General features: G+C 58.6%; 56 protein-coding genes and 1 tRNA gene (1 of these 57 cut by a window edge). 25 read left to right on the top strand and 32 right to left on the bottom strand.

The annotated features are described in order from the left end of the window. From ACR0IV_RS00575 to ACR0IV_RS00560, 4 genes are all read right to left on the bottom strand, one after another. On the bottom strand, positions 1-137 hold the beginning of the coding sequence (locus ACR0IV_RS00575; protein ID WP_480658416.1) for an alpha/beta hydrolase. The gene continues 787 nt to the left of window position 1, outside the view; the window shows 137 of its 924 coding nt (coding positions 1-137); the start codon lies at positions 135-137; the stop codon falls past the left edge of the window. 15 nt (positions 138-152) lie between these two features. Next, complete coding sequence (locus ACR0IV_RS00570) at positions 153-2,042, bottom strand: acyl-CoA synthetase (RefSeq protein WP_480658417.1); 1,890 nt, start codon at positions 2,040-2,042, stop codon at positions 153-155. A 159-nt stretch (positions 2,043-2,201) separates the two neighbouring features. After that, positions 2,202-4,022, bottom strand: a complete 1,821-nt coding sequence (locus ACR0IV_RS00565; protein WP_480658418.1) for an ABC transporter transmembrane domain-containing protein — start codon at positions 4,020-4,022, stop codon at positions 2,202-2,204. Between the two features lie 140 nt (positions 4,023-4,162). After that, a tRNA-Gly gene (locus tag ACR0IV_RS00560) sits at positions 4,163-4,236 on the bottom strand. A gap of 188 nt (positions 4,237-4,424) precedes the next feature. On the opposite strand from ACR0IV_RS00560, the gene ACR0IV_RS00555 reads away from it, so the two are divergent. Beyond that, positions 4,425-6,068, top strand: a complete 1,644-nt coding sequence (locus ACR0IV_RS00555) for a hypothetical protein (protein ID WP_480658419.1) — start codon at positions 4,425-4,427, stop codon at positions 6,066-6,068. Positions 6,069-6,226: 158 nt separating this feature from the next. Here ACR0IV_RS00555 and ACR0IV_RS00550 read toward each other — a convergent pair whose 3' ends face one another. Together ACR0IV_RS00550 and ACR0IV_RS00545 are read right to left on the bottom strand one after the other, a co-directional pair. Further along, positions 6,227-6,787, bottom strand: a complete 561-nt coding sequence (locus ACR0IV_RS00550; protein ID WP_480470493.1) for a tetratricopeptide repeat protein — start codon at positions 6,785-6,787, stop codon at positions 6,227-6,229. Positions 6,788-6,818: 31 nt separating this feature from the next. Then, the gene (locus ACR0IV_RS00545) at positions 6,819-7,304 is read right to left on the bottom strand and encodes an Lrp/AsnC family transcriptional regulator (RefSeq protein WP_480658421.1); all 486 of its coding nucleotides are present in this window, start codon (positions 7,302-7,304) and stop codon (positions 6,819-6,821) included. A gap of 103 nt (positions 7,305-7,407) precedes the next feature. Here ACR0IV_RS00545 and putA point away from each other — a divergent pair, with 103 nt between their 5' ends. Next, the gene (gene putA / locus ACR0IV_RS00540) at positions 7,408-10,806 is read left to right on the top strand and encodes a bifunctional proline dehydrogenase/L-glutamate gamma-semialdehyde dehydrogenase PutA (protein WP_480658422.1); all 3,399 of its coding nucleotides are present in this window, start codon (positions 7,408-7,410) and stop codon (positions 10,804-10,806) included. A gap of 42 nt (positions 10,807-10,848) precedes the next feature. Continuing rightward, a complete protein-coding gene (locus ACR0IV_RS00535) occupies positions 10,849-11,592 on the top strand; it encodes a rhomboid family intramembrane serine protease (RefSeq protein ID WP_480658423.1) in 744 nt (247 codons plus the stop codon). Between the two features lie 6 nt (positions 11,593-11,598). On the opposite strand, the gene ACR0IV_RS00530 is transcribed toward ACR0IV_RS00535, so the two are convergent. Next, positions 11,599-12,417: an IclR family transcriptional regulator gene (locus ACR0IV_RS00530; RefSeq protein ID WP_480658424.1), complete on the bottom strand. Its 819-nt coding sequence runs from the start codon at positions 12,415-12,417 to the stop codon at positions 11,599-11,601. Positions 12,418-12,608: 191 nt separating this feature from the next. On the opposite strand from ACR0IV_RS00530, the gene bhcA reads away from it, so the two are divergent. The 4 genes from bhcA to bhcD all read left to right on the top strand — a co-directional run bounded on the left by bhcA (position 12,609) and on the right by bhcD (position 16,999). Next, the gene (gene bhcA / locus ACR0IV_RS00525) at positions 12,609-13,799 is read left to right on the top strand and encodes an L-aspartate--glyoxylate aminotransferase BhcA (protein ID WP_480470498.1); all 1,191 of its coding nucleotides are present in this window, start codon (positions 12,609-12,611) and stop codon (positions 13,797-13,799) included. 10 nt (positions 13,800-13,809) lie between these two features. Further along, a complete protein-coding gene (gene bhcB, locus ACR0IV_RS00520) occupies positions 13,810-14,781 on the top strand; it encodes a beta-hydroxyaspartate dehydratase BhcB (protein WP_480658425.1) in 972 nt (323 codons plus the stop codon). An 11-nt stretch (positions 14,782-14,792) separates the two neighbouring features. Then, positions 14,793-15,956: a 3-hydroxy-D-aspartate aldolase BhcC gene (gene bhcC, locus ACR0IV_RS00515; protein ID WP_480658426.1), complete on the top strand. Its 1,164-nt coding sequence runs from the start codon at positions 14,793-14,795 to the stop codon at positions 15,954-15,956. Between the two features lie 77 nt (positions 15,957-16,033). Then, complete coding sequence (bhcD, locus tag ACR0IV_RS00510) at positions 16,034-16,999, top strand: iminosuccinate reductase BhcD (protein WP_480658427.1); 966 nt, start codon at positions 16,034-16,036, stop codon at positions 16,997-16,999. A gap of 61 nt (positions 17,000-17,060) precedes the next feature. Here bhcD and ACR0IV_RS00505 read toward each other — a convergent pair whose 3' ends face one another. Together ACR0IV_RS00505 and ACR0IV_RS00500 are read right to left on the bottom strand one after the other, a co-directional pair. Further along, the gene (locus ACR0IV_RS00505; RefSeq protein WP_480658429.1) at positions 17,061-17,846 is read right to left on the bottom strand and encodes an inositol monophosphatase family protein; all 786 of its coding nucleotides are present in this window, start codon (positions 17,844-17,846) and stop codon (positions 17,061-17,063) included. Between the two features lie 95 nt (positions 17,847-17,941). After that, positions 17,942-18,847 (bottom strand): LysR family transcriptional regulator, encoded by a 906-nt coding sequence (locus ACR0IV_RS00500; RefSeq protein WP_480658431.1) that lies wholly within the window; start codon positions 18,845-18,847, stop codon positions 17,942-17,944. Positions 18,848-18,941: 94 nt separating this feature from the next. On the opposite strand from ACR0IV_RS00500, the gene metF reads away from it, so the two are divergent. Together metF and ACR0IV_RS00490 are read left to right on the top strand one after the other, a co-directional pair. Next, a complete protein-coding gene (gene metF / locus ACR0IV_RS00495) occupies positions 18,942-19,808 on the top strand; it encodes a methylenetetrahydrofolate reductase [NAD(P)H] (RefSeq protein WP_480658432.1) in 867 nt (288 codons plus the stop codon). A 191-nt stretch (positions 19,809-19,999) separates the two neighbouring features. Beyond that, positions 20,000-20,662, top strand: a complete 663-nt coding sequence (locus tag ACR0IV_RS00490) for a J domain-containing protein (protein ID WP_480658433.1) — start codon at positions 20,000-20,002, stop codon at positions 20,660-20,662. Between the two features lie 60 nt (positions 20,663-20,722). Here the strand turns inward: ACR0IV_RS00490 and ACR0IV_RS00485 are convergent, their stop codons facing one another. Further along, positions 20,723-21,241, bottom strand: a complete 519-nt coding sequence (locus ACR0IV_RS00485; RefSeq protein WP_480658434.1) for a YHS domain-containing (seleno)protein — start codon at positions 21,239-21,241, stop codon at positions 20,723-20,725. Between the two features lie 245 nt (positions 21,242-21,486). On the opposite strand from ACR0IV_RS00485, the gene yghU reads away from it, so the two are divergent. Further along, a complete protein-coding gene (gene yghU, locus ACR0IV_RS00480; RefSeq protein ID WP_480470507.1) occupies positions 21,487-22,362 on the top strand; it encodes a glutathione-dependent disulfide-bond oxidoreductase in 876 nt (291 codons plus the stop codon). Positions 22,363-22,374: 12 nt separating this feature from the next. On the opposite strand, the gene ACR0IV_RS00475 is transcribed toward yghU, so the two are convergent. Together ACR0IV_RS00475 and ACR0IV_RS00470 are read right to left on the bottom strand one after the other, a co-directional pair. Next, a complete protein-coding gene (locus tag ACR0IV_RS00475) occupies positions 22,375-23,163 on the bottom strand; it encodes an SseB family protein (protein ID WP_480658436.1) in 789 nt (262 codons plus the stop codon). Further along, positions 23,156-23,743, bottom strand: a complete 588-nt coding sequence (locus ACR0IV_RS00470; RefSeq protein ID WP_480658586.1) for a uracil-DNA glycosylase family protein — start codon at positions 23,741-23,743, stop codon at positions 23,156-23,158. The genes ACR0IV_RS00475 and ACR0IV_RS00470 overlap by 8 nt, the downstream gene beginning before the upstream one ends. A 198-nt stretch (positions 23,744-23,941) precedes the next feature. Here ACR0IV_RS00470 and ACR0IV_RS00465 point away from each other — a divergent pair, with 198 nt between their 5' ends. Genes ACR0IV_RS00465 through ACR0IV_RS00450 form a run of 4 tightly spaced genes read left to right on the top strand, consistent with a single transcriptional unit; the run spans position 23,942 to position 28,511 of the window. After that, positions 23,942-24,601 (top strand): ABC transporter ATP-binding protein, encoded by a 660-nt coding sequence (locus ACR0IV_RS00465; RefSeq protein ID WP_480470509.1) that lies wholly within the window; start codon positions 23,942-23,944, stop codon positions 24,599-24,601. Further along, positions 24,579-26,159: a KpsE/RkpR family capsule polysaccharide export protein gene (locus ACR0IV_RS00460; protein ID WP_480658437.1), complete on the top strand. Its 1,581-nt coding sequence runs from the start codon at positions 24,579-24,581 to the stop codon at positions 26,157-26,159. Before ACR0IV_RS00465 ends, ACR0IV_RS00460 begins: the two co-directional genes overlap by 23 nt. Before the next feature lie 6 nt (positions 26,160-26,165). Continuing rightward, positions 26,166-26,999 carry a 3-deoxy-8-phosphooctulonate synthase gene (gene kdsA / locus ACR0IV_RS00455; RefSeq protein ID WP_480470511.1) on the top strand — a complete coding sequence of 278 codons (834 nt, stop codon included), beginning with the start codon at positions 26,166-26,168 and terminating at the stop codon, positions 26,997-26,999. Positions 27,000-27,014: 15 nt separating this feature from the next. Next, entirely contained in the window at positions 27,015-28,511 is a 1,497-nt protein-coding gene (locus ACR0IV_RS00450; protein ID WP_480658438.1) for a phosphomannomutase/phosphoglucomutase, read from the top strand. 27 nt (positions 28,512-28,538) lie between these two features. Here ACR0IV_RS00450 and ACR0IV_RS00445 read toward each other — a convergent pair whose 3' ends face one another. After that, positions 28,539-30,467, bottom strand: a complete 1,929-nt coding sequence (locus ACR0IV_RS00445; RefSeq protein ID WP_480658440.1) for an AsmA family protein — start codon at positions 30,465-30,467, stop codon at positions 28,539-28,541. 93 nt (positions 30,468-30,560) lie between these two features. Between ACR0IV_RS00445 and rimO the strand changes: the two genes are divergently transcribed. Further along, positions 30,561-31,958, top strand: a complete 1,398-nt coding sequence (gene rimO, locus ACR0IV_RS00440; RefSeq protein WP_480658442.1) for a 30S ribosomal protein S12 methylthiotransferase RimO — start codon at positions 30,561-30,563, stop codon at positions 31,956-31,958. Between the two features lie 4 nt (positions 31,959-31,962). On the opposite strand, the gene ACR0IV_RS00435 is transcribed toward rimO, so the two are convergent. Together ACR0IV_RS00435 and ACR0IV_RS00430 are read right to left on the bottom strand one after the other, a co-directional pair. Next, the gene (locus tag ACR0IV_RS00435; RefSeq protein ID WP_480658443.1) at positions 31,963-32,319 is read right to left on the bottom strand and encodes a diacylglycerol kinase; all 357 of its coding nucleotides are present in this window, start codon (positions 32,317-32,319) and stop codon (positions 31,963-31,965) included. A 132-nt stretch (positions 32,320-32,451) separates the two neighbouring features. After that, complete coding sequence (locus tag ACR0IV_RS00430; RefSeq protein WP_480470516.1) at positions 32,452-32,640, bottom strand: hypothetical protein; 189 nt, start codon at positions 32,638-32,640, stop codon at positions 32,452-32,454. Between the two features lie 215 nt (positions 32,641-32,855). On the opposite strand from ACR0IV_RS00430, the gene ACR0IV_RS00425 reads away from it, so the two are divergent. Next, positions 32,856-33,098: a CDGSH iron-sulfur domain-containing protein gene (locus ACR0IV_RS00425; protein WP_480658444.1), complete on the top strand. Its 243-nt coding sequence runs from the start codon at positions 32,856-32,858 to the stop codon at positions 33,096-33,098. A 5-nt stretch (positions 33,099-33,103) separates the two neighbouring features. Here the strand turns inward: ACR0IV_RS00425 and ACR0IV_RS00420 are convergent, their stop codons facing one another. From ACR0IV_RS00420 to ACR0IV_RS00400, 5 genes are all read right to left on the bottom strand, one after another. Next, entirely contained in the window at positions 33,104-33,361 is a 258-nt protein-coding gene (locus ACR0IV_RS00420) for a DUF6455 family protein (protein WP_480658446.1), read from the bottom strand. Positions 33,362-33,369: 8 nt separating this feature from the next. Continuing rightward, complete coding sequence (locus tag ACR0IV_RS00415; RefSeq protein WP_480658448.1) at positions 33,370-33,630, bottom strand: DUF6455 family protein; 261 nt, start codon at positions 33,628-33,630, stop codon at positions 33,370-33,372. Positions 33,631-33,644: 14 nt separating this feature from the next. Next, positions 33,645-33,896, bottom strand: a complete 252-nt coding sequence (locus ACR0IV_RS00410) for a DUF6455 family protein (RefSeq protein WP_480470520.1) — start codon at positions 33,894-33,896, stop codon at positions 33,645-33,647. Positions 33,897-33,964: 68 nt separating this feature from the next. Continuing rightward, entirely contained in the window at positions 33,965-34,327 is a 363-nt protein-coding gene (locus ACR0IV_RS00405) for a YigZ family protein (protein ID WP_480658450.1), read from the bottom strand. Further along, on the bottom strand, positions 34,327-35,028 hold the full coding sequence (locus tag ACR0IV_RS00400; protein ID WP_480658451.1) for a M48 family metallopeptidase: 702 nt from the start codon (positions 35,026-35,028) through the stop codon (positions 34,327-34,329). Before ACR0IV_RS00400 ends, ACR0IV_RS00405 begins: the two co-directional genes overlap by 1 nt. Positions 35,029-35,148: 120 nt before the next feature. Here ACR0IV_RS00400 and ACR0IV_RS00395 point away from each other — a divergent pair, with 120 nt between their 5' ends. From ACR0IV_RS00395 to ACR0IV_RS00385, 3 genes are all read left to right on the top strand, one after another. Next, on the top strand, positions 35,149-35,397 hold the full coding sequence (locus ACR0IV_RS00395) for a hypothetical protein (RefSeq protein ID WP_480470523.1): 249 nt from the start codon (positions 35,149-35,151) through the stop codon (positions 35,395-35,397). A 137-nt stretch (positions 35,398-35,534) separates the two neighbouring features. Beyond that, a complete protein-coding gene (locus tag ACR0IV_RS00390) occupies positions 35,535-36,113 on the top strand; it encodes a nitroreductase family protein (RefSeq protein ID WP_480658452.1) in 579 nt (192 codons plus the stop codon). Beyond that, a complete protein-coding gene (locus ACR0IV_RS00385) occupies positions 36,110-36,808 on the top strand; it encodes an EI24 domain-containing protein (protein ID WP_480658453.1) in 699 nt (232 codons plus the stop codon). The genes ACR0IV_RS00390 and ACR0IV_RS00385 overlap by 4 nt, the downstream gene beginning before the upstream one ends. Positions 36,809-36,812: 4 nt before the next feature. Here the strand turns inward: ACR0IV_RS00385 and ACR0IV_RS00380 are convergent, their stop codons facing one another. Together ACR0IV_RS00380 and mce are read right to left on the bottom strand one after the other, a co-directional pair. Then, entirely contained in the window at positions 36,813-37,088 is a 276-nt protein-coding gene (locus tag ACR0IV_RS00380) for a DUF1467 family protein (RefSeq protein WP_480658455.1), read from the bottom strand. 5 nt (positions 37,089-37,093) lie between these two features. Beyond that, complete coding sequence (gene mce / locus ACR0IV_RS00375) at positions 37,094-37,498, bottom strand: methylmalonyl-CoA epimerase (protein WP_480658457.1); 405 nt, start codon at positions 37,496-37,498, stop codon at positions 37,094-37,096. Between the two features lie 136 nt (positions 37,499-37,634). On the opposite strand from mce, the gene ACR0IV_RS00370 reads away from it, so the two are divergent. After that, positions 37,635-38,351 carry a response regulator gene (locus ACR0IV_RS00370; protein WP_480658459.1) on the top strand — a complete coding sequence of 239 codons (717 nt, stop codon included), beginning with the start codon at positions 37,635-37,637 and terminating at the stop codon, positions 38,349-38,351. A 183-nt stretch (positions 38,352-38,534) separates the two neighbouring features. Here the strand turns inward: ACR0IV_RS00370 and aspS are convergent, their stop codons facing one another. The 4 genes from aspS to ACR0IV_RS00350 form a co-directional block, all read right to left on the bottom strand. Next, positions 38,535-40,310 carry an aspartate--tRNA ligase gene (gene aspS, locus ACR0IV_RS00365; protein ID WP_480658461.1) on the bottom strand — a complete coding sequence of 592 codons (1,776 nt, stop codon included), beginning with the start codon at positions 40,308-40,310 and terminating at the stop codon, positions 38,535-38,537. Positions 40,311-40,389: 79 nt separating this feature from the next. Then, positions 40,390-41,061, bottom strand: coding sequence for a CPBP family intramembrane glutamic endopeptidase (locus ACR0IV_RS00360; RefSeq protein ID WP_480470529.1), 672 nt, complete (start codon positions 41,059-41,061; stop codon positions 40,390-40,392). Continuing rightward, a complete protein-coding gene (locus tag ACR0IV_RS00355) occupies positions 41,058-41,705 on the bottom strand; it encodes an aminotransferase class IV family protein (protein WP_480470530.1) in 648 nt (215 codons plus the stop codon). Before ACR0IV_RS00355 ends, ACR0IV_RS00360 begins: the two co-directional genes overlap by 4 nt. After that, positions 41,660-42,787 carry an aminodeoxychorismate synthase component I gene (locus ACR0IV_RS00350; protein ID WP_480658463.1) on the bottom strand — a complete coding sequence of 376 codons (1,128 nt, stop codon included), beginning with the start codon at positions 42,785-42,787 and terminating at the stop codon, positions 41,660-41,662. The genes ACR0IV_RS00355 and ACR0IV_RS00350 overlap by 46 nt, the downstream gene beginning before the upstream one ends. A gap of 177 nt (positions 42,788-42,964) precedes the next feature. Here ACR0IV_RS00350 and carB point away from each other — a divergent pair, with 177 nt between their 5' ends. Beyond that, positions 42,965-46,309, top strand: coding sequence for a carbamoyl-phosphate synthase large subunit (gene carB, locus ACR0IV_RS00345; RefSeq protein ID WP_480658464.1), 3,345 nt, complete (start codon positions 42,965-42,967; stop codon positions 46,307-46,309). 103 nt (positions 46,310-46,412) lie between these two features. Next, positions 46,413-46,823, top strand: a complete 411-nt coding sequence (locus ACR0IV_RS00340) for a VOC family protein (RefSeq protein WP_480658466.1) — start codon at positions 46,413-46,415, stop codon at positions 46,821-46,823. 18 nt (positions 46,824-46,841) lie between these two features. On the opposite strand, the gene ACR0IV_RS00335 is transcribed toward ACR0IV_RS00340, so the two are convergent. From ACR0IV_RS00335 to ACR0IV_RS00325, 3 genes are read right to left on the bottom strand one after another with little or no spacing between them, the layout of a single operon-like run. Beyond that, positions 46,842-49,883 carry an efflux RND transporter permease subunit gene (locus tag ACR0IV_RS00335; RefSeq protein WP_480658467.1) on the bottom strand — a complete coding sequence of 1,014 codons (3,042 nt, stop codon included), beginning with the start codon at positions 49,881-49,883 and terminating at the stop codon, positions 46,842-46,844. A gap of 10 nt (positions 49,884-49,893) precedes the next feature. After that, complete coding sequence (locus tag ACR0IV_RS00330) at positions 49,894-50,931, bottom strand: efflux RND transporter periplasmic adaptor subunit (RefSeq protein ID WP_480658469.1); 1,038 nt, start codon at positions 50,929-50,931, stop codon at positions 49,894-49,896. Beyond that, complete coding sequence (locus tag ACR0IV_RS00325) at positions 50,928-51,395, bottom strand: MarR family winged helix-turn-helix transcriptional regulator (RefSeq protein ID WP_480470535.1); 468 nt, start codon at positions 51,393-51,395, stop codon at positions 50,928-50,930. The genes ACR0IV_RS00330 and ACR0IV_RS00325 overlap by 4 nt, the downstream gene beginning before the upstream one ends. A 154-nt stretch (positions 51,396-51,549) precedes the next feature. Here ACR0IV_RS00325 and ACR0IV_RS00320 point away from each other — a divergent pair, with 154 nt between their 5' ends. Both ACR0IV_RS00320 and ACR0IV_RS00315 read left to right on the top strand, forming a co-directional pair. Next, positions 51,550-52,674, top strand: coding sequence for a beta-ketoacyl-ACP synthase III (locus ACR0IV_RS00320; RefSeq protein WP_480658471.1), 1,125 nt, complete (start codon positions 51,550-51,552; stop codon positions 52,672-52,674). 175 nt (positions 52,675-52,849) lie between these two features. After that, complete coding sequence (locus ACR0IV_RS00315; protein WP_480733039.1) at positions 52,850-53,512, top strand: hypothetical protein; 663 nt, start codon at positions 52,850-52,852, stop codon at positions 53,510-53,512. A 112-nt stretch (positions 53,513-53,624) separates the two neighbouring features. Here ACR0IV_RS00315 and ACR0IV_RS00310 read toward each other — a convergent pair whose 3' ends face one another. Further along, a complete protein-coding gene (locus tag ACR0IV_RS00310; RefSeq protein WP_480470538.1) occupies positions 53,625-54,086 on the bottom strand; it encodes a hypothetical protein in 462 nt (153 codons plus the stop codon). Between the two features lie 358 nt (positions 54,087-54,444). Here ACR0IV_RS00310 and ACR0IV_RS00305 point away from each other — a divergent pair, with 358 nt between their 5' ends. After that, on the top strand, positions 54,445-55,023 hold the full coding sequence (locus ACR0IV_RS00305; protein WP_480658474.1) for a thymidine kinase: 579 nt from the start codon (positions 54,445-54,447) through the stop codon (positions 55,021-55,023). A gap of 36 nt (positions 55,024-55,059) precedes the next feature. On the opposite strand, the gene ACR0IV_RS00300 is transcribed toward ACR0IV_RS00305, so the two are convergent. After that, positions 55,060-55,398 carry a tRNA-binding protein gene (locus ACR0IV_RS00300; RefSeq protein ID WP_480658476.1) on the bottom strand — a complete coding sequence of 113 codons (339 nt, stop codon included), beginning with the start codon at positions 55,396-55,398 and terminating at the stop codon, positions 55,060-55,062. Then, positions 55,391-56,206: a pyrroline-5-carboxylate reductase gene (proC, locus tag ACR0IV_RS00295; protein ID WP_480658477.1), complete on the bottom strand. Its 816-nt coding sequence runs from the start codon at positions 56,204-56,206 to the stop codon at positions 55,391-55,393. The genes ACR0IV_RS00300 and proC overlap by 8 nt, the downstream gene beginning before the upstream one ends. Position 56,207 lies beyond the last annotated feature (1 nt).

The following is a 56,207-nucleotide window of genomic DNA, read 5'->3' as shown; positions in this document are numbered from 1 at the left end:
CGAAATTCCTGACACATCGCATCATAAACGCGACGCTGATCTTCGATGGACATATCGACCGCGTCATCAGGATAGCTTTCAGCCGTGCGACGTATGAACGCCCAGGTTTCCTCGTCGATCAGGCGTTCATAGTCCATTGTCCCTCCCGCGGCTTACTCAGACCACTCCCACGGCCGGGTGAATGATCCCAGCACCTTGGCCACATCGTCCTCGGAAGACCCGTTCGCGTCAAGCTGTGCGACAAGCCCGCGTTTCTTGTCATCGATGACAGACACAACGCGCGCCGCGACACCTGCAGTTTCCAGGGCACCATTGTAGATGCGGGTGATGGCCTGTTTGCGCAGATCCGGTTTGAACACCTTGCCGACCGCGGTTTTTGGCAGCTCATCCAGAATGGTCATATGCTTGGGCTGCGCCGCGCGTTCGTGGACGTGGACCTTGCAATACTCCATCAGCTCTTTTTCGGTAACTGAGGCACCCTCGACCAGCTCCACAAACGCACAAGGCACCTCACCCGAGTGCGCGTCCGGCTGGCCGATGGCCCCGGCAAAGGCGACGGCTTCGTGGCCAAGCAGGGCCTCTTCGATCTCGGCAGGATCAATATTGTGACCGCCCCGGATGATCAGGTCTTTGGCGCGCCCGGTGATCCAGAGATAGCCATCCTCATCAAACCGTCCCAAATCGCCTGTGCGCAGGTACTTATCGAAATGATAAAGGTTCGTATTCTTGTCTGTCTCGGTATAGGTGTTGCCCGCGTAGACGCCGGGGTTCGAAATGCAGATTTCACCGATCTGATCTGCGCCGCATTCTTTAGGGCCATCCGGTCCGTCCTGCAGGATTTTGACATCCGTATAGGGGAACGGAATGCCGATCGAGCCGATCTTCTTCTCGCCATCCACGGGGTTGCACGACACCAGACAGGTTGCCTCGGTCAGGCCGTAACCTTCGACGATGGTGACGCCTGTCGCTTCTTCGAAGCGGCGGAACAGTTCGACGGGCAGCGGGGCTGAGCCTGAAAAGGCGGTTTTCACGCTTGAAATATCAGCATCGACCGGGCGCTGCATCTTGGCCGAGATTGCGGTTGGCACGGTGATGATGAACGAGACCTTCCAACGTTCGATCAGCTTCCAGAAATTGTCGAACACGCCGTCGCCGCGATATCCAGCGGGCGTTGGGAAAATCACATGCGCCCCCGAGGACACAGCTGCCATCACAATCACATGCACCGCAAAGACATGGAACATCGGCAGCGGGCACATGATGACGTCGTTTTCGTCAAACAGCAGCGTGTTGCCCAACCAGCCGTTATAGATCAGGCCAGAGTATTTGTGTTGCGCTACCTTTGGCATGCCCGTTGTGCCGCCGGTGTGGAAATAACAGGCGACGCGGTCTTCCTGACTGTCCTCAAAATTCAGCGTTTTCGGCTGCTTGTTCAACTCGGCATTGAAGTTCTTGTAATCCGCATGGGCCAGTTTTTCCTTGTCGCCCATCTTGGGGCGCAGGAACGGCACGAGCCAGGATTTAGGCGGCGTCAGATAGCGGTTCAGGTCAATCTCGAGGATCGTGTTGACCCCCGGCGCGTGGCGCACGGCCTCTTCCACCTTCTGGGCCACATCGGTTTTGGGGAAGGATTTCAGCGTGACCACGACCTTCGCCTTGGTCTCACGCAGGATCGCGGCAATCTGTTCGGGCTCCAGCAAAGGGTTGATCGGGTTCACGATCCCTGCAACCGCGCCACCCATCATGGTAACCAGCGTCTCGTTACAGTTGGGCAGTACATAAGCCACCACGTCCTTTTCGCCGATGCCTAGCGAGCGGAACAGGTTGGCTGCCTGATTGACTTTGCCCAGCAGCTCCGACCATGTCAGCGTCTCTGCCTTGTCAGTCGGGCCGGATAGCAATTGAAAGCTGATCGCCTTGTGGTTCGGGAACTTGCCCGCCGTCCGCGACAACAGCTGATGGAAGGTGACGGGCACATCCCGGTCTTCCCACGCCATCTCCTGCTCGATGCGCGCCTTGTCTTCCAATCCCACAAAGGCCATGTGGCTCCTCCCCTGATCTGTCTCCCGTGTCGCGCACGGGTTTGTTTGTGCCTCCAAGATGGAAGCAAAACACAGCATGCGCAAGCAAGGGCTTAGCGATCAGGTTCGGGAAAATGTAGAATGACGCTACGGCGAAACAAGATGTGCCGGAGCGTCACTTTATTCTGCGGCCACTCCGTCGGTGAACTGCAAACGCGCCAGACGGGCATACAAGCCGTCCTGCGCCACCAGATCATCATGCGTGCCCTGCGCCACGATCTGTCCCGCCTCAAGCACGACAATACGATCAGCCTTCTTCACGGTCGCCAGCCGGTGCGCCACGATCAGCGTGGTACGCCCTGCCCTCATATTATCAACTGCGCCCTGCACCGCGCGTTCGCTTTCCGCGTCCAGCGCCGAGGTCGCCTCGTCCAACAGCAGCACCGGCGCATCGCGGAGGATGGCGCGCGCGATGGCGATACGCTGTTTCTGACCACCTGAAAGCATTACGCCGCGCTCACCCACGAAGCTGTCATACCCTTCGGGCAGAGCCGAGATGAAGTCATGCGCGGCCGCAGCCCGGGCAGCGGCCTCAACCTCGGCATCCGTCGCATCAAGGCGGCCGAAGCGGATATTCTCGCGCGCCGAGGCGGCAAAGATCACCGGGTCTTGTGGCACCAGCGCGATGTGCTGACGGAAGTCGTCACGATTGAGGTCGCGCAGATCGCACCCGTCGAGGCTGACCTGCCCGGCATCCGGATCGTAGAACCGCTGGATCATCTGGATCACGGTCGTCTTGCCCGCACCAGACGGGCCGACAAAAGCCACCGTTTCCCCGGGTTTGATCTGCAGCGACAAATGATCCAATGCGACGACATCCGGGCGGGCGGGATAGCGGAAAGTCACATCGTTAAAGCGAATCTCGCCCCGGACTGGCGCAGGCAGAGCTCTGGCCTGCGGCGGATCATTGACTGTATCCTCAGCGTTCAGCAGCTCGACCAGCCGCTCAGTTGCCCCAGCCGCGCGCTGCAGTTCGCTCCAGATTTCCGACAATGCAGCAACCGAGCCTGCCATGATGATCGAATAGATCACGAACTGGATCAGCACGCCCTCGGTCATCACCCCGTTACGCACGTCATTCGCGCCCATCCACAACACGCCGACGATGCCCGAGAAAACGAGGAAGATAACGATGACCGTCAGAATCGCACGGGTCTGGATTCGGCGCAGAGAAACTTCGTACGAAGTTTCTGTCATCTCACCGAACTGCGCCCGGCTGGCCTGTTCATGGGTAAAGGCTTGCACGGTCTGCACCGCTCCCAACGCCTCGCCCGCATTTCCCGATGACGCCGCAATCCAATCCTGGTTTTCGCGACTGATCACCCGCAACCGGCGACCCAGCACCAGAATCGGCACGACGACCAACGGAATAAGCAGCAGAACCATCCCGGTCAGCTTGGCCGAAGTCAGCAGCATCAGCACCAATCCGCCTACGAACATCAGCAGATTACGCAGGGCAATCGACACCGACGAGCCCAACACCGACTGGATCAGCGTTGTGTCGGTGGTAATGCGGCTCAGGACTTCTCCGGTCATGATGCGTTCGTAAAACTCGGGGCTCATCCCAATTACACGGTCGAAAACCGCCTTTCGGATATCGGCCACCACGCGCTCACCCAGTCGGGTCACCAGCGCATATCGAATACCCGTGCCTATGGCGAGGATACCAGCAATGACCAGAGCGGCCAGAAAATACCAATCCAGAAGCTCGCCATCTTCAATACGGAAATTATCAACCACACGGCGCACAGCCAAAGGCAGCATTAATGTCATGCTGGCAGTCAGGATCAGCGCCAAAGTCGCACCGATCATCAACAAGCGATATGGCAGCATGAAAGGCCACAGCGACCGCAATACGCCGATCTTTTTCGACCCGGCCCGCTCTTCATGCGCACCGGGCGCCTGTGCATTCGCTGGACTGGCTGAGCGTGTTCTTGCCATGTCTGGCCCTTGTCTTCTGGTCATCGCCGTTATCTGGCGCGTTTCAACGCTTCTTGGCGGCAGAGGCCGATGGGGTCAAGCATTGGGCGCAAATCGGACCCGATCCGGGCCTTTTGACGCATTCGGCGGAGGGGCTGAACTGGAGCGGGTAGACGGAATCGAACCGACATAGCCTGCTTGGAAGGCAGGGGCTTTACCATTAAGCTATACCCGCTCAGCGTCTGGGCTGAGTAGTCCATGCGCTCCCGGGCGTCAAGAAGCGAAATCACCTATTTGTTTGGTTTTGCCATCCTCGGCTTATCTCGCTCCGGCATTGATCACAGAAATGTGATATTGTGTGGAAATCCGCGACACAGCGCACTGCTGAGCGTCTGCGCATGTACACCATGGGGGATATTCCAAATGACCGATTTTGACCTTGGCACCTACCAACGCAGGATTACCACTGGATCTCAAGATGCGCAGCGCCTGTTCGATCAGGGGCTGATCTGGTTGTTTGGGTATAATCATGAAGCGGCAGCGCACTGTTTTGAGCAGGCCATAGCTCAGGATCCGGACTGCGGCATGGCACATTGGGGCGTCGCTTATGCAATCGGCCCCAACTACAATAAACCTTGGGAGTTTTTTGAGCCCGATGAAAAAGTGGCCACGCTGGAACGAGCACATCAGGCGATCGACGCAGCGATGGCGCTGCGCGAGCGGGTTAGCCCGGTCGAAGCCGCGCTGATCGAGGCCATCGCCCACCGATTTCCAACAGATCCCACGATTGAGGATTACGGGCCATGGAATGACGCGTTCTCGGATTCGATGCGCCAAGTCTATGCCGCATATCCGGACGACCTTGAGGTCTCCTCGATCTTCGCCGAGGCGCTAATGAATCGCACCCCTTGGACGCTTTGGGATCTGAAGAACGGGGTGCCCGCTGAAGGTGCATCAACCACCGAAGCGCAAACGGTGCTGGAACGCGCCTTTGACACGTTGCCGGGCGCGTGGGACCACCCCGGCCTGCTTCATATGTATATCCACCTGATGGAGATGTCGCCCACACCCGAGAAGGCCCTGCAACATGGCGACCGGCTGGTCGATCTGGTGCCCGACAGCGGACATCTGGTGCATATGGCCACGCATATCGACGTTCTCTGCGGCGAGTATCAGAATGTCGTCTGGCGCAATCATCGCGCCGCCGCCGTCGACCAGAAATACGAAGCGATGGCGGGGGGTGAGAACTTCTATACGGTTTACCGCGTCCACAACGTGCATTTCGAAGCCTATGGCGCAATGTTCCTTGGACAACCCGAAAAAGCGCTGGCTGCATCTGAGGAACTGATGCGGATGCTGCCCGACAACGTGATCCGCTTTTTCCCGGACCTGTTCGAATCTTTCTACGGCAAGAAGATCCACGTTATGGTCCGCTTTGGCATGTGGCAGGAAATTCTGGACGAGCCACTGCCGGGGGATGCTGAGTTGTACAGCTACACCACAGCCGCGATCCATCAGGCGCGCGCCGTAGCTTTGGCCAATCTCGGGCAATTGGATGCCGCGCAGGAAGCGCGCGCACTTGCGGTTCAGGCACGCGAAGCCGTGCCGGAAAGCCGTCTGGTCTTCAATAACACCGCAGAGGATGTCTTGATGATCGGCGAGGCCATGATGGATGGAGAGATTGCGTTCAAATCCAGCGATCACGAAGGTGGCTTGGCGTATCTGCGCCGGTCTGTCGAACTGGATGATGCCTTGGTCTATGACGAGCCCTGGGGCTGGATGCAGCCCACCCGTCACGCATTGGGGGCATTGTTGATGGAGGCTGGCCAATACGAAGAGGCCGAGGCCGTCTATCGTGCCGATCTGGGCCTTGACGACACACTAGCCCGCGCCTGTCAGCACCCTCGCAATATTTGGAGTCTGCACGGCTTGCACGAATGTCTGGTCCGGCGCCGAGAAGAAACCGAAGCGCGGCATATCAAACTGCTGCTGGATCAGGCCTCGGCCCGCGCAACTATACCGGTACATGCGTCCTGCTATTGCCGCAGCAAAGCAAAAGCCGCCTAGGTCGTTTTTAGTTCGGAAACGCTAGGGTCCTGCTGCTGCAGCCGGTCGTACTAAGCTCTGCATTCGCGGCAGCCGAAGCAGAAACCACCATTGCGAGCTCATCGGTTAGTTGAACGGCGAGCATCCGCCTCTTAGCACCGGCACCGGGGACGTTTGGCTCAGATATCTTCACCCGGCGGATCAAGCAGTCCACCTGGTGCGAGCAAAGCACGTTCGGACAGCCACGGGTTCAACTCAAGGGCGTGATTCAGCGCCTCACGTGCTTCGTCGAGGCGTTTTAACCCCAACAACGACAATGCTCGCCCGCTCAGCGCAGCAACATGGTTCGGAGATAGTGCTATCGCGTGGTCCAAATCAATGAGGGCCGCGCCATAGTTTTGCTGGAGGTAATTGACAAACGCCCGCTGGTTATAGCCTTCGGCATAATCGGGGCAATAAGCGACCAAAGCGTCAAACTCGGCCAGCGCGCCCGCCAAATCCCATGCCTCGCGCAAAGACATTCCGCGGTCCAATAGGGTTTGCGCACGGACATCCGGCGCATCGGTCCAAAGCTGCCACATCTGTCCTGAAATGCCCCGTGCCTCGCGCTCGGTCACCGCGCCTTGGGCTTGCGCGATCAGCGCGTCGATCCCGGAGGTATGATCCGGCGCGACGGGGCAGTCAGCAGCGGCTTGCGCAGCAGAGGTAGCGAGAAATACAAGTGCAAGTGTGTGCTTCATCCTCTCTAACCTGATCCCGTCGGCCTATACGTCAACCGTTTTTTAGCGGGTTCAGCAGCCCGGTCTCTTTCACCGCCTCCATCGCCACGAAAGTGGATGTGTTGGCAACATGCGGCAGGGATGAGATTTTTTCGGCCAGAACCGTGCGGTATTCCGTCATTGAACGGGTGCGTATCTTGAGCAGATAGTCGAAGTTCGACGCGATCATATGGGCCTGTTCAATCTCGGCCACCTTGCGCACCGCCGCGTTGAACTCGGCCAGAGCCTTTTCGCGGGTGTCGGCCAGGCGCACCTCGACAAAGGCGACATGATCCAGCCCCAGACGGATCGGATCGAGCATGGCGCGATAGCCCGTGATGATCCCATCGGCCTCAAGTCGCTTGAGCCGCGCCTGCGTTGGCGATTTTGACAGACCGATCCTGCGCGCCAGGTCCGTTACCGAGATCCGCCCATCTTCGGCCAACGCGGTCAGGATTGCCCGATCAAACCGGTCAAGGTCGGATAAATCGTTTTGCATCAGATACACCTCCGATTTCGGTCTATTCGACCGCTCAATCTAAAAATTCAGTCCATTCGCCTGCTGTTTCATCAATATATTAGGCAAAAGCCCCGGAGTACACATGTCACATATCCTGCGCACCAAAATCGATACACAAACCTATGCCGACCAGACCGCTGTTCTGGACGCTCTGATCACTCAAGCCGCGCTGTCACAGCCCGACCGAACGGCGATCTGTAATGCCGCGGCGCAATTGGTGCGCGATATCCGGTCCAGCACCTCCCCCGGTATGATGGAGGTGTTTCTGGCGGAATATGGCCTGTCCACCGACGAAGGCGTGGCCCTGATGTGTCTGGCCGAGGCGCTATTGCGGGTGCCGGATGCCGATACCATCGATGCATTGATCGAAGACAAGATCGCGCCCTCCGATTGGGGCAAGCATCTGGGTCAATCATCCTCGTCGCTGGTGAACGCCTCGACATGGGCGCTGATGCTGACCGGACGGGTCCTGGACGAAGACAAATCCTCGCCGGTCGGTGCCTTGCGCGGTGCAATCAAGCGCTTGGGTGAACCGGTGATCCGTACCGCTGTGGGCCGCGCGATGAAAGAGATGGGGCGTCAGTTCGTTCTGGGCGAAACCATTCAATCCGCGATGAAGCGCGCCAAGGGGATGGAGGACAAGGGTTACACCTACTCCTACGACATGTTGGGTGAGGCTGCGCGGACCGAGGCCGATGCCGCCCGCTACCACCTGTCCTATTCGCGTGCCATCGCCGCCATTGCCGAGGCTTGTATCCACAAGGACATCCGCGAGAACCCCGGCATCTCGGTCAAGCTGTCCGCGCTGCACGCCCGCTATGAGCTGGCGCAGGAACGGCGGGTGATGGACGAACTGGTGCCTCGACTGCGGGCGCTGGCGCTGTTGGCCAAGGCTGCAGGCATGGGTCTGAACGTCGACGCCGAAGAGGCCGACCGGCTGTCCCTGTCGCTGCAGGTCATCGAAGAGGTCATGGCCGAACCCGCGCTGGCAGGCTGGGATGGGTTCGGCATTGTTGTGCAGGCCTATGGCCCGCGCGCCGGATTGGTGCTGGACACGCTCTACGAGATGGCGGAGCGACATGACCGCAAGCTGATGGTGCGGCTGGTCAAGGGCGCGTATTGGGATACCGAAATCAAGCGTGCACAAGTTGAGGGCGTCGATGGCTTTCCAGTCTTCACCCAGAAGGCGGCGACCGACGTGTCCTATATCGCCAATGCCCGCAAGCTGTTGGGTATGACCGACCGCATCTATCCGCAATTCGCCACCCATAACGCCCACACGGTCAGCGCGATCCTGCATATGGCCGACGACCAGCCGTTCGAGTTCCAGCGCCTGCATGGGATGGGCGAAACCTTGCATCAGATCGTGCGAGACAAGCAGAATTCGCGCTGCCGCATCTACGCCCCGGTCGGGGCGCATCGGGATCTACTGGCCTATCTGGTGCGGCGTTTGCTGGAAAACGGTGCAAATTCATCCTTCGTGAACCAGATCGTTGATGAGGATGTCGCCCCCGAAACCGTTGCAGCCGATCCATTTCTGGCGGTTCAAACACCTGCCAAGCCGCTACCGACCGGACCTGAGTTGTTCGCGCCCGAGCGCCCCAATTCCAAAGGGTTCGATCTGCATCATACGCCGACCCTGGATCAGATCGATATCGCGCGCGATGCTTACCGCGCCCATCACTGGTACGCTCGGCCTTTGCTGTCAGACGACGCACAGCCTGAGGCGGACACACCCGTCATAAACCCGGCGCAGCCGCAGGATCGCCCCGGTTCTGTCGCCGCAGCCAGCACTACGGACGTGGAACTAGCGCTGGCAAGCGCGTGCCCGTGGCAGGCCTCGGCTGAAACGCGCGCTGCCGCGCTCAACAAGGCTGCCGATCTCTATGAGGCGCATTTCGGAGAGCTGTTTGCCCTGCTCGCCCGCGAGGCCGGAAAATCCGTGCCCGATGCGGTGGCCGAACTACGCGAAGCGGTCGATTTCCTGCGCTATTACGCCGCCAATATTCCTGCAGCCAAACCTGCAGGGATTTTCACCTGTATCAGCCCGTGGAACTTCCCCTTGGCAATTTTCACCGGGCAGATTTCGGCAGCACTGGCTACCGGCAATGCCGTGCTGGCAGCCCCTGCCCCGCAAACGCCGCTGATCGCGCACCGTGCCATTCAGCTGATGCACGAGGCAGGCGTTCCGCGCGATGCTTTGCAGCTGCTGCCGGGTGGGCCGAAAGTGGGTGCGGCCCTGACATCTGACGAACGGGTCTCGGGCGTGGCCTTTACCGGATCGACCGCGACTGCGCTAAAAATCCGGACCGCCATGGCGCAGCATATGCGACCGGGCACGCCTCTGATCGCCGAAACCGGTGGTCTGAACGCCATGATCGTGGACAGCACCGCCCTGCCCGAACAGGCCGTGCAGTCGATCATCGAAAGTGCGTTCCAGTCGGCAGGTCAAAGGTGTTCAGCCCTGCGCTGCCTCTATCTGCAGGAAGACATCGCCGATGATGTTCTGACCATGCTTCAGGGCGCAATGGATGCTTTGCAGGTCGGCGACCCGTGGCTGATCTCAACTGATTGCGGTCCGGTGATTGACGAGCAGGCCCGGCAGACCATCGCGGATCACGTGGCCAAAGCCCGCGCTGAGGGACGCCTTCTGAAAGAACTCTCTACCCCACCCGAAGGCACGTTCATTGCACCAACCCTTATCGAAATCCCCGGCATCGCGGCGCTGGAGCGCGAGGTATTCGGCCCGATACTGCATGTCGCCCGGTTCAAGGCGCAGGATATCGATAAGGTCATCGCGGATATCAACGCCACGGGTTACGGTCTCACCTTCGGTCTGCACACACGGATCGATGACCGGGTGCAGCATGTGACCGAGGCGATCCATGCCGGCAACATCTATGTCAACCGCAACCAGATCGGCGCAATCGTGGGCTCGCAACCCTTCGGAGGCGAGGGCCTGTCAGGCACAGGCCCCAAAGCGGGTGGCCCGAACTATATGGCGCGGTTCTGTGCCCCGGATCGGCAGACAAGTTCAGCAAGCTGGGAAAGCGCGGCAGAGTTGGGCGCCCCAGAAGGCCAGCCAGCCCCGTCCCGCACCCAATCGCTGCCCGGCCCCACCGGCGAATCGAACCGTCTGACCGAATATGCACGCCCACCGCTACTGTGCATGGGACCTGGACCTGAGGCCGCGCAAGCACAGGTCGATGCAGTGAAAGCTCAGGGTGGGACGGCAATCCGGATGACCGGGGCACTGGATCTGCACCGGCTTGAAAACCTGACCGGTTTCTCGGGCGTTCTGTGGTGGGGCGACGACGATACCGCCCGTCAGATCGAGCAGCACCTGGCCCGGCGTGATGGCCCGATCGTTCCTCTGATCCCTGGCCAGCCCGATCGCGCGCGCGTGCTGGGAGAGCGCCATGTCTGCGTCGATACCACAGCCGCCGGAGGCAATGCCGCCCTTTTGGGAGGTGCGGCATAACCGGGCCTTGACGCTGGGCGACGAAAAGCCCAGCGTCGCGCCATGTTTCCGATCCGTGACCATAACCCTTCGGGGCGTACTCCGTTTGTCGTCTACGCCCTGATGGCTGCCAACATCCTGATCTTCCTCAGCTATGTGGGGATCATGGAGGATGCGCGGCTGATCAACCGGTTTTATTTCGACTATGCCGTCATTCCCGCGCGCATCTCGGACGGTATTGCGCTGGAAACGCTTGTGACCTCGATGTTCCTGCATGGGGGCTGGATGCATCTGGCCGGAAACATGCTGTTTCTATGGATATTCGGCGACAATCTCGAAGATGAAATGGGGCACTTCCTGTTTCTCGCATTCTATCTGTTGGCGGGAATCGGGGCGGGCCTGATTCATGTGATTTCAGCCTCGGATTCGGTGGTCCCGACCATCGGCGCATCCGGAGCAATTGCCGGGGTGATGGGGGGATATCTGCTTTTGTTCCCAAAAGCCCGAGTGGATATCCTGCTGATTCTGATCGTCTATTTCCGCGTTTTCACGATCCCTGCCTTTGTGATGCTGGGCGTCTGGCTGGGTCTGCAATTCTTCGGCAGCCTGTCCAGCAATCCGGATGAAGGCGGCGTCGCCTATTGGGCGCATACCGGAGGGTTCTTTGTCGGGCTGGTGCTCTGCGTCCCGCTCTGGCTCAGGCGCGGCGGAACCGAGTTCTGGAGTCGGACACACGGCCACCCGCCGCACCCCGAACACGAGTACAAGCTGTCGCAATCGCGCATTCCAAAAGTGCCGCGCAAATAGTGCTGTTTACTCTGGCAACCGCCCACCGCTCAGCCGCGTGATCTCTTCTGCCGCATGGGTGACCAGCGCTCCCAGCTCCGGCGCACGCGCCTTGCTGAACCGCACGGTCGGTCCAGAAACCGAGATACCCGCGCAAGGTTCACCTCGATCATCGAAAATGGCCGCGCCGATGCAGGACATACCTTCATAGCGCTCTTCATGATCATGGGACCAGCCGCGTTGCCGGGTCAGGGCCAGATCCTCCATCAGACCTGTCTCAGGGAGCCTCGTGTTCGCTGTAAAAGATATATGAGCGCTGGCCCCCAGCAATTTGCCTAACCGCTCTTCGCGCATCGCGGCCAAAATCGCCTTGCCCGTGCCCGAGGCATACATGGGCGTCCGCGCGCCGGGCGGAAAAAACGCCCGGATCGGGTTCTGAGTCTCGACCTGCCCAACGAACACAACCTGTCCGCCATCCGGCACGGCCAGATTGGCCGTTTCACCACTTTCCTGCATCAAACGCCGCAGGATCGGCCTGCCAATCTCAAGTACGCTGTTGCGGCGTAGGAACGAAGCTCCGGTGCGATAAGCCTCTATCCCGATCATCCACTCCTGGCGTTCTTCATCGAAGGTGACGAACCCATGTTTCTGCAGGGTCACAAGGATACGATGGGTGGTCGCGGTCGGAACTTCCACTTCACGCGCAAGATCGCTGAGCGCCGAACGTTCGAGCCGCGCCACCGTAGTAAGAACGCCCAACGCGCGGTCGAGCGATTGCATGGTTCCCGCCGAGCTTTCCTTGAACAGTGATTTCGGCCTGCCACGAGGTCTTTTCTGCGATTCCATTCCGGCTGATCTCTCCGATCTTTTGGACGCGGTCGTTTCCAACGGTCTATCGAGCGCAATTTCGAGAAACTGAAACCTATTACATTTCAGTTGCTTGCCATTTATCTATCTATAATGAAAATATTTTTCAAGAAAATTGCAAAAAAGCGAAACACGGGTGACACTTGGTTCGAGAGCAAAGGACAAGAGCCATGTCAAACCAGAACCCGGTCTTCATTCCCGGCCCGACCAATATCCCTGATCGCCTGCGGCTTGCGATGCAGGTGCAAACTCAGGACCACCGCGCGCCGGACTTTGTCGAGACATTTGCACCGGTGCTTGAGGATACCAAGAAAGTGTTCGGCACAAGCGATGGCGAGATCGTCACCTTCCCCGCCAGCGGCACCGGTGGCTGGGAGGCTGCGATCACCAACACCCTCAGCCCCGGCGACACGGTATTGGTGGCACGTTACGGCGTGTTCAGCCATCGTTGGATCGACCTGTGTCAGCGGCATGGTCTGGACGTTCGGGTCATCGAATGCCCCTGGGGTACCGGCGCACCCGCCGATCAGTTCGAGGCCGCGCTTGCAGCGGATACATCGCATCAGATCAAGACCGTTCTGGTCACCCATAACGAAACGGCAACCGGCGTGCGCTCGGACATCGAAGCGGTGCGCAAAGCGATGGATGCGGCCGACCACCCGGCGATGATGTTCGTCGATTGCGTCAGCTCTCTGGCCTCGATGCCGTTTGAGTTTGACCGCTGGGGCGTGGACATCGCCGTCTCTGGCTCGCAAAAAGGGTTCATGCTGGCCACGGGCATGGCGATCCTGTGCGTCAGCCCCAAGGCTCTGGACGCGATGGAAACCGCCAAACTGCCCCGCACTTTCTTCGATTTCCGCGACATGATGGCCGCGAATGCGTCGGGCGGATTTCCCTATACGCCGCCGCTGCAGCTGATCTATGGCATGCGCGAAAGCCTGAAGATGCTGTTCGAAGAAGGGTTGGAAAACGTCTATGCCCGCCACCACAGACTTGCCGAGGGCGTCCGCCGCGCGGTCGATGCCTGGGGGTTGAAACTGGTCGCGCAGTCGCCCGATCTCTACTCGGACACTGTCAGCGCGATTTATGTGCCCGAAGGCTATGACAGCAACGTGTTGACCGATCATGCGTTCAACACCTATGGCGTGTCCTTTGGCATCGGTCTGGGCGAGTTGAACGGCAAAGCCTTCCGCATCGGCCATCTGGGCAGTCTAACGGATGTGATGGTGCTGTCCGGTCTGGGTGCAATCGAGATGGCGATGGCGGATCTGAACTATCCGATCGAACTGGGCAGCGGCGTGGCCGCGGCGCAGGACTATTATCGCACCGGTCCGACGGGCCACGCCAAAGCCGCAGCCTGAGGAGGAAACGATGTTGGACCATATCCCGGCGGCCGATCTGACCATCGACGACATGCGCGCCGCGCATGACCGGATCAGACCCTATATTCGCCGCACGCCCATCATAACCTCGGACTATTTGAATGACCTGACCGGCGCCCAGCTGTTCTTCAAATGCGAGAACTTTCAGGAAGCGGGCGCGTTCAAGGTGCGGGGGGCCTGCAATGCCGTGTTTGGCCTGAGTGACGATATGGCCGCAAAAGGCGTCTGCACGCATTCTAGCGGCAACCACGCTCTGTCGTTATCCTATGCCGCTGGTCGACGCGGCATCCCCTGCAACGTGGTCATGCCGCGCACCGCACCGCAAGCCAAGAAGGATGCCGTGCGTCGCTATGGTGGTACGATCACCGAATGTGAGCCCTCCACCTCCTCCCGAGAAGCGACGTTTGCCGAGGTGCAGGCGCGGACGGGTGGAGAGTTCGTGCACCCTTACAACGATCCACGCGTCATCGCTGGTCAGGCCACCTGCTCGGCGGAGATACTGGAGCAAACCGATGGCATAGACGCCGTGATCGCCCCAATTGGCGGCGGCGGCATGGTTTCGGGCACCTGTCTGACGGTCTCGAACCGTGCGCCGGACACGGCGATCTACGCGGCTGAGCCCGAGCAGGCAGACGATGCTTATCGCTCTTTCAAGGCGGGGCACATCATCGCGGATGACGCGCCCAAAACAATCGCCGACGGATTGCTGGTGCCGCTCAAGGAAAACACCTGGCACTTTGTATCCAACAATGTGACCGACATTTTTACCGCCTCCGATGCTGAGATCATCGAGGCCATGAAGCTGACCTGGAAATACCTGCGGGTGGTAATGGAGCCCTCCTCGGCGGTGCCTCTGGCGACGATCCTCAAGAACCCCGAGGTCTTTCGCGGCAAGCGCGTTGGCGTGATCATCACCGGCGGCAACGTGGATCTGGACAAACTGCCCTGGCTGACAGGGTAAGGAGAAACAGGATGAACAAACCCATGAATATCGATCAACTCGAAGTTGGCTACGACATCCCTGCCGCGATTGGCATGGATGAATCCGAGATCCAGACGCCTTGCCTGATCCTCGATCTGGACGCGCTGGAGCGGAACATCAAGAAGATGGGCGACTACGCCAAGGCGCATGGTATGCGGCACCGGGTGCACGGCAAGATGCACAAATCCGTGGACGTCGCGAAGCTACAGGAACAACTGGGCGGCGCAGTCGGCGTCTGCTGCCAAAAAGTGTCCGAGGCCGAGGTGTTTGCGCGCGGAGGCATTAAAGACATTCTGGTCTCGAACCAAGTGCGTGACCCGGCCAAGATCGACCGATTGGCGCGCCTGCCCAAACTGGGCGCGCGCACGATTGTCTGCGTCGACGATGTGCAAAACGTCGCTGACCTGTCTGCTGCTGCCGTGAAACACGGCACCGAACTGGAAGTCTTTGTCGAGATCGACTGCGGCGCGGGCCGCTGTGGCGTGACCACGACCCCTGCCGTGATCGAAATCGCCAAGGCGGTCGAGGCCGCGCCAAATCTCAAATTTACCGGCATTCAGGCATATCAGGGTGCGATGCAGCATCTGGATACGTATGAGGCCCGCAAAGAGAAGCTCGATACCGCCATCGCCATGGTCAAGGATGCTGTGGATGGGTTGAAGGCCGAAGGGATCGAGTGCGAATTGATCTCAGGTGGCGGCACTGGCTCTTATTATTTTGAAAGCAATTCAGGCGTTTATAACGAGCTGCAATGCGGGTCTTACGCCTTTATGGATGCCGATTACGGTCGCATTCTGGACAAGGAAGGCAAGCGGATTGATCAGGGTGAATGGGAAAACGCCCTGTTCATTCTGACCAGTGTGATGAGCCACGCCAAAGCGGACAAAGCGATCTGCGATGCGGGCCTGAAGGCGCAGTCCGTCGATAGCGGCCTGCCATTCATCTATGGGCGCGATGACGTGGAATACCTGAAATGTTCGGACGAACACGGCGTGATCGGCGACCCGGACGGCCTGCTGAAGGTTAACGACAAGCTGCGGCTGGTGCCCGGCCACTGCGACCCGACCTGCAACGTCCATGACTGGTATGTGGGCGTGCGCGGCGGCAAGGTCGAGGCGCTCTGGCCAGTGTCGGCCCGCGGCAAGGCTTATTGAACTGTCGAAAAAAGCAACAAAGGGCGGCGCTTGGGTGCCGCCCCTTTTTGATGCCATCAGAAAGAAAGGCATAGGCGATGATCATCGTTCCTGAAAAGGAAATCGGCGCTCTGCTGGGTCGCAAGGAAAGCTATAGCGCGGTTGAGCAGGTGTTTGCAGCGATGGCTGCTGGTGATGCTTACAACTTCCCGGTCGTGCGCGAGGCCATTGGCCATGCGGATGCGCTCTATGGGTTCAAAGGCGGGTTTGACCGCGCGGGTATGAGCCTGGGCCTGAAGGCCGGGGGGTACTGGCCCAACAATTTGGAAACGCATGGTCTGATAAATCATCAGTCCACCGTGTTTCTGTTCGATCCCGATACCGGCCGCGTCCGCGCCATCGTTGGGGGTAACCTTCTGACGGCGCTGCGCACAGCGGCAGCATCGTCGGTGTCGATCAATCACCTTGCGCGTAAGGATGCCAAGGTGATCGGCATGGTTGGCGCAGGGCATCAGGCGACATTCCAATTGCGCGCCGCGTTGGAACAGCGCCCGTTCGAAAAGGTCATCGGCTGGAACCTGCACCCCGAAATGCTGCCGAACATCGAAAAGGTCGCGGCTGAGGCTGGTCTGCCTTTCGAGGCTGTGGACCTGCCCGGCATGGTACAAGCGGATGTGATTGTCACCATCACCTCCTCCTTCGCGCCAAGCCTGATGTCCGAGCATGTCTCGGACGGCACCCATATCGCCTGCATGGGCACCGATACGGTCGGCAAGCAAGAGGTCGCCACCGACCTGATCGCCCGCGCCAGCGTCTTTACCGACGAGGTCGCGCAGGCCGTGACGCTGGGTGAAAGTCAGCATGCGGTGGCCGCCGGAACCAAAGCCGAAGGCGATATCCGTCAGATCGGAGAGGTCATCAACGGCACCCATCCCGGGCGCGCGTCGGATGATGAAGTGACCCTATTCGACGGCACCGGAGTCGGACTGCAGGACCTTGCGGTGGCAAGCGCGGTCGTTGATCTGGCCGTCCAGCAGGGGATCGCGATCGAGGTTGACTTCTAAACCAAAACGCGCGCCCGGATCGGACGCGCGCACCAGGATCGACAGACCGGGGTTGTTGGTATCAGCCCCGGATAACCTTGGCGAAATTGTCAAAGATCGGCTCGTTGGCGCAGATCACCTCGCCATCCTCAAGCACGCTGCCTTCGGGGTTCAGGGCCTGAACAAACCCGCCCGCCTCTTTCACGATGATGATGCCGGCGGCCACGTCCCATGCGTTCAGGCGACGTTCCCAGAACCCTTCATAGCGACCGGCGGCCACATAGGCCATGTCCAGCGCCGCAGCGCCCCAGCGGCGCACACCGGCGCAGGCAGGCATCAGGCGAGCCAGATCCTGCAGGGTCGCAGGCAGGTCCGAGCGGCCACCGAACGGCAAACCGGTCGAGAAGATCGACTCGATCATGCGATGACGGCCCGAGACGCGGATGCGCATATCGTTCATCCAGGCGCCTTCGCCCTTTTCGGCAAAGAACATCTCGTCCTTAGCGGCGTCATAGATCACCCCGGCCACGATCTTGCCCTTGTGTTCCAGCGCGATTGAAACCGCCCAATGGGGCAGCCCGTGCAGGAAGTTGGTGGTGCCGTCCAGCGGGTCGACGATCCAGCGGCGGGTCGGGTCCTCGCCGCCAATCGCGCCACCCTCTTCGGCCAGCCAGCCATAGGTAGGGCGTGCGCCCAGCAATTCCTCTTTCAGGATCGCCTCGGCCGCAATATCGGCTTTTGACACAAAGTCGCCCGCGCCTTTCATCGACACCTGCAGGTTCTCGACTTCACGAAAATCCTTGACCAGAGACCGCCCCGCTTTGCGCGCGGCTTTGATCATGATGTTGAGATTTGCACTGCCAACCATTTTCCATAGGCTCCTGTTCGGTCAAGCCGCGCGTATACTGGCGCAATGCGCCCTTGCCAAGAGGAATGATACGCATGGCTGCCCTGCACCGGGCGCTACTGCGATTGCAGCGCACGCGCCTCGGTCCGGGCCAGGTTCACCAGCTCCTGCACAAAAGGTTTTTCAAGGTCTTCGCTGCGCACCGCAGCATAGAGCCTGCGGGTAATGCCTTCTTTGGTCAGCGGACGGGTGACATAGTCGGAGTTGTACTTGACCTCGCGCACCACCCAGTCCGGCAGCACGGAAATGCCGCGGTTCGAAGCGACCAGCAACAGGATAACGGCGGTCAGTTCAACCTGCCTGATTGAGGCCGGTTCAACTCGCGCCGGGATCAGCAACTGGCTGAACACATCCAGACGCGTGCGCTCGACCGGATAGGTGATCAGGGTCTGGCCACGAAAATCCTCGGCTTCAATGTAGGGTTTTTCGGCCAGAGGGTGAAACGAGGCGGCGACGAAAACTGCATTATAGTCAAACAGCTCGACAAATTCGACGCCGGGCAGATCTTCAGGATCGGAAGAGACCACCAGATCGACCTCTTCTTTCTGCAAGGCGGGCAGCGCGTCGAAGGCCAGCCCTGGGCGAATATCCACATCAACATCTGGCCATGACTTGCGGAACGCCTCGAGCACCGGAAACAGCCATTCGAAACAAGCATGGCATTCAATCGCGATATGCATACGGCCCGTGCGCCCGTCGCGCAGCGAGGAAAACTCGTGCTGCATTGCCTCGACCTGCGGCAGAATCTGTTCCGCCAATCGCAGCAGACGCAGACCTGCCGCTGACAGCTTCATCGGCTTCGACCGGCGCAGAAACAGCTCAACCCCGGCTTGATCCTCCAGACCCTTGATCTGATGGCTCAGTGCGGATTGCGTGATGTTCAGTTGATCAGCCGCCCGCGCCAGACCACCGCATTCGTGGATGGCCTTGATGGTCCGCAGATGTCGAAACTCAATATGCATATATCACGTAACTCATGTTGTTCTTGAACAATATGAGTTTGTCTCACATCCACCGGCATGGCACAAGGGGCGCAATTGATCCTGTGAGGCCGTGATGACCCAACCTGAAATTTCATTCGAGTTCTTTCCACCCAAAACGCTGGAGGCCTCATTCCGGCTTTGGGATACGGTCCAGACACTGGCCCCGCTGGAGCCCAGATTTGTCTCGGTCACCTATGGCGCGGGCGGGACGACGCGCGAGTTAACCCGCGATGCCGTGGCGACCTTGCACAAATCATCCGGACTGCCGGTCGCGGCGCATCTGACCTGTGTCGATGCATCACGTCAGGAAACGCTGGAGATCGCGGATAAGTTTGCCCGTGCCGGTGTCGAAAATATCGTCGCACTACGGGGCGATCCTCCGAAAGGTCAGGATGCGTTCACACCGCACCCCGATGGATTTGCCCATTCAGTGGAACTGATCGAAGCTCTGGCTGAAACCGAAATGTTCAGCATTCGTGTCGGTGCCTATCCCGATATCCATCCCGAAGCCCGCGATGCGCGGGCGGATGTGGACTGGTTGAAGGCAAAGCTGGATGCAGGCGCGGATGAGGCGCTGACGCAATTCTTCTTTGAGGCTGAAACGTTCTTCCGCTTCCGTGACGCTTGTGAAAAGGCTGGCATCGACAAACCCATCGTGCCCGGCATTCTGCCAATCGAAAACTGGAACGGAGCGCGCCGTTTTGCCCAGCGCTGCGGGACCCGGATTCCTGAATGGGTCGAGAATGCCTTTGACAAAGCCGTTCGCGATGATCGCGAGGAGCTTTTGGCAACCGCACTTTGCACAGAACTGTGCTCGGACCTGATCGACGGTGGTGTGGACAAGCTGCATTTCTACACGCTCAATCGCCCGGAGCTTACGCGCGACGTCTGCTTTGCATTGGGCATCACACCTCGGGCTGAATTGCAGAATGTAGCGTGATTTTGATGCGCCCCAGTTCCACAAATAGGGCTGGGGCGTATTTTCATCTGCAGGGCGGAAACGATACCGGCGACAATCGAAACTCTGGCCCAATAACTGTTGCGCAGGCCCACGCTAATACCCGGTAAAATTTGACAAAAAAGTGACCATTGGCAAATTTGGGTCAGTGTAGTTTTAACGAGTATTTGAGTATGGAGCCAGTGAGCAAGATAAAGGCTCGGGCCGAAGCCTTGCAGGTTTTGGGCCTGTCGCAAAACGCCAGTGCAAACGAGATTCGTGACGCCTGGCGCAGTGTCGCCTTCCATGATCATCCAGATCATACCGGCGGGGATTACGCCGAGTTTTCTCGAGCCAAGGCGGCGTATGATTTTCTGCGCAATGAGGGATTGACCTGCAGAGGGCCGTCTGGTGCGTCGATACCACGCAGACCACGCCTGAAAAAACGCGTGATCGAATTGGCCATGGATGAGATCGAAGCCTGCCGCGATCTGCTGAACCCGGAACGCGCCTTATCGGATCTATCCGACAACGAAACGAATGAGGTGACGAAGCCCAAAGTGGATCTGTCGGACCATGTGCCGGAAGCAATCGGCTGTTTCGGACGCGATCTGACCTATTTTGTGACCTCTTCGGTTTGCGAAGGTTCAAACCGGGTCGCGCTGCCGACTTCGGTTCTGACCAGTTGCAGAAAAGCCGAAACCGAGATTCTGTCATTTCAATCCAAAAGCTCGGGCTCTGGGGAAATCGTTGTCCCCGATCCCATCCGCGAGCGCAGGTTTCCCGGCGCCAAGAGCGTAAGGATACGCTTTGAAGCGGATCAGCACATGCGGGATTTATTTGAGTTGGCCGGATAGACCGGCCCAAACAAAAAAGCCCGACCTTGGCGGTCGGGCTTTAATGTTCAGTGTAAGCAATCAGTTCGAGATCGGACCTTCCGAAGTGAATTTCGGGATCACGCTGGACGAAGCCGCATCGGATTCGATACCGGGCCAGTTGCCTTCGGCCAGGTTGATGTTAGCGGGTACATCCTCTTCCCAGAAGCCGACGACCACGTCGGTGATGTTCAGATAAAGCTTGTCATCGACGATCCGCCACAGGTTCGGGTTGGCTGGAACCTTACCGCCTTTCGACACACCATAAGCACAGTGGCCATCATATTGCGGCGCGTAATAGGCTGGGTTTTCCAAGAATTTATCGCGATTTTCCGCGGATGCGAATGCCCAGGTCGCACCGTTGTATTCTGCTGTAATGTCGGCGCGGCCACGCACGGCCTCGGGCTGCGATTGGCCGACAGGGACCTGATCAAGGCTGCGATAAGCAACGACGTCATATCCCGACACGGCAAATCCGGTGCCATCGACATATTGATCTCCGGCAAAAGCGGGAACGGCAAAGGCGATTGTTGCTGCAAGGCTCAGCGCAAAGCGTTTCATGTGGTTGGTCCTTATGTCCTTACGGTTTCCAGGAACCCGACTTGTGGGGTCTGACCAGACAATAGGCGATTTTCGCACCGCGCGAAGACCCCCTCGCGCCGCTGTTACATCAGACGGCGTTTTGTGAGCCGAACCACGCCGAATGTTACAAAGTTCGTGCCACGTTCGGGGTTGGACTTTGAGTTCTGCAATATTAGCTGTGGGTGCAGCGGCCGCGCAGGCCGGTTCTGAAGGAAAGGCACGAGATGAGCGAACAATCCACCTATACCCCTCCGAAAGTCTGGACCTGGGACAGCGAAAGCGGCGGGCGCTTTGCCAACATCAATCGCCCCATCGCCGGAGCCACCCATGACAAGGATCTGCCGGTCGGAAAGCACCCGATGCAGCTGTATTCTCTAGCCACGCCAAACGGCGTCAAAGTGACCATTATGCTTGAGGAGTTGCTGGCCCTGGGCCAAGAGGGTGCTGAATATAATGCCTGGCTGATCAATATCGGTGAAGGGGACCAGTTCAGCTCTGGATTTGTCGGCGCCAACCCGAACTCGAAGATCCCGGCCCTTTGGGATCGCTCGGGCGACACTCCGATCCGCGTGTTCGAAAGCGCCTCGATCCTGTTCCATCTGGCTGAAAAGTTCGGAGCATTCCTGCCTGAAAGCGGGACCGAGCGGACCGAGGTCATGAACTGGCTGTTCTGGCAAATGGGCAGCGCACCCTATCTGGGCGGTGGGTTTGGACACTTCTACGCTTATGCGCCCGAGAAATGGCAATACCCGATCGACCGTTTTGCGATGGAGGCCAAACGCCAGCTGGATGTGCTCGACCGGGAGCTGGCCGACAAGCCCTATATCGCGGGCCAGGACTATACCATTGCAGACATGGCGATTTGGCCCTGGTACGGGCAGCTGGTTCTGGGCCGCCTTTATGACGCGGCTGAGTTCCTGGATGTAGAGAGCTACAAGAACGTCATGCGTTGGGCCAAAGAAATCGACGCACGCCCTGCGGTGCAGAGGGGCCGCATGGTCAACCGCGCCTTTGGTGAGCCGCATACGCAATTGCACGAGCGCCACGACGCCAGCGACTTCGAAACTCGCACGCAGGACAAGCTGGCACCAGCTGATTGATTAGCCGGATGACTATTTGAGACTCGGGGGCCGTGCGGGATCAGATCCCGGAGCGGCCCTTTCCATGCTCGGGGCCTGAGGCTGCGGAAGATCAAAGCGTAGCCCGACCTTGGCCAGAGCCGCCACGGCGGGCTCATCGGGTGCAAAGAAACCCACATCCAGCGCCCCGGCTTCGATACCGGAAAACGTCAGAGCCTCGGAAACCGCACGCGCTAGTGCGGGTTGCGCACCGTCAATTGCGGCGACAAAGCCCAGCAGATGGCCCTGACCGCCATCCTGAGTCTTCGTTGCCACCAGAAACGCTGCGGCAGCAAGCCCGGCGGCCGTTGCCAGTTTGGTATCCAGCGCAGTCAGCAAGACGTCGGGCAAACCGGCAGGCGGGCTGAATTCGGTCAACTGCTGCTGCACTTCTTCCGGACCATGCTGCAACGTATCGGCCAACCATGCCAACGCCTCAGCCGGGATCAACATCGACGAGGGCGCGGCCTCGAGGTTCAGCCCAAGTCCGATCCCCTGCCCTGAAAGCATCGACGACAGAACCCGACCGGACAGCGCAACATATGGCACGGGGCGACCCGCAAAGCGCGCAAGACGTTCTTCAAGGTCGAAGGCCAACACGAAGCGTCCATCGGCGACATCAAATAGCTCGGGCGAGATATTCTCGTCACGGGCTTCTTCGGTCAGCATCAGGAACAGTTCGCTATCGGCAAGTCGCTCAAAAAACCGCAGACGCGCCGCATCGTCTTGCGGGGCCGCCTCCATCGCAGCATGTGCGGCATCGAGCGCTGTGGTTTCAGCCATTCATCACCTCTTGCACCCGAGCGCGCAGAACCGGTAGTAGATCGGCCTCGAACCACGGGTTTTTCTTCAACCAACCCGTATTGCGCCACGAGGGATGAGGCAAGGCAAAGACCCGCGGCGCATGGTCCCGCCAGCGACTGACGGTTTCGGTTACCGGCGTCTTGGCCCCCAGATGGTATTTATGCGCGTGGCCGCCCACCAGCACTGTCAATGGCACCTCGCCCAGCGCCGCCATCACCTTGTCATGCCATGTCTTTCCGCAGATCGGCGGGGGCGGAAGATCCGCCTTGCGCGCGTTATATCCGGGAAAGCAAAACGCCATCGGTACGATCGACACACGGTCGCGGTCGTAGAATGTGGCCTCATCGACCCCCAGCCACTCGCGCAGGCGATCCCCCGACGGATCGGTAAAAGGGCGGCCCGACTCATGAACCCGTGCGCCGGGTGCCTGACCTGCAATCAGGATACGTGCGCCGGGGCGGAACCATACCACGGGGCGCGGCTGGTGCGCGGTTTCAGTCTGGGCGAATTTGTCCGCGCAAAGGCGACATGCGCGTATGTCTTCGATCAATGAACTCATGGGGTCATCAGGCGTTGCGAATTGCATCGGGTCAAGACAGGCGCGGTCGAACACGTCCAGCCCTTGCAACACTTCGTCGTCATAGCCCCGGATATGCATTGATCATTTGTTTCATATTTCGACATAATGTGGCCAACATGGATGGGTAGCACCAACGCTTTCAAACCGACAAGAACCCGAGCGATCTACAGGCCGCGCATGCTGGAATTTGATAATGTCAGCAAGTCCTTCTGGACCGGAACCCGCCGCAAGGTGATTCTGGATCAGGTGTCGTTTCGGGTTGAACTTGGCACTTCGCTGGGCGTGCTGGCCCCGAATGGAACCGGCAAAACAACGTTGATCAACATGATGGCCGGGCTGGAAAAACCTGACGAAGGTGTGATCCGGCGTGACTGCCGTGTTTCGTTTCCGATGGGGTTCACTGGCGGGGTGGCCAAGCGCCTGTCAGCGCTTGAGAACGCACGCTACATCGCCAAGATCTACGGCATGGACCCCGACTATGTCGAAGCCTACTGCAGTTGGCTGTGCAATCTAGGGGAGTATTTCAACCAGCCGCTCGGCACCTATTCGGCCGGGATGCGCGCGCGTTTTACCTTTGCGCTGATGTTGGCTCTGGATTTCGACATGTATCTGATCGATGAGGGGATGCCCTCGACAACGGATGTGGAATTCAACAAGAAAGCCGGGGCCATCTTGCAGGAAAGACTGCGTACCACGACGCTTGTGATCGTTTCGCACAACCCGGCAGTGCTTGAGAAATTCGCGCGCCAGGCGGCGGTTCTGCTGGATGGTCAGCTCTATATGTTTGAAACCTTGGAAGAGGCGAAGCAGCTTTATGACTACCAAACCCAAGGCTAGAAAATACAATCCCGACCGCACTCCAAGCGGTGAGGGGACGCCACAGGCACGCGCCGACGCTATGGCGCGTATTCGTGAGGCCACGCAACCGCCCGAAGCCGCGAATGATGTCCAGCCCGGGACCGAGTTGGACGCGATCAAACGCGAAGGGCTGACGGGACGGCAACTGCGCGTCGCAAGACGGCTTGCGCAAAAAAACGGCCTGGCGGCAACCTCAGACTATGATGCGGTTCGCCTGCTGCGTCTAAAGGGAATTGATCCGTTTCAGCGCGCCAACCTGCTTGATCTGACCGCTGTTGACACAACGGGACAGGACGGCAGCGTAGCGAAGGACAACATCAAAATTCATCTGCCGCAGACCGCGAAGGACTCACAGAAGAATCTGCCTGGCCCGGAACTCAGCCCGACTCAGCGGCGCGAGTATGAGATTGGTCAAATCCAGAAAGACATTGCGCGCCGTCGTCGTCGCAAACTTATGGGGCTGTTTGCGCGCCTGACCGCCTTTGTACTGTTGCCGACACTGATCGTAGGCTTCTACTTTTATCGCGTGGCCACGCCCATGTATGCCAGCGCGTCGGCGTTTTCGATTTTGCAGGCCGACGGTGGAGGTGCATCGTTCGGAGGTTTCCTTGCAGGCACTCAGTTTGCTACGGCGCAGGATTCAGTTGCCACACAGGAATTTCTGGAATCCAAAGATGCGTTGGAGCGGCTTGAAAGAGATACTGGTTTTGCCGAGATATTCCAGCAGGATTGGATTGACCCGATCCAACGACTATCTACGGATGCAAGCCTCGAGGAAACCTACAAACTCTACAAACGGATGATAACGATCGGCTATGACCCCAGCGATGGCATCATTCGCATGGAGGTCGCGGCCCCGAGCCCTAAAATCTCGGTGGATTTATCAAGACGGCTCATCTCCTACGCCGAGGAAACCATCAATGGCCTGACCGAGAAAAAGCGTGAGGACCAGATGCGCGATGCGCGAGAAAGCTTTGAAGCCGCGCAAGCCGCACGCAGACAGGCGCAGGAGGATTTGATCGAGCTTCAGCTGCAAGGCGCAATTCTCGATCCGCAAAGCGTGATCGCAAGCCTGCGCGCGCGCATCGATCAGTTCGAGTTCGAGTTGCAGGACAAGGAACTGCAACTTGCGGCTTTGCTGGACAATCTGCGCCCCAATCAAGCCAAGGTTGATGGGGTCCGCGCGGATATTGCGCGCCTCGAAGTGGTCCTCGAAGAACTGAATGCCGAGATGCTGGACGCCTCGGCAGGCGAAAACTCGCTGGCGCGTTTGAGCGTGCGGATCCAGATGGCTCAGGCTGATCTGGTCGCACGGGATATGATGCTGCAAACCGCTATGCAGCAAATGGAAGCGACCCGGACCGAGGCTAACCGTAAAGTGCGCTATCTGACCGTCTCGGTGAACCCGGTGCCCAGCGATGAACCCAGCTATCCGCGCAAGTTCGAAAATACGATTTTGGCTTTCCTGTTATTTGCTGGTATCTACCTGATGATCTCGCTTACCGCGTCGGTCCTTCGTGAACAGGTATCCTCGTAAAGACCCATGAAACATATAAAAATCGCCGACCTGACGGTTGGCAACGATCTTCCGCTGACCATTATCGCCGGCCCCTGCCAGCTTGAAACCGCCGATCACGCCCAGATGATCGCAGGCACCATGAAAGAGGCCTGCGATGCCGCAGGCGCGCAATATGTGTTCAAGGCCTCCTACGACAAAGCCAATCGAACCTCATTGTCCGGAAAGCGCGGCATGGGTATTGATGCGGGCTTGAAGGTGCTGGATGATATCCGCACGACCATGGGCATTCCAGTTTTGACGGATGTTCATACCGAAGCCCAGTGCGCAATCGCGGCTGAGGCAGTCGATATCCTTCAGATTCCGGCTTTCCTGTGCCGCCAGACAGATATGCTGCTGGCTGCGGGCAATACCGGCAAAGCGGTAAACGTGAAAAAGGGCCAGTTTCTGGCTCCGTGGGAGATGCCCAACATCGTTACCAAGATCGAAAGCACCGGTAACCAGAATATCCTGCTAACCGAACGTGGCACCTCATTTGGCTACAACACTCTGGTGGCCGATATGCGCTCACTGCCACAGATGGCGAAAACTGGGTATCCAGTGGTCATGGATGCTACCCATTCAGTGCAACAGCCAGGTGGTCAGGGTGGTTCTTCCGGCGGGCAGCGTGAGTTTGCTCCAGTCATGGCGCGGGCTGCTGTTTCGCTGGGTGTCGGCGCTTTGTTCATCGAAACGCATCAGGACCCAGACAATGCACCATCAGACGGCCCCAACATGATTCCGCTGGATCAAATGAGCCATCTGATTGACACGTTGATGCGTTTTGATGCGCTCGCCAAAGAAAACCCGATTCAAATTTAGCGATTGAGATTTGTAATGACCAAGCCCCTTGCCGAGGTGATCCCGAACACCTGGAGTTTCTTGCGCGACCCGATGATCAAGCCGACCGGTTTTCGCGAATACGATGCGCGGTGGAAATACCCCGATGAGATCAACCTGCCGGGCATGACCGCTCTTGGCCTGGGTCTGGGTACCCAGATGCATAAGCGCGGGATCGAGCCGGTGATTGCGGTTGGCAATGACTATCGTGACTATTCTCTGTCGATCAAGAATGCGCTGATCGTGGGGCTGATGCAGGCAGGTATTCAGGTCAAGGATATCGGCCCAGCGCTAAGCCCGATGGCCTATTTTGCACAATTCCATCTGGATGTGCCTGCGGTGGCGATGGTGACGGCCAGCCACAATCCAAACGGTTGGACCGGCGTCAAAATGGGCTTTGACCGCCCCCTGACCCATGGTCCTGACGAAATGTCAGAACTGCGCGACATCGTTCTGAACGGCGAAGGCGTTGCGCGTGCAGGCGGGTCCTATGAATTCGTTGATGGCGTGAAAGAGGCTTATATCGACGATCTGATTGGTGACTTCAAAATGTCCCGCCCGCTCAAGGTCGTTTGCGCCGCAGGCAATGGAACCGCCGCCGCCTTTGCACCCGAAATCTTTGAACGCATTGGTGTCGAGGTCGTACCGAGCCATACAGAGCTGGACTACACATTCCCCAACTACAACCCGAACCCCGAGGCCATGGAAATGCTGCATGACATGGCCGACACGGTCAAAGCCAGCGGTGCTGATCTGGCGCTCGGCTTTGATGGGGATGGCGATCGATGCGGGGTAGTGGATGACGAAGGCGAAGAGATTTTCGCTGACAAAGTCGGTGTCATCATGGCCCGCGATCTGGCCAAGCTCTATCCGGGATCGACCTTTGTGGCTGATGTGAAATCGACGGGACTGTTCGCCAGTGATCCTGAGCTACAGGCCCATGGGGTGAAAGCCGACTACTGGAAAACCGGGCACAGCCATATGAAGCGCCGGGTCAAGGAAATCGGCGCACTGGCCGGGTTTGAGAAATCGGGTCACTACTTTCTGGCCGAACCGGTGGGGCGCGGATATGACTGCGGAATGCGCGTGGCCGTGGAAATCTGCAAGCTGATGGACCGCAATCCGGATCAGAGCATGTCGGACCTGCGCAAGGCGCTGCCCAAAACGTGGTCCACACCTACGATGTCGCCGTACGCCGCTGATACCGAGAAATACGATATTCTGCAGCGGTTGGTCGACAAACTGGTCGCCAAGGCCGACGCGGGTGAGAGCTTTGCCGGTCGTGCGATCAAAGAGGTCGTGACCGTCAACGGCGCGCGGGTCATTCTGGACAATGGCAGCTGGGGGCTGGTGCGCGCGTCGTCGAACACCCCGAACCTTGTCGTGGTTTGTGAAAGCAGTGAAAGCAAAGACGAGATGCGCGCGATCTTTGCCGATATCGACGCCGTTATCCGCACCGAACCCGGCGTTGGCGACTACGATCAGACAATCTGATCTTACGGGGGCGTGGTGCGCCCCCGGCTAATCCCCACCAAGCAGCTTCAGAAGACCTTTCTTGGCCTCCTCCTCAAGCTTCTTCTTCAACGCATCCTCGACCTGCCCGGTTTCGGTAATCGTGGTATCAAGCTCATCCCCAACCTTTTGTAGAACCTTATTCTTGGCGTCATCTTCCAGCTCTTTGATCTTGCCCTCGGCGGCGGCTTCGATGACTTTGCTCAGATCCGGCTTGATCGAAGGGTTGCTCCATGGCCCCACGATCCGAACCGGGACTGAGATGCCCTGACCCGAATTAGCCCGCAAGGCTACGGGTGTGAACAGATAATCAATGTCACGCGCGCCCAGACCCACGCGCCCCGCTCCATCCGCGCGAAAATTGTCGAGTTGCATCAGCAGATCGTTATTCGTCAGATCACCGTTTTGCATCGTGAAACTGGCCGTCAGACTGTTGAACACAGTCGTACCGCCCGCGCCCTCACCGCGGCCCATCAGCCGGTCAAGATCCAGCCCCGCGATTACCCCTTTGCCCACATCGATACGGCCTTTGCCGTTCAGCGAGCGCATGATCTGGTCTTCGGTCTGCCCAACCCCCAAAAACTCAAGCGTGCCCGAGCCAGTTCCGGATAGGCGTTCTATATCCCCCAGCGTGGTCAACGCCTCTTTGATATCGATATTGTCAGCCTTCAGATTGCCGCCAACCGACAGGCCGTTGCGGTTGTTGGCGACGACCTGACCGTTCAGTTGGCCCGAAAACAATGAAGCCGGTTGCATCTTGAGAACTGCGCGCGAGCGGTCGAGGCTGAGCATCAGATCACTTTGCCCCAACCGCATACCCGGCACTGCAATTGACCTGGCCTGCAAGCGGATTGTTCCATTCGCCAGGGCCAGAAACGAGGCATCGATCGGTTGTTTCGACCATCCGTCCGAACCCGACCCTCCACCAGATGACGCCTCTCCCGCCACTTTCGACAGATCGAGATCACCGGCCTTCAGACGCGCGGTAATCTGTGGCGGATCGGATATCTGGATGTCTGCTTCGCCATCCAACCGATTGCTATCCAGAATCGTGACCATATCGCGCAAGGAAATCCGGCCATCACTGGTATAGGTCATCTGCCCCGAGACCGAAGCCACACGCCCCAAGCCTTCGGGTACCGTTACACCGCCCTGCCCGAACGCAGCCAGCATCTTATGCGTGTCACGCGCTGTAACTGTGGTCTTGCCATCCATTTCACCAGCCAGATTCACCCGGCCTGAGAACTGAACATCTCCGCCCGGAGCGGTCAGGCTCAGTTCAAGTGGTGTCACCACCCCGTTGGAAAAGGCAGGCAAGTCGGGGATCGTCAGGTCGACTTCTACCGCACCTCCAGGCACGGGCATGCTGGCTTGCATCTCCATAGGGTCGGTGATGCCGGGCCAGCGCGCAGACAGGTCGACATTGGCAAAATCCATGCTGATCGCGCCGTCCTCGACATAGACCAGCCGGGCATCAGTTAGCTCCAGCCTCTCCAACGTGACCGGTCGGCTTTCAGCAGCTTGCGCCGATCCACTGGTGCCGGAGGAATTGTCAGCCTGATGCAGTTCCCAGTTCCCGCGCCCCTCCGACCGCTCCAATCGCAGCACCGGACTGTCGGCCAGCACCCGCTTGATGCGGATATCCCCCGACAGCAACGCAGAGGCATCAACCCCAACGGCCAGACTTTGCGCGCTGAGCATCGGCTCTGACCCGGCCCAGGGTGCATTGCCGAAGGTAACCGGCCCGGTTTCCATCCCCAAAACCGGCCAGAAAGACAGCCGGACATCGCCCGACAGCTTCAAATCACGACCCGTTTGCGCTTTGACCTGCTCGGCCAGAATGGTCGCCAGCTTGTCACCGGGCATCAGCAGCAACGCGCCAATGACCAGCCCGAAGGCCGCAACCAAAAGGAAAACGATACGAATGAGCCACTTCATGGGTCTGCCTTTCCGGCTTATCTGCTCTGTTTCAAGTCAGCCCTGTGCAGGCAATATTTGCAAGGGGAAGCTTTCCCCTCTATATGCCCGGCCATGAGTACGAACCCACCAAACCTCCGCCCTGATCTGGCCCCTTCGGCACAGATCACTGATACTCCGCGACGGGGTCAGCCCACCCTTGGGATGGTGTCTTTGGGATGCCCCAAGGCTCTGGTCGACAGTGAACGTATTCTGACCCGGCTACGGGCCGAAGGATACGGCATTTCGCCGGATTATGCGGGCGCCGATGCCGTGATTGTGAACACCTGCGGGTTTCTGGACAGCGCCAAGGCCGAGTCGCTGGAGGCCATCGGCGAAGCGCTGGTTGAGAACGGCAAGGTTATCGTGACGGGCTGTCTGGGGGCCGAGCCGGACTATATCCGCGAACACCATCCAAGGATTTTGGCCGTCACCGGACCTCATCAATACGAACAGGTATTGGATGCGGTCCACGCCGCCGTGCCGCCAGACCCGAACCCCTATGTCGATCTGCTGCCCGCATCGGGTGTCAAGCTGACGCCGCGCCATTACAGCTATCTCAAGATTTCCGAGGGCTGTAACCACAAATGCAAGTTCTGCATCATTCCCGATATGCGCGGCAAGCTCGCCAGTCGCCCAGCCCATGCGGTGCTGCGCGAGGCCGAGAAACTGGTGGACAACGGCGTGCGCGAATTGCTCGTGATCTCGCAGGACACCTCGGCTTACGGGCTGGACCGCAAATATGACATGAACCCGTGGAAAGACCGCGAGGTGCGCAGCCATATCACCGATCTGGCACGGGAGCTGGGGCAGTTCGACGCCTGGGTAAGGCTGCACTATGTCTACCCTTATCCGCATGTGCGCGATTTGATTCCCCTGATGGCGGATGCGGGCTGCAATGTGCTGCCCTATCTCGACATTCCGTTCCAACATGCCCACCCGGATGTTCTGAAACGTATGGCCCGCCCCGCAGCGGGGGCAAAAACGCTGGATGAAATTGCAGCGTGGCGCGCCACCTGCCCTGACATCACCCTACGCTCGACCTTCATCGTCGGTTATCCCGGCGAAACCGAAGCTGAATTCCAAACTCTGCTGGACTGGATGGATGAGGCGCAACTGGATCGCGTCGGCTGTTTCCAGTACGAAAACGTGGACGGTGCTAGGTCGAACGACCTGCCGGATCACGTCCCTGCCGAGGTAAAGCAAGAGCGCTGGGACCGGTTCATGGAGAAGGCACAGGCGATTTCCGAGGCGAAACTGGCGGCGAAGGTTGGCCAGAAGCTTGAGGTGATCGTCGATGAGATCGATGACGAAGCCGCAACCTGCCGGACCAAATCTGATGCGCCCGAGATTGACGGGAACCTGTTTATAGACGAAGGGTTCGAGGCTCTGAAGCCCGGAGATATCGTCTCGGTCGAAGTCGATGAAGCTGGCGAGTATGATCTGTGGGGGCGGCTGCAGTCGTCAGGCTGAACGCTCAGAACAACCCGATCAGCGCGAACACCCATGCCACGCCTGCCGCAATGGCGGTCAACGCAACCGCCGCGCTGGCTGCGTCTTTGGCCTGTCCCGCAAGGGCGTGGTGATCGGTTGAGGTGTGATCGACAGCACGTTCAATGGCAGTGTTGAACAGCTCGGCCACCAGCACCAGCAGACCCATAATCAGAATCAGCGCCCGTTCTGTCGGGCCCAATGGCAGAAGAAACGCAAGCGCGGCCGAGATCAGATTGGCCCAGCCCCAGCTTCGAAAGGAATACTCGTCACGCCATGTGGCGCACAGGCCCTGCCAGCTCCAGCGGGTGCGGTCATTCAGGCGGGTAAAGAAATTTCGCATAGGTCCGTCCGGTGGAATTCGTGACCGCAGGTTCAGCAGCGACTGCGGAAAGGCAAGAAAAAACCGCCTCGAATGCGGCGGTCCAAGCGGTACGGATGCAGACGGCCCCAACAGGGACCGCCTGCAGATGCTTTATTGTGTGACCGGATTACAGACAGTCTGGCCCGCTTCGGTCGTGGCCAGTTCATAGCCTGCAGCACAGCTGGGCGTACCGTACTTATCATAATCAGGCTGGATGTAGACCGGGGTTGGCTCTTCCTGCTGCGAGCATGCAGTCAGAACAACAGCTGTAGCGCAGATGGCAGCAAATTTCAGTTTCATGTCCGTCAATCCTCTATTACTTTTCTGATATTGCCCAGTTTTTCGGGGCCGGTGTCAGAATAAGACCAAGTTACTGATCTGGCAACCGAATCGATCACGAGGTTGTGAATTAAGGCGGAACGACGCTGGGGCCACGATCTGAACTGGTGCTCTATCCTTTTCATTTCCACGCTCTACACTGTGTTTCTGACACCAGCCAACAACGGAGACGCCAAATGTCAGATGCGCCGATCATTGCCCAAAAAGGTCCCTTTCCGATCGAAGTAACCAAGGGAAAAACCTATTTCTGGTGCGCGTGCGGCAAATCCCAACGTCAGCCATTCTGTGATGGCTCGCATAAGGATACCGGGCTGGAGCCGATGAAATACACCGCTGAGAGTGACAAGAAACTGTTCTTCTGCGGCTGCAAACACAGCACAAATCCACCGCTGTGTGACGGATCTCACGCCAAACTGTAAGACGATCAAAGCAGGTCGTTCAGTGGTTTCGAATTGGCGCAGAACGCAGGTGCTTCCTTGGCCCGAGACTGCTGGGCTGCGAGCCAGACCTGACATTTCTCGCTGCAATCAGAGGCGCGGCAGCGCGTTACGATTTGGGCATAGTCGTCGGGGCTCAGTTTGCCCTCGGCCATCGCTTCGGTCAGAGATACCCCCATACAGCGTGCGACCGAGCGTGTTAGCCAGAAATGCGTTTCGATTTCCCCCAATGGAACCTGTGGCATCTGCTCACCTATGACTCTCGGATCTTCAGCGCCGTAAACCGATCCCGGTTCGGGCAGGTGCAGGGCGCGCGTTCTGTGGTTTCGTTATCGTCCATCCAGTCCGGGCAATCACACGCCCATTCGCATCCGCGGCAAAGCTGAATCATCTCGGCCCAATCCTGCTGGCTCAGATGACCATCACGATGCGCTGCGACCAAATCTGTACCGGTCGTGCGTGCCATGCGCAGCACTAACCTGAGATGTGTCATCACCTGACCGAGCTGTGTCATGGCAGCCCCCGAGCCTAGGGTATCAACCGTTGCAACAACTCCTGGTTTCGGCAATATTCCGGGGTTCGGGACGCGGCCGGAGTTTCTGCCAGAAACGATTCGCAGTGACCGGGGTTGGGGCAGCCTGTACAGCGCAGGACGGCCTCTGATATTTCATCGATACGCAAGGCACCGTCGAGTGCGGCTTCCTGCAGGTCTACGCCCAGCGTTGTGGCCATCTCGTCCACAAGACCGGCATGACGTTTGAGCGTTTCGCGGTGGGACATGCGGTTTCCTTTCCCTGTCACGCTTTTGGGAAAGCTATCCGATCCGGCCAAGCGCGCCTTGACTCAGGTCAAAGGCCCAAATGATCCAGATAGGCCCGTGTCGCGTCCTGAACCCTTCGAAACCGGTCACCGCCAAGTTTCTTACCGCCATACCAACGGGTTACGATGATGACGTGGTCCGACAACCCGGCCCGTTCCATCATCCGCAAAATCACCATCGCGGCGCCGGTTTCCCCGTCGTCCGCCTTAAGTGCTCCTGTCGGCAGCATCGCCGCCCAGGTGTTATGCGTGGCCTTGGCATAGGCTTTGTCGGATTTCAGATCGGCGAGCACGGCATCCACTTCGGCCCGACTGGTAACCTGCGCACCCGTCACGGCGTATTTTGATCCTCGATCACTGAGGACGACGCCCAACTGCGTCAAACCCGCCATTACTGCAATCCCAACTGACGCGCTGTTTGCAAGACCGCCTCGACCCGTTTGGCGTTGGGCGGATGCGTGGCGAGGAACCGGTCACCCGGATCGGGAATGCGCTGAAAGAACATCATGCCGGCCAGTGGATCATACCCGGCCGAGTGGGTGATCACCGTGCCCAACTGATCTGCCTCCAATTCAAACTGTTGCGTGTAGTTTTGAACGCCGACCTGAGCCCCCAATTTCTGCGCCCGTTCGATGCCTGCCGCATCCTCGCCCCGCTCTCGCGCGAGATCGCCGAAGATTTTCGCGCTTTCCTTCGCATTGGCCGCCTGCCGCGCGATATGGCCCAGAACGTGGTGCGCAGCCTCGTGGCTCATGACAAAAGCGATCTCATCAGCGTTTTGCGCCGACCGGATCATCGGTTGAGTGAAGATAATCAGCGGACGGCCATCATCATCCAGCGTCTGGAATGCATTGGCAGGTGCATTGGGGTTCAGATCGACCAATACGACGAAGTCGCAATTGCTTGAGGGCGCACGGCGGCGGCACTCTTTTCCGGCAGCAATCGCAACATCGCGCCCGACCTGCTCAAAGCTGCGGGCCGTGGCCTTCTTGCTCGTTGAGTTTGGCTTCCAGTTCTCGGCTGGAACCGCTACCAAAGACGGAGTGTCACACGCGGCCAGAAGCAACACCAACATTAGGGCAAGACGGCGCATTCGGGTTCCTTTCAGGCGCTTCGACCGTGGCCGAGCATAACCCGGCTTACCAGACGGGACCACCGCGGATTGCACGCCTATCGGGTTGCATTACAGCCCCGTGATCGGCACTCTGCATTCATGTTTTCAATCGAACACGAATTTGACTCGACGGTCATCACGCTGGTGGATGAAGGCGCAAAGCCTTTGCAGGAAGATATTGTGATCAACAGCTTCGCCGAATGCGTAACAATCGAGCAGTTGGATACCCGCACCGACCAGATCCAAAAGATCACGCTGTCACCCGAGCAGGTACGTGATCTGGCCGCGGCATTGGACCTGCCTGAAGGTGTTTACCAGATTCGCGAAACCGATGGTCCCAAGGAATAGCAGCTAAGTTCTGCCCTGGTATCCGATCACGGACAGTATTTCCGATTGAATTTGTCATCCTTTCAGGGGCAGTTTGCCCTTGAAAGCGGTCGGCATGCCTCCGACATACAGACTGCCCATGTGAAGGAAGTTAACATATGTCCCTGAAGAACCAAGCTGCGTTGGATTTTCTACAAGTGCGCCGCTCGCGCCCAGCGAAGACTCTGGTCGCGCCTGCCCCGACCCGCGATGAGCTGTTGCCCCTCCTCATAGCCGCCGCGCGCAGCCCGGATCATGGCAAGCTTGAGCCCTGGCGGTTTGTGGTCATCGAAAAGGGCGCAATGCAGCGTTTGGCCGAGCTGACCGAGACCTGCGGTCAATCTCTCGGCAAGACTCCGGAAGACATTACAAAGGCCCGCAGCCAGTTCGACATGGGACATCTGGCAGTCGCGGTTATCGAGGTACAGAAACCTTCGGACAAGATCCCGGCAATCGAACAGACCTATTCCGCCGGGGCCGTTTGTCTGGCGCTTCTGAACGCCGCGTTGGCAGCCGGTTGGGGTGCGAACTGGCTGTCGGGTTGGCAATCCCATGATCGCGCGTTTTGTCAGGCGGCGCTGGGTCTGACGGACAACGAATCCATCGCGGGTTTCATTCACATCGCGACCGAGGGTACGGCTCCACCCGAACGGCCACGCCCCGATGTCACCGCGTTGACCCAGTGGGTTGCGGAATGATCATCATTCAATCGTTTCTTCAGGCGCTCGGCCAGATCGGTGATCCCCGGTTCCGTAAGGTGCTGCTGCTGGGTGTCGGATTGACCTTCGCGTTGCTGGTGGCGGCCTATGCCGGGTTTCTCTGGCTGATCAATGTTCTGGTCGGGGAACAAGCGACGCTGCCGATACTGGGAGAGGTGACATGGCTGAACGATCTGCTCAGCGTGTCGTCGTTTCTGCTGATGATGGTACTGTCAGTATTCCTGATGGTGCCGGTGGCGTCTGCGATCACATCCATGTTTCTCGACGAAGTAGCTCAAGCAGTCGAGGACCGGCATTATCCCGGCTTGCCTCCGGCCCAACGTATTCCCTTTGGTGATGCGCTGCGTGATACGCTCAGCTTTCTGGGTGTCCTGATCGTCGCCAATCTCTTGGCTCTGATCCTGTACGCAGTGTTCTCGCCTTTCGCGTTGTTCATTTTCTGGGGCATGAACGGTTTTCTGCTGGGGCGAGAGTATTTCACCCTCGCCGCCATGCGCCGATTAGGTCGCGAAGGGGCACGGAAACTGCGCGCAAAACACAGCCTCACCATCTGGGTGGCAGGGATTCTGATGGCCGTTCCCTTGTCGGTACCGTTGGTGAACCTGCTGATCCCGATCCTGGGGGCCGCAACTTTCACCCATCTCTATCACGGTTTGTCTAACACGCGCGCCTGAAGCGCTATTCGCGCGGTTCCAGCTGATTCAGCCAGTCGAAATCACGCACCGAGATCAGGCCGGAAATAATGATGCCTGCGATGATCGCCCATAGAATCACTGTTATCCCCGTGGTGATCCAGAGTTTCTTTTTCATGTGATGCACTTCCGGCGCACCCGCGTGGGTGCCCGGAACGATATCCCCTAGGTCACCCTGCGTTTTAATCCGTATCGGCAGTACGACCAGCAGGGTCAGAAACCAGATGACCGCAAACAGAACCAGAGCAGCAGTGATCGTCATCGGTGTCAGACCTGTTCCAACTCAACCAGGCAACCGTTGAAATCCTTGGGGTGCAGGAACAGAACCGGCTTGCCATGAGCACCGATCTTAGGTTCACCCGACCCGAGAACGCGCGCGCCGGTCGCTTTCAAGTGGTCGCGTGCGGCGATGATGTCCTCGACCTCATAGCAAACGTGGTGGATGCCACCCGACGGGTTCTTTTCGAGGAATCCGTTGATCGGACTGTTTTCACCCAGCGGGTACAGGAGTTCGATCTTGGTGTTGGGCAGTTCGATGAACACGACAGTCACCCCATGATCGGGCTCATCCTGCGGCGCGCCAACCTTGGCCCCCAAAGCGTTGCGATACTGGGCTGAAGCGGCCTCGAGGTCGGGAACCGCGATGGCAACATGGTTGAGACGACCGATCATGGAACTCTCCTTCCGTTCTGCGTTGCAGCGGTTATGGGGTCTGTCCCGTCAAAGGGCAAGTGCGCCAAAACGCGCGTTAACCCTGTATTAGCCGGAAGTTCCTAGCGTGAGGCATCTGCTAATCAGGAGTTCTGCCATGGACGATTCGGGACCTTTCGCCCCTCCGGCGCTGGCCACCAAGATGCGGCCGCTGCTGGGCCAGACCATCCTTGTGGTCGAAGACAGCCGCTATGCCTGCGATGCAATTCGCTTGATGTGCCTGCACAGCGGTGCACGCATCCGACGTGCGGACTGCCTGAAATCGGCACGGCGTCATCTGCAGATTTACCGCCCCTCGGTGCTGATCGTCGATATGGGGCTGCCAGACGGCTCTGGCGCTGATCTGATCGCTGAACTCACCTATGCGGTGCCGCGAATAGCGGTCATCCTCGGCATGTCAGGCGATGACAACTCCAAATCGGTCGCCTTGCGTGCGGGGGCAGATGGATTTCTGACCAAACCTCTGAACTCACTATCCTATTTCCAAAAAAAAATCCTTGAGCTTTTGCCCGAAGATCGCCGACCCAGCGACTTAGATGCGGTGCGCGATGAAATCGTTCATCCTGATCCTCTGGCTTATCAGGACGATATGGCCCATATCGCCGATGTGCTGACCGGACCGAACGATCAGCAAACACTGGATTACGCGGCGCAGTTTCTGCAAAGCGTGGCGCGGGATGCACAGGACACTGTCCTCGAAGATGCAGCACTTCGGCTTGCCGCATCGCGAAGGCAGGGGGCTCCGGTCACGGCTCAAGCGGCGCGGGTCGCTGGCCTTGTGCAGGAACGCCTCGAACGGCAGGAGGCGATCTGAGATGCTGACGGCCTATTTCCTGACCGCATCCTTCTTGTTTATCTGGCTTTACCGCCAGACGCGTCAGACCGCGAAGCATATCCGCAGCAATCGTCGGAACATGCATAACCCGCTAGACTGACGTCTGGCGTAAATCTTCGACACTCATAACGAAAACCGCCCGCGCGAGGCGGGCGGTTTCGATCAGTCCTGCGGGATAATGCGCAGACCCAGCTCCATCAACTGATCCGAAGTCGGATCGGACGGCGCATCCATCATCAGGTCTTCGGCGCGCTGGTTCATCGGGAACATCATGACCTCGCGGATGTTGGCCTCATCCGCCAGCAGCATTACGATCCGGTCGATCCCTGCGGCACAGCCCCCGTGCGGCGGCGCGCCATAGTGGAAGGCATTAAACAGAGCGCCAAAGCGAGACTTCACCTCATCCTCGCCATAGCCCGCCAGTTCGAAAGCTTTCAGCATAATCTCGGGCTTGTGGTTCCGGATCGCGCCCGAGACCAGCTCGTACCCGTTACAGGCCAGATCGTACTGATAGCCGCGTACGTCCAGAGGGTTGCCCTGCAACGCGTCCATGCCGCCCTGCGGCATCGAGAACGGATTGTGTTCGAAGTCGATCGCGCCAGTTTCTTCGTCTTGCTCGTAAATCGGGAAATCCACGATCCACGCGAAAGCAAATCGGTCTTTCTCGGTCAGGTTCAGTTCCTCACCGATCACGTCACGGGCCTTGCCAGCGACCTTTTCAAAGGCCTTCGGCTTGCCACCCAGGAAGAAGGCAGCGTCGCCAACGCCCAGCCCAAGTTGCTGACGGATCGCCTCGGTACGCTCTGGGCCAATGTTCTTGGCCAGAGGTCCCGCAGCCTCCATTCCTTCGCCCTGATCGCGCCAGAAGATGTAGCCCATTCCGGGCAGACCTTCTTTCTGCGCAAACGCGTTCATGCGGTCACAGAATTTACGGCTGCCACCGGTCGGCGCCGGGATGGCGCGGATTTCGGTGCCCTCTTGCTCCAACAGCTTCGCGAAAATCGCGAAGCCAGACCCGCGGAAGTGGTCGGAGACCACTTGCATTTTAATAGGATTGCGCAGATCGGGCTTGTCGGTGCCATACCACAGCGCTGAATCCTTGTAGGAGATTTGCGGCCATTCCTGATCGACCTTGCGGCCACCACCGAACTCTTCAAACACGCCGGTCAGAACGGGTTGGATGGTGTCGAACACGTCTTGTTGCTCAACAAACGACATCTCGAGGTCGAGCTGGTAGAAATCGGTCGGCGAGCGGTCGGCGCGCGGATCTTCGTCACGGAAGCACGGCGCGATCTGGAAATATTTGTCGAAACCCGACACCATGATCAGCTGCTTGAACTGCTGCGGCGCCTGCGGCAGCGCATAGAACTTGCCCGGATGCAGGCGCGATGGCACCAGAAAGTCGCGCGCGCCTTCGGGCGACGAGGCGGTGATGATTGGCGTCTGATATTCGCGGAACCCCTGATCCCACATCCGACGGCGCATCGAGGCGACAACGTCCGAGCGCAGGGTCATGTTCTGCTGCATCGCCTCGCGACGCAGATCCAGATAGCGATAGCGCAGACGCGTTTCCTCGGGGTATTCCTGATCGCCGAAGACCATCAGCGGCAACTCATCAGCGGCACCCAGAACTTCCAGCTCACGCACATAAACTTCGATCTCGCCGGTGGGCAGCTTAGGGTTCACCAGATCAGCGTCGCGGGCTTTGACCGTGCCATCGATGCGGATACACCATTCGGACCGCACCTTCTCCAGCTCGGCAAAGGCCGCGCTGTCGCCGTCGCACAGAACCTGCGTTACGCCGAAATGGTCGCGCAGGTCGATGAACAGCACGCCGCCGTGATCTCGGACACGATGCACCCAACCGGACAGGCGGACGGTTTCACCGACATTGGCGGCGGTCAGAGCGGCGCAGGTGTGGCTGCGGTAGGCGTGCATGGATCATATCCCTTCGGGCGCAGAATTCGTCGCGCCGATACACCCCGTCGGGCATGGAAAGTCAAGGCAGGTCGCGCCGTCAAAACGGCCTTTGCACGTTGCCTGAGTAGAAATAGATCCCCAATCCTGCTGCAAAGATGATGTTGCCCGCGATGGCGTGCAACAAAACGGCGTAGAAGAACGACCCTCGCTTGTCGTAGGCCCAGGTAAATAGCAACCCTCCGACAAATGTCATGATGGCAACGATCCAGCTCCAATACATCAGGTGAGCGAGCGAAAAGAGTGCCGCGTTGAGCCAATAGGCGGCATATCCCTTCGGCAGGATTGCGTGATAGCGGCGAAAGAACAGCGCGCGAAACAGCAACTCTTGCGGCAAGGCCGAAGCGAGCGGGTAACCGACCCAGATGAAGGCCAGCAACTCGGGCCGGTGCTTCAACAGGGCAAAGGCAGCTTGCGGTCGCAGTGTCAGGACAAGGGTTGAGCAGACGGATGCCATCGCAATTGTGAACAGCAGAACCTCGCCCCAGGACCAGTTTCGCCAGCCATAGCGAAGCTCGGCCCACGAAAATCCGGGCGTGCTGTGCAGCAAGACAATACCCAACCCGGTGAACGCAAAGAGCGACGGAAACATCCAATCTGGTGGAAAGAGCACTGCGATCAGAACCGGTACGGCGAAGTAGAACAGCCCAAACTCGAGCTTCAGTCGCTGCACGGCAGCTGGGCGCGCAGCCCATTCGTTTTGCCTGCTCACGGTGTTACAAGCTCCGCCCGGATCAACCCTCGCAGCGAATTGCCGAAGTGGATCGTTTGCGCCTTCTGCAGATCGGCCAGGGTCAGCACCGCCTCTGTCGTGTTATCGTGCTCCAGCATCTCTTCGCGCAGAACTCCAGGCAAAACCCCACTGGACAGTGCAGGCGTCAGGCACGGCCCGCCGGGCATCTCAAGAAACAGATTGGTGATCGTGCCTTCGCATACCTCATCTCGTTCATTGAGAAACAAGAGCTCATCAACACCAGCAGGCAGGTTCGCACGCGCTCTGTCATAGATAGCCCGACGGGTGGTTTTGTGCCGCAGCCAGATATCCGACGAAGAAAGGCGCTGCTCAGCCACACCGACACGCCAGAGCGGCGGGTTCGGGGCCAAATCTCCGGCCGTCAAATCGAGTTTTCCGCATGCATCCAATGTCAGGCGACAACGCAGCGGGGTTTTCCCAGATACCGAATTCACGACCGCCTGAGCAGCGGTCCAGTCGAAGTCAATCTGGAACGCCTTGGCTGAGCGGGCCATACGGGACAAATGACGATCCAGCCGCACAAGCCCTTGCCCCGGCCGAAAAGCCAGCGTTTCGATCAGACGGAAATCAAGCTCAGCTGGTGGGCGAAGCGGGCTTTCCATAGCGCCTCCTCATATTCCGATGGGGCGGTGCTGTCCCAGACCAGCCCGCCGCCCACGTTCAGGGTTGCCTTGCCGTCCTCGACCATGAGCGTCCGGATGGCCACATTGAATTCAGACCGTCCATCAGGCGCGGCCCATCCGATGGTGCCGCAATAAACATCGCGCGGCCATGGCTCCAACTCCGACAATATCTCCATGGCGCGAATTTTTGGCGCGCCGGTGATTGAGCCGCAGGGAAACAGTGCCGTCAGAATATCCGATAGGCCAACCCCAAGATGTAATTGCGCCTGCACCAGCGATACCATCTGATGAACCGTCGCATAGGTTTCGACCTTGAACAGTTCGGGCACTTTGACCGAGCCCGCCAGCGCCACGCGGCTGATATCGTTGCGCAGCAGGTCGACGATCATCAGGTTCTCAGCGCGGTTCTTTTCATCTGATGACAAGAAAGCCCGACGACGTTCATCTTCGACCGGGTCCTCGCTGCGCGGCTGTGTTCCTTTCATCGGACGCGTTTCGATCCGGCCCTCGGCATCGGTGCGAAAAAACAACTCAGGAGACCGGCTGAGCAGGTCGGGCAACCCCTCCTGCTCGACCAAAGCACCGTGACCAACAGGCTGACCAGCTGTGAGCGTCGCATACAGTGCGTCTGACTCTCCGGTCACCTCAAGGTCGATTGGAAACGTCAGATTCGCCTGATAGATATCACCGGCGCCGATAGCGTCGTGCACCGTCCGGAAGGCCTGTGTATACCTGGCCTCATCCCAGCGGGGCTGAAACGCCGTGACACCGCCCAAGTCCTTTGGCAGACCAACGCGATCCGGCTCTCCGAACACGCCAAAACACAGCAGCGGCAGCCGTCGCCCCTCGGGCAGGCGATCCGCCAGACGCGGCTCCAACACATAACCCAGTTCATAGCTTGCGTAGCCGGCCAGCCAGGCCCCATCTGCACGCGCCTGATCGAGCGCCGCCAGAGCCAGGGGCACCTCCTCCGCACTATCCGCGCGGATGATTTTGGATGGACGCTCAAACCGGGTTCCCCGCCCGGCTGGTCCCTGATCGAAACGAATACGCAAGTGCATCCTCATTTGCCGTGCTGCGCGATATAGAGGATACGCCAGCAGGTGAAAGGGGGGAAAGCGGCAATTTCGCCCCTGTTTCCGATAGCTCTTGCACCTTTTCGCGCGGTCCCTATAACGCAGGACAATTTGGGCGCTGGGGCGGTGCCCTGACTCGCGGACAATCGAAGGAACAAGGCCATGCCGAGAAGAACCGACATCCAGTCGATCATGATAATCGGGGCGGGCCCCATTGTTATCGGTCAAGCTTGCGAGTTCGACTATTCCGGCGCTCAGGCTTGTAAAGCGCTGCGTGAAGAAGGCTACCGGGTCATTCTGGTGAACTCAAACCCCGCGACGATCATGACCGATCCCGGTCTGGCGGACGCGACTTATATCGAGCCGATCACCCCAGAAGTTGTTGCCAAGATTATCGAGAAAGAACGCCCTGATGCCCTGCTGCCCACCATGGGCGGACAGACCGGCCTGAACACCTCGCTGGCACTGGAAGAGATGGGCGTTCTGGACAAGTTCGGCGTTGAGATGATCGGCGCCAAGCGCGACGCCATCGAAATGGCTGAAGACCGCGCCCTGTTCCGCGAGGCGATGGACCGTCTGGGCCTTGAAAACCCCAAGGCAACCATCGTGACCGCGCCCAAGCGTGAAGACGGTTCCACCGATCTGGATGCCGGTGTGCAGATGGCGCTGGACGAGTTGGAAGAGATCGGCCTGCCCGCGATTATCCGCCCCGCCTTTACCCTTGGCGGCACCGGTGGTGGCGTGGCTTATAACCGTGAGGATTACATCCATTTCTGCCGCTCGGGCATGGATGCCTCACCGGTCAACCAGATCCTCGTTGATGAAAGCCTGCTGGGCTGGAAAGAATACGAGATGGAGGTGGTCCGCGACACCGCCGACAACGCCATCATCGTCTGCTCGATTGAAAACGTCGATCCGATGGGCGTGCATACCGGTGACTCGATCACCGTGGCCCCTGCCCTGACGCTGACCGACAAAGAATACCAGATCATGCGCAACGGCTCGATCGCCGTTTTGCGTGAGATTGGCGTCGAGACAGGTGGGTCGAACGTACAGTGGGCGATCAACCCCGATGATGGCCGTATGGTCGTGATCGAAATGAACCCGCGCGTATCGCGGTCGTCCGCTCTGGCCTCCAAGGCAACCGGTTTCCCGATTGCCAAGATCGCGGCCAAACTGGCCGTGGGCTACACGCTGGACGAGCTGGACAACGACATCACTAAGGTCACCCCAGCCTCGTTCGAGCCGACCATCGACTATGTCGTCACCAAAATCCCGAAATTCGCATTTGAGAAATTCCCCGGCTCGGAACCCTATCTGACCACCGCCATGAAATCGGTCGGTGAAGCGATGTCCATCGGACGCACCATCCACGAATCGATGCAAAAGGCGCTGGCATCGATGGAATCGGGCCTGACCGGCTTTGATGAGATCGAGATCCCCGGCCTGAACGTCGGCCTCTGGGACGAAGCCGATGACAAGGCCGCCGTGATCAAGGCGATCAGCCAGCAGACCCCCGACCGTCTGCGCACCATCGCGCAAGCGATGCGTCACGGTCTGACTGATGACGAAATCTTTGGTGTCACAAAATTCGACCCATGGTTCCTGGCTCGCATCCGCGAGATCATCGAAGCCGAGCGTCAGGTCCGCAAAGACGGCCTGCCGGTGACCGAAGAAGGCATCCGCAAACTGAAAATGCTGGGCTTCACCGATGCGCGTTTGGGCAACCTGACCGGTCGTGATGAAGACAACGTGCGCCGCGCCCGCCGCAATCTGGGCGTCACCGCCGTGTTCAAACGCATCGACACCTGCGCGGCCGAGTTCGAGGCCCAGACGCCCTACATGTACTCGACCTACGAAGCCCCCATGATGGGTGACGTCGAATGCGAGGCACGCCCAAGCGACCGCAAAAAGGTCGTCATTCTTGGCGGTGGCCCGAACCGGATCGGCCAAGGCATCGAATTCGACTATTGCTGCTGTCACGCCTGTTTCGCACTGACCGAAGCCGGCTACGAGACCATCATGGTCAACTGCAACCCCGAGACGGTTTCGACCGATTATGACACCTCGGACCGCCTGTACTTTGAGCCTCTGACTTTCGAACACGTCATGGAAATCCTGACGACGGAACAGGAAAACGGCACGCTGCACGGTGTGATTGTTCAGTTCGGCGGTCAAACTCCGCTGAAACTGGCAAACGCGTTGGAAGCCGAAGGCATTCCGATCCTCGGCACCACGCCCGACGCGATTGACCTGGCCGAAGACCGTGAACGCTTCCAAGCGCTGGTTAACGAACTGGGCTTGAAACAGCCGAAAAACGGTATCGCCGCGACCGACGAACAGGCGCTGGAGATTGCCGAAGAGATCGGCTTCCCGCTGGTGATCCGCCCCTCCTACGTTCTGGGCGGCCGCGCGATGGAGATCGTGCGTGATATGGATCAGCTGAAACGCTACATCAACGAGGCCGTTGTGGTTTCCGGTGACAGCCCGGTTCTGTTGGATAGCTATCTGGCGGGCGCGGTTGAACTGGACGTGGACGCGCTGTGCGATGGCACCGATGTTCACGTGGCGGGCATCATGCAGCATATCGAAGAGGCTGGCGTGCACTCGGGCGACTCGGCCTGTTCGTTGCCGCCTTATTCGCTGTCGGCTGAGATCATCGAGCAGATCAAGGATCAGGCGTTCAAATTGGCCAAGGCTTTGAATGTTGTGGGTCTGATGAACGTACAGTTCGCGATCAAGGATGATGAAATCTATCTGATCGAAGTGAACCCCCGCGCCTCGCGTACTGTACCCTTCGTGGCCAAAGCGACCGACAGCGCGATTGCATCCATCGCTGCGCGTGTCATGGCTGGTGAGAAACTGGCGAACTTCCCGCAGCGCCCCGCGTATCAGGAAGGTCAGGACACCAAGATTGCCGATCAGATGACGCTGGCCGACCCGAACATGCCGTGGTTCTCGGTGAAAGAGGCTGTGATGCCTTTCGCCCGTTTCCCCGGTGTCGACACCATCCTAGGTCCGGAAATGCGCTCAACCGGAGAGGTCATGGGCTGGGACCGTGACTTCCCGCGGGCCTTCCTCAAGGCGCAAATGGGGGCTGGCATGGTCCTGCCTTCCTCGGGACGTGCGTTTATCTCAATCAAAGATGCCGACAAGGGCAAAGCAATGCTTGAGGCCGCCAATGTTCTGGTTGAGCAAGGATTTGCGTTGGTTGCGACCCGCGGCACGCAGGGCTGGCTGGAAGAACAGGGCGTCGCCTGTGAGGTGGTCAACAAGGTCTATGAGGGTCGCCCCGATGTGGTCGATATGCTGAAAGACGGTCAGGTGCAGTTGGTGATGAATACAACTGAGGGCGCGCAAGCGGTCGAGGACAGTAAGGCCATCCGCTCCATCGCGCTCTATGACAAGATTCCATATTTCACCACAGCTGCGGGATCGAACGCCGCAGCGCTGGCGATAAAGGCACAGGCCGAGGGCGATGTTGAGGTGAAATCGCTGCAGGGCTAAACCTTAGCAACAGCACGTATGAATTGACCCCGGCCTCGGCTGGGGTCTTTTTTCTTCCCCTTCGTGCTCGTGGCCCACATGATGAGAGCGAGGGGGAGCATTCATGGATCTCTACACCACATACGGAAACAACGACCTGCCGCGGGCCATCCGCTTTTATGATGCGATCTTTGCGGTCCTTGAGCAGCCGCGCCTACCGGGATGGATCGATGGCTGGGCGGGATGGGGCACCGACCCCGATAGTGGAACCGGCTTTTGGATCTGCAAGCCATTCGATGGAGCGCCCGCCAGCATCGGCAATGGTACAATGATCGCTTTTCCCGCAAAAAGCGCCGATCAGGTCCGGCGGTTCCATGCCATCGGTCTTGAAAACGGCGGCATGGATGAGGGAAAGCCGGGCATCAGGCCCCATTACCAACCCGATTTCTATGTGGCTTATCTGCGTGATCCTGATGGCAACAAGCTATCTTGCTTTTATTGCCATCATGATCCCGAGACAGAGGTGGGCGGCTGAATCTGCCGCCCGTTCCTATTAGTTGACCGCCAGACGACGTTTTTCTTCGCGGTTGAAGAACATCATGTAGAAGACCGGCGCGGCAACCATGGTCAGGATGGTGGCAAAAGCCAGTCCGCCCATGATCGTGACCGCCATCGACACGAAGAACGCATCCGTCAGTAGCGGAGCCATCCCCAGAATGGTCGTGATCGCCGCCAGCATCACCGGACGCAAACGCGAGACCGACGCTTCGACAATCGCAGGACGCAGGGCTTTGCCTGTGGCGCGGACCAGATCGATTTCCTCGACCAAGACGATGCCATTTTTGATCAGCATGCCAGAAAGGCTCAGCAGCCCCAGCAGCGCCGTGAAAGTGAACGGCAGGCCCGTCCCAAGCAGACCGATGACCACGCCATTGACAGACATCGGGACCAGCAGCCAGATGATGACAGGTTGCCGGATCGCGTTGAACAACAGCACTGAGATCAACACCATGATCAGCAGGCTCAGGGGCAATTGCCGCCCGAGGCTGGCCTGCGCGTCGCCCGAATCCTCGAACTCGCCGCCCCATTCCATACTGTACCCAATCGGCAATTCCATCTCTTCAATGGTGCTGCGTACTTCGGAATGGACCTGAGCCGCAGTCATGTCGAGGGGGATGTCGGCACCAACCGTAATCGTAAGCACTCGGTCACGTCTATGAACCAGCGTGTTGAGCGCCTTGTATTCGAACCCATCCACCATCTGTTCGATGGGCACGAACCGTTCCGACTGATCGGAATAGACCACCTGATCCACAATAGAATACTCCCCATCCGCCGGACGGCGCAGGATGATCGGTATCTGGCGGTCACGCTCACGCAGAACACCCCCGGTTATGCCATCGGTCGAGAATTGCAGCGTGGCCGCGATATCCTCGCGCGTCACCCCTGCGGTCTGGGCACGTTCGGTTGCATAGATCGGCTGCACAGCCAGTTCCTGTTCGCGCCAGTCGTGATGCACATGCAGCGCATTCGGGGATGCGGCTGACATGCGTTGCACAGCCTCTTCAGCCAATTGACGCAGAACAATCGGATCACTGCCCGAGAACCGGGCCTGGATCGGATCGCCGCCACCGGGGCCAAAGATCAGACGTTTAGTGCGGAACTCACCTTCGGGGAACTGGGCCGAGCCGAACGCCTCTAGATCGGCCTGCAGGGCAGGGATATCGTCCAGTGTCTCGGTACGGATGATCATGTGGCCATAGCTTGGGTTCGGTTTCTCTGCCGAATAAGTCAACATGAACCGTGTCGCCCCCTGCCCCACAAACGTGGCGACCGAAACGACATCATCACGTTCGGCCAGCCAGCCCTCGAACACGGCCATATCTTCGGCAGTGCGCGCAATCGGCGTTCCTTGCGGCAGCTTGTAGTGCACGAAGAACAGCGGCGTGTTCGAATTGGGGAAGAACTGCTGCTTCATCAATCCAAAGCCCGCGAAGCAGGCGACTGTGATTCCGATCAACCCGGCAACCACCAGCCAGCGGAACCGCAGCGCCCAGTTCAAGATTGCACCATAGACGCGGAACAGAATGCCGCCATAAGCGTCAATCTCACCCTCTTTGCCCTGTTTGAAGAAATAGTGCCCCAGCAGAGGCGTCACCGTGATCGCCAGCACCCAGCTCAGCAATAGTGAAATGCCGATCACGGCGAACAGCGAGAACAGGAACTCTCCGGTCGCATCAGGGCTGAGCCCGATCCCAGCGAAAGCCATGATCCCGATCACCGTTGCGCCCAGCAGCGGGATTTGCGTTTTTGAGGCCACATCTTCCGCCGCATCACGAGAATTTTTGCCCCGCAACATCGAGATCTGCATCCCTTCAGCCACAACGATGGCGTTGTCGACCAGCATCCCCATGGCGATGATCAGGGCGCCCAGCGAGATGCGCTCCATCTCAATCGAGAAAATCGACATGAAGAGCAGCGTGCCCACAACTGTCAGCAACAGGGTGGAACCCACGACGATGGCCGCACGCCAGCCCATGAAGATGCCCAGAACCGCGACCACGATGCTGACCGACATGGCGAGGTTCAGCAGGAAGGCGTTCGAGGCCTCATCGACAACAACATGCTGCTGATAAATGGGCAGGATTTCGACACCAAAGGGAATTTCGGAATCCAACTCAGCCAGTTTGGCATCTGCGCGCTGACCAACTTCGACGATATTTTCGGTGGCCAGCCCGGCGATGCCCAACGTGAAGGCCTCGATCCCGTTGAACCGGATCATGATATCGGGATCGTTCTGCCGCCCGCGATAGACATCGGACATATCGAACAGGTTGATCACTTGCCCTTGCGACCCGACCGAAAGTCCGGCGATGGCCGACACGCTGTCCGATCCCTCAGCCGTCAGGATGGTCGTCCGATCACTACTAGACCGCAGCGAGCCCGAGGCGTTGACCGAATCCGCATTTACGATGGCCTCGTTGATTGCCTGCAGCGGAACGTTCTGATTGACCGAGATCGACAGGTCGGGTTCGATAAAGATCGCCTCATCCGGCAAGCCCTGCACCTCGACATCAGCGACGCCGCTGACCGTCAGCAATTCGCGGCGCAGGAACGTCGCTAGCTCATGTTTTTCTGCGTCCGAGAACCCGTCGGCCGTAACCGCATAGAACAGGCCGAACACATCCCCGAACCCGTCATTCACATACGGTACGCCAACGCCTGAGGGCAGCCCGCGTGCCGCATCACGTACCTTGGCACGCAGGCGGGTCCAGATATCGGGTAGCTCGTTGCCGTCATAGGTGGACTTGATCTCAACCTCGATCAGCGACTGGCCCGGCTGATTGACAGAGGTGATAATGTCCACCTCGCCCATCTGTTGAATGGCAGATTCCAACGGTTCCGAGACCTCAAGCGCGACCTGCTCGGCCGTGGCACCAGGGTATTGTGTGGCGATCACTGCTTGTTTGATCGTAAAGGCCGGGTCTTCAAGGCGGCCCAGTGACGAGAAACCCCAAATGCCGCCGAACAGGGCGATCAGGATGAACAGCCACGTATAGAGCGGCCGGTCTATCGAAGCGCGTGCGATGCTCATGAAAGCGCCCTCAGTTCGAGAAACCGACAAAGCGGCGGACGGCCTGACCATCGGTCAGCGCCCCGCCGCCAGCCACAACGATTTCATCACCGTCGGACAAACCGGTAAGCACGCGGACATCGCCACTCTGTGTAGGTTCAATCGTAACGGGGACCCGGCGGACGGTGCCTTCGTCGGCACCGACCGGAGAAAAGACCAGAACGCCCAGCGCGCCGCTGGCATCCGCGACAACGGCCGTCGGGGGAATGATGATTCCGGTACGCTCATCCTGCACCTGAACCGTGACCGTTACGGATGAGCCAGGCAAAATCTGCAGCCCCTCGGGCGGTGTCAGACCGAACTGGATGCGGTAAGTCTGGCCCACGCTTGAGGATTCAGCATCGAACTCTCGTATCTCCAGCGGAAAGATCTCATCACTGACCGGGAACTTGGCAGTGATCGTAATGTCATCCTGCTGCCCGGAGCGCTGAAACAGGATTTCGGGCACATCAACCTCAATCCTTAGCTCGGACATATCGTGGATTCGCACGATGGGGGTGCCTGCAGAAACGGTGCTAAACGCCTCGACCGCGCGGCTTGAAACCAACGCATCGAACGGAGCGGTCAGCGTGGCGTGTTCCAACTCATATTCTGCGTCCCGTACTGCAATCGCAGCCAGTTGTGCCGCGGTTTCGGCATCATCTACAGCCACCTGACTGGCTGCTGTACCACGCAGGCGCGACAGGCGGGCCAGGGTTCGATCAGCCTGATCCTTCTGCAGACGCGTGCGGTCGCGCTGCAACTCGAACGGCTCCTGATCGAGACGGGCAATCAGTTCACCCTTTGGGATTACAAACCCTTCGGTCACAGGCATCTCGACAATCTGTCCAGCGACCTGAAACGCCAGATCAACAGTCTGACGCGCAGCGACACGGCCAAAGAACTGACGTGAAAAGCCGGGCGCTGTTTCGCTGACCTGCATCAGTTTCACGGGCTTGGCAGGCTCTTGTGCGATGGCGGGGGTGGTCAAAACGGCCAGCACAAGGCAAATAGAGGTCAGGAGTTTCATTTCTTCAGTCCCTCGGGAATTCCGGTTTTCAGGATATTGTCGCGAATTTTGCGCGCCAGACGTGCAAACTCGGCGGTTTCTTCGGTGTTCAGGCCGGAAGCGCTACGGAATAGCTCACCAGCAACAGCCACCAGCATGTTACGAGCCTCTTCGCCCTGCTCGGTTAGAACCAAAAGCCAGGCGCGGCGATCTTCGGGGTCGCGTTGCCGGGTCAGATGGCCCGAATGCTCCAGCGCATCAGCGGTTGCCGTGATCGTAGACGGCACAGTCAGCATATCCGCAGCCAGCACCCCCATACGTTTGGGCACATCCAGTTTGATCAGCATGTGACATTCCTGATGGCTCAGGTCTGTTTCGATGCTGTCAAAGCTCTCTTCCAGTTTCCAATAAAGCGCATAGACGCCCATCATCGCCTGAATCTCAGGGCTAAGGCGTCCTAACCGGGTGCTGATCTCGTCTGACATGGGTCTTTTCCGTCCGAATCGCCGGGGAATATACTTCGAGTTATGAACTATTCAAGTTATGAAGCGGAAGACCGCGCATTCCCTTGGGTCAACACATCTTGATCAACCGTCGAAGGAATTGCATTTTGTGCAGATCATTAAATCAGGGCCCGCCATGTACACTCCTGCCATCACCGGTACCGGTGTCTATACGCCAGAAAACGTCATCACCAATGCCGAACTGGTGGAAGCTTTCAACGCCTATACCGACCGGATGAATGCTGAGAATGCGGATGCGATTGCAGCGGGCGAAATGGAACCGATGCAGCATTCTTCGGAAGAGTTCATCGTCAAGGCGTCGGGGATAGAGAACCGGTATGTGATGGACAAAACCGGCGTCCTGAACCCCGAGATCATGCACCCTTCGCTGCGACAGCGCGGCGATGACGAGCCGGGCATCATGACCGAGATGGCGGTGGATGCGTGCCGCAAGGCGCTGGCACAGGCCGGACGCAGTGCCGAAGATGTCGATCTGGTGATCTGCGCCGCCTCAAACCACGAACGCGCCTACCCGGCGATTGCCATCGAAATTCAGCAGGCGCTGGGGATCGATGGGTTCGGGTTTGACATGAATGTCGCCTGCTCCTCAGCCACGTTCGGTATTCAGGCGGCGGCTGATATGATCCGCTCGGGCTCGGTCCGGGCGGCGTTGGTGGTGAACCCCGAGATCTGCTCAGGCCATCTGGAGTGGCGGGACCGGGATTGTCACTTCATCTTCGGGGACGTGGCCACTGCAACGTTGGTCGAACGGATCGAGGACGCCGAAGGCCCGCATTTCGAGATCCTCTCGACCCGTTGCGCCACATCTTTTTCCAATAACATCCGCAACAACAACGGCTTCCTGCGCCGTTCCCGCCCTGATGGTGTGATCGACCGTCGCGATATGCAGTTCATGCAGAACGGGCGCAAGGTGTTCAAAGAGGTTCTGCCGATGGTCAGCAAGCATATCAGCGACCATATGGACGCCGAAGGCATCAACAGCGATGATCTGAAACGGCTCTGGCTGCATCAGGCCAATAAAACGATGAACGATTTCATCGGTAAAAAAGTTCTGGGCCGCGAGCCGGAACCGGACGAACAACCCAACATCCTGCAAGATTACGCCAACACCTCTTCTGCGGGTTCGATTATTGCATTTTCAAAGCACTCAGATGATCTGAACGATGGCGATGTCGGGCTGATCTGTTCATTTGGCGCAGGCTATTCAGTGGGGTCCGTGATCGTCAAACGGCACGGCTGATCCGCAGGGCCTGCGGTTTTCCGGGCAGGGCCTCTCTGCTTTCTCAAGAATTTTTCAGACAGGCATAACGTCTCCTTCATATCGGAGTTCCACATCCTCATCGGATGCCCAGCGCATTCAGGGAATGTGGACGAAGGAGCACCTATTAATGCGTAATTATTATTCACGAGTTGGAATGGCTGCCCTGGTTGCGGTACCATTTATTGGTTTCATGGCAACTGAAACGAAGGCGGCTGAATCGCAGGTTTGCACTGTGAATACCGCGAAAACTGCTGCGAATGCCGGTGAATATGGCACGCTGTGCGATTGCTCGCAGGTGACGCGCGGGTTCGTATCTTATCTGCAGAAACGGTCGGATTTCGACACGATTCTGCAGAATACATCGACGCAATGCCTGGGGTTGGCAGAGCTTTTGACCGATTTGCCGACCGCATCAATTTCAAACGCAAACTTTGGCGAAGATCGCAACAGCGATCGCTCAAACAGCACCTCTGATTCCGGGGGAACCGGAAACTCGGGCAATAGCTCAGGTGGCGATGGCAGCGACGGAAATAACCCGGGAAATGATGGAGGCGACACGCCCGGTGACGGAGGCGGCAAACCCGGTGATGGCGATGGTAAGCCCGGCGACGGGGGTGACAAGCCCGGTGGCGGCGATGACAAACCTGGAAAGGGTGGTGGCAAAGGTAATCACGGCGGTGACAAACCCGGCAAAGGTGGCCACGGAGACAAGCCAGGCAAGGGCAAAGGTGGCGCCAAGGGCAATAACGGTGGCGGGAATGGCCCTGAAGGGGCTAGCCCTGGTCGCGGTAAGAATGCCAACAACGACGAAGGCTAATTCACGAAGGTTCACCCTTCATAAAACAAAAAGGCGGCGCACTGGCCGCCTTTTTTTGTTGAAATCTAATCACGGATCAATGCGGAGGCCCGGCATCGAACGGAGCGTCAGATCAGCTGACGCTTTCTTCTTCCAGATGAAGTTTCATCTCGATCAGGACCTGTTGCAGCATACTGGTTTCTTTCAGCAGGCGTTTGGCCTCGTTGACTGTGATGATTCCGTCTTCGATGGCCGACTGATATTCGGTCATCAGCATCGCAAACCGCTGGCTCAGCGCGATAACGTCTGAATTCACACCACCTGTACGCGGGCTGTCCGAGTTACGACCATCATAAGACAGCGTGATATTTTTGAGCTCAGCAAGAGCAGCCGTGACATGCGGATAGGCCGCTGCATTCTCTAGGCGTGCAACTGCGTCGACCGGCATGAAGCGGTCTGCATGTTCAGGGTTGTCGGAATAGTATCTTCCCAATGTCGCTTTGGACTTTCCGGTGATCTCGCACGCCGCTTCGATCCCGACATCCTTTACCAATGCCTCGGTATGCTTCTTCAGATAGGCCCCGATATCTGCCATTTTGCTACCCTTGTTACCTGCGCTCACTTTCCCCCGCCTGTCCAAACCGGGGAAAGGGTAGGGAAATTTCCCATATTCGAGTCATAATTGAAATGCCATAAATTAACTATCCCTCAGATATGCAGGGGTTTTGTGAGTGAGTGGCGGCCGTTCGTGCCGGTAAAGAGTGAATGTAAGGCAACATTTTTAGCCTTGCTCGTTAAGGCCGCATGTAGGCCGACGACGCCGCTGTTGAGGGCGCGGGGTTCTCCATCCCCAAGAGCATCTGCTCGGCCCCGGCAGCCGCAACGGCGGCGTCGCTTTGAATTGCTCATCGATAGGCTTGCCCCTGCGGATCGCGGGAATTAGACCAAGCGCCATGGCAAAGCTCTACTTCAACTATTCCACCATGAACGCTGGTAAATCGACCGTGCTGCTGCAGGCTTCGCACAACTATCGCGAGCGCGGCATGAACACTTATCTGATGACCGCAGCCATCGACGGGCGCGCCGGTGAGGGGCGGATTGCTTCACGGATCGGTATTTCGGAACGGGCTGATACGTTTAAGCCCCAGGATGACGTCTTTGCGATGATCGAAAATCGCCTAAGCGAGGGAGCTGTTGCCTGTGTCTTCGTGGATGAGGCTCAGTTCTTGTCCGAAGAACAGGTCTGGCAACTGGCCCGAGTGGTCGACGATTTGAAGGTTCCGGTTCTGGCCTACGGGCTGCGGGTAGACTTTCAGGGCAAGCTGTTTCCCGGTTCGGCAGCCCTGCTGGCGCTGGCTGATGAGATGCGTGAGGTCCGCACCATCTGCGAATGCGGACGCAAAGCAACCATGGTGATTCGTCAGGACGAAAACGGCAACACCATCACCGAAGGCGCACAGGTTCAGATCGGAGGGAATGAGACCTATGTCTCGCTCTGCCGTAAACACTGGCGCGAGGCGGTGGGCACCTGAAGAGTGCCGGGCGAAAGACGGCGTTCGACCTCTTCGTCAGTGCATTCGCCCGCCAATCGGAACCTCGCCATCCGGGCCGATCAGAACAATCTCGCCGGTCTCGTCCGGCAGACCCAGGACCAGCACCTCGGACATGAACTTGCCGATCTGGCGCGGAGGGAAATTGACCACCGCCATCACCTGTTTGCCCACCAGCGTCGCCGGGTCGTAATGCGCGGTGATCTGGGCCGAGGTTTTCCGCTCACCGATCTCATCGCCAAAGTCGATCCACATCTTGATCGCGGGTTTGCGGGCCTCGGGATAAGGCTCGGCACGGTTCACCTTTCCGACGCGGATGTCGACCTTTAGAAAATCGTCAAATGTAATCTCACTCACGAGACAGCTCCTTGGATCGGTCAGTTGCTGCCTTGACCGCGCGATGCAGCAGGTCGGGGAAGCCTTGCTTCTCATGCATCAGCACCTCAAGCGCGGCCTGAGTGGTACCATTTGGCGAGGTGACATTGACCCGCAGTTGCGAGGGGTCTTCCTCAGCCGCCATCGCGAGCGCTCCTGCCCCGGCGACCGTCGATTTGGCCAGCTTCATGGCCAGGTCGTGCGGCAAACCCTGTGCCTGACCAGCTGCGGCAAGTGTTTCAATCAGGTGGAAAACATAAGCTGGGCCCGATCCGCTGAGGCCGGTGACCGCATCCATCTGTGCCTCGGCCTCAAGGCGAACGGTTTCTCCAATGGCGGACAGCAGGTTTTCGGCGAGCGTCACATCTTTGTCCGATGCGTCAGAATTGCCGATCAGCGCAGTAATCCCCTGCCGGATCGCTGCCGGTGTGTTCGGCATAGCGCGCACGATTGGGGTACCTGCGCCCAAAACTGATTCAAACGTGGCAATCGACGTGCCCGCGGCGACCGAAACGAACAGGCTGCCGCCACCGCCAAGCGCTTTGATCGCAGGCAGAGCCTCCCCCATCATCTGCGGCTTGACCGCCACAAGAACGACGGCAGGTGCTTCGGGCAATGGTGTATTGATATTGACGCCCTGCGCCTTCAGCCAATCCGAAGGATAGGGATCGATGACCCAGACTGAAGAGGCAGGAAGGCCATGCTCCAACCACCCGGCGAGCATGGCCGATCCCATCTTGCCGCACCCCAGAAGCACCAGCCCCTGCTCGGCGACGCGTGACATGTCCATG

Source organism: Ruegeria sp. C2, assembly GCF_056537765.1.
Note: the sequence above shows the minus strand (reverse complement) of the source record. Positions and strands in the feature narration are given on the sequence as shown.

Coding starts and splice junctions, on each gene's coding strand:
- ACR0IV_RS00570 (WP_480658417.1), bottom strand. CDS start 2,042: ATGGCCTTTGTGGGATTGGAAGACAAGGCGCGCATCGAGCAGGAGATG.
- ACR0IV_RS00565 (WP_480658418.1), bottom strand. CDS start 4,022: ATGGCAAGAACACGCTCAGCCAGTCCAGCGAATGCACAGGCGCCCGGT.
- ACR0IV_RS00555 (WP_480658419.1), top strand. CDS start 4,425: ATGACCGATTTTGACCTTGGCACCTACCAACGCAGGATTACCACTGGA.
- ACR0IV_RS00550 (WP_480470493.1), bottom strand. CDS start 6,787: ATGAAGCACACACTTGCACTTGTATTTCTCGCTACCTCTGCTGCGCAA.
- ACR0IV_RS00545 (WP_480658421.1), bottom strand. CDS start 7,304: ATGCAAAACGATTTATCCGACCTTGACCGGTTTGATCGGGCAATCCTG.
- putA (WP_480658422.1), top strand. CDS start 7,408: ATGTCACATATCCTGCGCACCAAAATCGATACACAAACCTATGCCGAC.
- ACR0IV_RS00535 (WP_480658423.1), top strand. CDS start 10,849: ATGTTTCCGATCCGTGACCATAACCCTTCGGGGCGTACTCCGTTTGTC.
- ACR0IV_RS00530 (WP_480658424.1), bottom strand. CDS start 12,417: ATGGAATCGCAGAAAAGACCTCGTGGCAGGCCGAAATCACTGTTCAAG.
- bhcA (WP_480470498.1), top strand. CDS start 12,609: ATGTCAAACCAGAACCCGGTCTTCATTCCCGGCCCGACCAATATCCCT.
- bhcB (WP_480658425.1), top strand. CDS start 13,810: ATGTTGGACCATATCCCGGCGGCCGATCTGACCATCGACGACATGCGC.
- bhcC (WP_480658426.1), top strand. CDS start 14,793: ATGAACAAACCCATGAATATCGATCAACTCGAAGTTGGCTACGACATC.
- bhcD (WP_480658427.1), top strand. CDS start 16,034: ATGATCATCGTTCCTGAAAAGGAAATCGGCGCTCTGCTGGGTCGCAAG.
- ACR0IV_RS00505 (WP_480658429.1), bottom strand. CDS start 17,846: ATGGTTGGCAGTGCAAATCTCAACATCATGATCAAAGCCGCGCGCAAA.
- ACR0IV_RS00500 (WP_480658431.1), bottom strand. CDS start 18,847: ATGCATATTGAGTTTCGACATCTGCGGACCATCAAGGCCATCCACGAA.
- metF (WP_480658432.1), top strand. CDS start 18,942: ATGACCCAACCTGAAATTTCATTCGAGTTCTTTCCACCCAAAACGCTG.
- ACR0IV_RS00490 (WP_480658433.1), top strand. CDS start 20,000: ATGGAGCCAGTGAGCAAGATAAAGGCTCGGGCCGAAGCCTTGCAGGTT.
- ACR0IV_RS00485 (WP_480658434.1), bottom strand. CDS start 21,241: ATGAAACGCTTTGCGCTGAGCCTTGCAGCAACAATCGCCTTTGCCGTT.
- yghU (WP_480470507.1), top strand. CDS start 21,487: ATGAGCGAACAATCCACCTATACCCCTCCGAAAGTCTGGACCTGGGAC.
- ACR0IV_RS00475 (WP_480658436.1), bottom strand. CDS start 23,163: ATGGCTGAAACCACAGCGCTCGATGCCGCACATGCTGCGATGGAGGCG.
- ACR0IV_RS00470 (WP_480658586.1), bottom strand. CDS start 23,743: ATGAGTTCATTGATCGAAGACATACGCGCATGTCGCCTTTGCGCGGAC.
- ACR0IV_RS00465 (WP_480470509.1), top strand. CDS start 23,942: ATGCTGGAATTTGATAATGTCAGCAAGTCCTTCTGGACCGGAACCCGC.
- ACR0IV_RS00460 (WP_480658437.1), top strand. CDS start 24,579: ATGACTACCAAACCCAAGGCTAGAAAATACAATCCCGACCGCACTCCA.
- kdsA (WP_480470511.1), top strand. CDS start 26,166: ATGAAACATATAAAAATCGCCGACCTGACGGTTGGCAACGATCTTCCG.
- ACR0IV_RS00450 (WP_480658438.1), top strand. CDS start 27,015: ATGACCAAGCCCCTTGCCGAGGTGATCCCGAACACCTGGAGTTTCTTG.
- ACR0IV_RS00445 (WP_480658440.1), bottom strand. CDS start 30,467: ATGAAGTGGCTCATTCGTATCGTTTTCCTTTTGGTTGCGGCCTTCGGG.
- rimO (WP_480658442.1), top strand. CDS start 30,561: ATGAGTACGAACCCACCAAACCTCCGCCCTGATCTGGCCCCTTCGGCA.
- ACR0IV_RS00435 (WP_480658443.1), bottom strand. CDS start 32,319: ATGCGAAATTTCTTTACCCGCCTGAATGACCGCACCCGCTGGAGCTGG.
- ACR0IV_RS00430 (WP_480470516.1), bottom strand. CDS start 32,640: ATGAAACTGAAATTTGCTGCCATCTGCGCTACAGCTGTTGTTCTGACT.
- ACR0IV_RS00425 (WP_480658444.1), top strand. CDS start 32,856: ATGTCAGATGCGCCGATCATTGCCCAAAAAGGTCCCTTTCCGATCGAA.
- ACR0IV_RS00420 (WP_480658446.1), bottom strand. CDS start 33,361: ATGCCACAGGTTCCATTGGGGGAAATCGAAACGCATTTCTGGCTAACA.
- ACR0IV_RS00415 (WP_480658448.1), bottom strand. CDS start 33,630: ATGACACAGCTCGGTCAGGTGATGACACATCTCAGGTTAGTGCTGCGC.
- ACR0IV_RS00410 (WP_480470520.1), bottom strand. CDS start 33,896: ATGTCCCACCGCGAAACGCTCAAACGTCATGCCGGTCTTGTGGACGAG.
- ACR0IV_RS00405 (WP_480658450.1), bottom strand. CDS start 34,327: ATGGCGGGTTTGACGCAGTTGGGCGTCGTCCTCAGTGATCGAGGATCA.
- ACR0IV_RS00400 (WP_480658451.1), bottom strand. CDS start 35,028: ATGCGCCGTCTTGCCCTAATGTTGGTGTTGCTTCTGGCCGCGTGTGAC.
- ACR0IV_RS00395 (WP_480470523.1), top strand. CDS start 35,149: ATGTTTTCAATCGAACACGAATTTGACTCGACGGTCATCACGCTGGTG.
- ACR0IV_RS00390 (WP_480658452.1), top strand. CDS start 35,535: ATGTCCCTGAAGAACCAAGCTGCGTTGGATTTTCTACAAGTGCGCCGC.
- ACR0IV_RS00385 (WP_480658453.1), top strand. CDS start 36,110: ATGATCATCATTCAATCGTTTCTTCAGGCGCTCGGCCAGATCGGTGAT.
- ACR0IV_RS00380 (WP_480658455.1), bottom strand. CDS start 37,088: ATGACGATCACTGCTGCTCTGGTTCTGTTTGCGGTCATCTGGTTTCTG.
- mce (WP_480658457.1), bottom strand. CDS start 37,498: ATGATCGGTCGTCTCAACCATGTTGCCATCGCGGTTCCCGACCTCGAG.
- ACR0IV_RS00370 (WP_480658459.1), top strand. CDS start 37,635: ATGGACGATTCGGGACCTTTCGCCCCTCCGGCGCTGGCCACCAAGATG.
- aspS (WP_480658461.1), bottom strand. CDS start 40,310: ATGCACGCCTACCGCAGCCACACCTGCGCCGCTCTGACCGCCGCCAAT.
- ACR0IV_RS00355 (WP_480470530.1), bottom strand. CDS start 41,705: ATGGAAAGCCCGCTTCGCCCACCAGCTGAGCTTGATTTCCGTCTGATC.
- ACR0IV_RS00350 (WP_480658463.1), bottom strand. CDS start 42,787: ATGCACTTGCGTATTCGTTTCGATCAGGGACCAGCCGGGCGGGGAACC.
- carB (WP_480658464.1), top strand. CDS start 42,965: ATGCCGAGAAGAACCGACATCCAGTCGATCATGATAATCGGGGCGGGC.
- ACR0IV_RS00340 (WP_480658466.1), top strand. CDS start 46,413: ATGGATCTCTACACCACATACGGAAACAACGACCTGCCGCGGGCCATC.
- ACR0IV_RS00335 (WP_480658467.1), bottom strand. CDS start 49,883: ATGAGCATCGCACGCGCTTCGATAGACCGGCCGCTCTATACGTGGCTG.
- ACR0IV_RS00330 (WP_480658469.1), bottom strand. CDS start 50,931: ATGAAACTCCTGACCTCTATTTGCCTTGTGCTGGCCGTTTTGACCACC.
- ACR0IV_RS00325 (WP_480470535.1), bottom strand. CDS start 51,395: ATGTCAGACGAGATCAGCACCCGGTTAGGACGCCTTAGCCCTGAGATT.
- ACR0IV_RS00320 (WP_480658471.1), top strand. CDS start 51,550: ATGTACACTCCTGCCATCACCGGTACCGGTGTCTATACGCCAGAAAAC.
- ACR0IV_RS00315 (WP_480733039.1), top strand. CDS start 52,850: ATGGCTGCCCTGGTTGCGGTACCATTTATTGGTTTCATGGCAACTGAA.
- ACR0IV_RS00310 (WP_480470538.1), bottom strand. CDS start 54,086: ATGGCAGATATCGGGGCCTATCTGAAGAAGCATACCGAGGCATTGGTA.
- ACR0IV_RS00305 (WP_480658474.1), top strand. CDS start 54,445: ATGGCAAAGCTCTACTTCAACTATTCCACCATGAACGCTGGTAAATCG.
- proC (WP_480658477.1), bottom strand. CDS start 56,206: ATGGACATGTCACGCGTCGCCGAGCAGGGGCTGGTGCTTCTGGGGTGC.